The sequence below is a fragment of the Pantoea folii genome (genome assembly GCF_056678875.1).
Window position 1 is genome coordinate 171221 of the sequence record NZ_JBWXON010000008.1, and the last position, 43030, is coordinate 214250.

The 43030-nt window shown below is 55.4% G+C and carries 39 protein-coding genes (1 of these 39 only partly in view); 11 read left to right on the forward strand and 28 right to left on the reverse strand.

Annotation, left to right across the window (positions count from 1 at the left end):
* A protein-coding gene (locus tag AC1MDE_RS11800; RefSeq protein WP_479397950.1) for a Na/Pi cotransporter family protein crosses the window boundary here: on the forward strand, positions 1–349 show its 3' portion. The gene continues 1277 nt to the left of window position 1, outside the view; 349 of the gene's 1626 nt are visible here — the last part of the coding sequence; its start codon lies off the left edge, out of view; its stop codon occupies positions 347–349.
* Positions 350–517: 168 nt separating this feature from the next.
* Here AC1MDE_RS11800 and gntU read toward each other — a convergent pair whose 3' ends face one another.
* From gntU to AC1MDE_RS11820, 4 genes are all read right to left on the reverse strand, one after another.
* Positions 518–1858 carry a gluconate transporter gene (gntU, locus tag AC1MDE_RS11805; RefSeq protein ID WP_034826986.1) on the reverse strand — a complete coding sequence of 447 codons (1341 nt, stop codon included), beginning with the start codon at positions 1856–1858 and terminating at the stop codon, positions 518–520.
* A 2-nt stretch (positions 1859–1860) separates the two neighbouring features.
* A complete protein-coding gene (gene gntK, locus AC1MDE_RS11810) occupies positions 1861–2397 on the reverse strand; it encodes a gluconokinase (RefSeq protein WP_034826988.1) in 537 nt (178 codons plus the stop codon).
* Between the two features lie 140 nt (positions 2398–2537).
* On the reverse strand, positions 2538–3533 hold the full coding sequence (gene gntR, locus AC1MDE_RS11815) for a gluconate operon transcriptional repressor GntR (protein WP_479397949.1): 996 nt from the start codon (positions 3531–3533) through the stop codon (positions 2538–2540).
* Between the two features lie 180 nt (positions 3534–3713).
* A complete protein-coding gene (locus AC1MDE_RS11820) occupies positions 3714–4409 on the reverse strand; it encodes a pirin family protein (RefSeq protein ID WP_166933941.1) in 696 nt (231 codons plus the stop codon).
* 364 nt (positions 4410–4773) lie between these two features.
* On the opposite strand from AC1MDE_RS11820, the gene AC1MDE_RS11825 reads away from it, so the two are divergent.
* Entirely contained in the window at positions 4774–5265 is a 492-nt protein-coding gene (locus AC1MDE_RS11825; RefSeq protein WP_058960055.1) for a GNAT family N-acetyltransferase, read from the forward strand.
* Positions 5266–5332: 67 nt separating this feature from the next.
* On the opposite strand, the gene ggt is transcribed toward AC1MDE_RS11825, so the two are convergent.
* On the reverse strand, positions 5333–7084 hold the full coding sequence (ggt, locus tag AC1MDE_RS11830; RefSeq protein WP_479397948.1) for a gamma-glutamyltransferase: 1752 nt from the start codon (positions 7082–7084) through the stop codon (positions 5333–5335).
* Positions 7085–7286: 202 nt separating this feature from the next.
* On the opposite strand from ggt, the gene AC1MDE_RS11835 reads away from it, so the two are divergent.
* Positions 7287–7565: a DUF2756 domain-containing protein gene (locus tag AC1MDE_RS11835; protein WP_058960053.1), complete on the forward strand. Its 279-nt coding sequence runs from the start codon at positions 7287–7289 to the stop codon at positions 7563–7565.
* Here AC1MDE_RS11835 and ugpQ read toward each other — a convergent pair.
* The 10 genes from ugpQ to AC1MDE_RS11885 all read right to left on the reverse strand — a co-directional run bounded on the left by ugpQ (position 7562) and on the right by AC1MDE_RS11885 (position 17770).
* Positions 7562–8305 (reverse strand): glycerophosphodiester phosphodiesterase, encoded by a 744-nt coding sequence (ugpQ, locus tag AC1MDE_RS11840; protein WP_058960052.1) that lies wholly within the window; start codon positions 8303–8305, stop codon positions 7562–7564. The genes AC1MDE_RS11835 and ugpQ overlap by 4 nt on opposite strands.
* On the reverse strand, positions 8302–9375 hold the full coding sequence (locus tag AC1MDE_RS11845; RefSeq protein WP_479397946.1) for a sn-glycerol-3-phosphate import ATP-binding protein UgpC: 1074 nt from the start codon (positions 9373–9375) through the stop codon (positions 8302–8304). The genes ugpQ and AC1MDE_RS11845 overlap by 4 nt, the downstream gene beginning before the upstream one ends.
* Positions 9376–10221, reverse strand: a complete 846-nt coding sequence (ugpE, locus tag AC1MDE_RS11850) for a sn-glycerol-3-phosphate ABC transporter permease UgpE (RefSeq protein ID WP_034827014.1) — start codon at positions 10219–10221, stop codon at positions 9376–9378.
* Positions 10218–11105, reverse strand: coding sequence for a sn-glycerol-3-phosphate ABC transporter permease UgpA (gene ugpA / locus AC1MDE_RS11855; RefSeq protein ID WP_034827026.1), 888 nt, complete (start codon positions 11103–11105; stop codon positions 10218–10220). The genes ugpE and ugpA overlap by 4 nt, the downstream gene beginning before the upstream one ends.
* 61 nt (positions 11106–11166) lie before the next feature.
* Positions 11167–12483, reverse strand: coding sequence for a sn-glycerol-3-phosphate ABC transporter substrate-binding protein UgpB (gene ugpB, locus AC1MDE_RS11860; protein WP_480344575.1), 1317 nt, complete (start codon positions 12481–12483; stop codon positions 11167–11169).
* Positions 12484–12811: 328 nt separating this feature from the next.
* A complete protein-coding gene (gene livF / locus AC1MDE_RS11865) occupies positions 12812–13525 on the reverse strand; it encodes a high-affinity branched-chain amino acid ABC transporter ATP-binding protein LivF (RefSeq protein WP_034827030.1) in 714 nt (237 codons plus the stop codon).
* Between the two features lies 1 nt (position 13526).
* Positions 13527–14294, reverse strand: coding sequence for a high-affinity branched-chain amino acid ABC transporter ATP-binding protein LivG (gene livG, locus AC1MDE_RS11870; RefSeq protein WP_034827032.1), 768 nt, complete (start codon positions 14292–14294; stop codon positions 13527–13529).
* Positions 14291–15562, reverse strand: a complete 1272-nt coding sequence (locus AC1MDE_RS11875; RefSeq protein WP_058960048.1) for a high-affinity branched-chain amino acid ABC transporter permease LivM — start codon at positions 15560–15562, stop codon at positions 14291–14293. Before AC1MDE_RS11875 ends, livG begins: the two co-directional genes overlap by 4 nt.
* The gene (livH, locus tag AC1MDE_RS11880) at positions 15559–16485 is read right to left on the reverse strand and encodes a high-affinity branched-chain amino acid ABC transporter permease LivH (protein WP_034827036.1); all 927 of its coding nucleotides are present in this window, start codon (positions 16483–16485) and stop codon (positions 15559–15561) included. The genes AC1MDE_RS11875 and livH overlap by 4 nt, the downstream gene beginning before the upstream one ends.
* Positions 16486–16642: 157 nt before the next feature.
* Positions 16643–17770 (reverse strand): branched-chain amino acid ABC transporter substrate-binding protein, encoded by a 1128-nt coding sequence (locus tag AC1MDE_RS11885; protein ID WP_058960047.1) that lies wholly within the window; start codon positions 17768–17770, stop codon positions 16643–16645.
* Positions 17771–18174: 404 nt separating this feature from the next.
* Between AC1MDE_RS11885 and panM the strand changes: the two genes are divergently transcribed.
* The gene (gene panM / locus AC1MDE_RS11890) at positions 18175–18561 is read left to right on the forward strand and encodes an aspartate 1-decarboxylase autocleavage activator PanM (protein ID WP_058960046.1); all 387 of its coding nucleotides are present in this window, start codon (positions 18175–18177) and stop codon (positions 18559–18561) included.
* A gap of 147 nt (positions 18562–18708) precedes the next feature.
* Here panM and rpoH read toward each other — a convergent pair whose 3' ends face one another.
* From rpoH to ftsY, 4 genes are all read right to left on the reverse strand, one after another.
* A complete protein-coding gene (gene rpoH, locus AC1MDE_RS11895; RefSeq protein ID WP_058960045.1) occupies positions 18709–19566 on the reverse strand; it encodes an RNA polymerase sigma factor RpoH in 858 nt (285 codons plus the stop codon).
* Between the two features lie 239 nt (positions 19567–19805).
* Positions 19806–20792: a permease-like cell division protein FtsX gene (gene ftsX, locus AC1MDE_RS11900; protein WP_058960044.1), complete on the reverse strand. Its 987-nt coding sequence runs from the start codon at positions 20790–20792 to the stop codon at positions 19806–19808.
* On the reverse strand, positions 20782–21450 hold the full coding sequence (gene ftsE, locus AC1MDE_RS11905) for a cell division ATP-binding protein FtsE (RefSeq protein WP_034827061.1): 669 nt from the start codon (positions 21448–21450) through the stop codon (positions 20782–20784). Before ftsE ends, ftsX begins: the two co-directional genes overlap by 11 nt.
* A gap of 5 nt (positions 21451–21455) precedes the next feature.
* On the reverse strand, positions 21456–23096 hold the full coding sequence (gene ftsY, locus AC1MDE_RS11910; protein WP_479402899.1) for a signal recognition particle-docking protein FtsY: 1641 nt from the start codon (positions 23094–23096) through the stop codon (positions 21456–21458).
* Positions 23097–23326: 230 nt separating this feature from the next.
* On the opposite strand from ftsY, the gene rsmD reads away from it, so the two are divergent.
* Positions 23327–23926, forward strand: coding sequence for a 16S rRNA (guanine(966)-N(2))-methyltransferase (rsmD, locus tag AC1MDE_RS11915; RefSeq protein WP_058960042.1), 600 nt, complete (start codon positions 23327–23329; stop codon positions 23924–23926).
* Positions 23916–24185 carry a DUF1145 family protein gene (locus tag AC1MDE_RS11920; RefSeq protein WP_034827067.1) on the forward strand — a complete coding sequence of 90 codons (270 nt, stop codon included), beginning with the start codon at positions 23916–23918 and terminating at the stop codon, positions 24183–24185. The genes rsmD and AC1MDE_RS11920 overlap by 11 nt, the downstream gene beginning before the upstream one ends.
* Positions 24186–24212: 27 nt before the next feature.
* Here AC1MDE_RS11920 and AC1MDE_RS11925 read toward each other — a convergent pair whose 3' ends face one another.
* On the reverse strand, positions 24213–24569 hold the full coding sequence (locus AC1MDE_RS11925) for a DUF2500 domain-containing protein (RefSeq protein ID WP_058960041.1): 357 nt from the start codon (positions 24567–24569) through the stop codon (positions 24213–24215).
* A 163-nt stretch (positions 24570–24732) separates the two neighbouring features.
* Here AC1MDE_RS11925 and AC1MDE_RS11930 point away from each other — a divergent pair, with 163 nt between their 5' ends.
* Both AC1MDE_RS11930 and AC1MDE_RS11935 read left to right on the forward strand, forming a co-directional pair.
* Positions 24733–25362, forward strand: a complete 630-nt coding sequence (locus AC1MDE_RS11930; RefSeq protein ID WP_058960040.1) for a lysoplasmalogenase — start codon at positions 24733–24735, stop codon at positions 25360–25362.
* Positions 25363–25454: 92 nt separating this feature from the next.
* Entirely contained in the window at positions 25455–27731 is a 2277-nt protein-coding gene (locus tag AC1MDE_RS11935; RefSeq protein WP_479402900.1) for a zinc/cadmium/mercury/lead-transporting ATPase, read from the forward strand.
* On the opposite strand, the gene tusA is transcribed toward AC1MDE_RS11935, so the two are convergent.
* Positions 27728–27976, reverse strand: a complete 249-nt coding sequence (tusA, locus tag AC1MDE_RS11940; RefSeq protein WP_034827082.1) for a sulfurtransferase TusA — start codon at positions 27974–27976, stop codon at positions 27728–27730. The genes AC1MDE_RS11935 and tusA overlap by 4 nt on opposite strands.
* A 309-nt stretch (positions 27977–28285) precedes the next feature.
* Between tusA and AC1MDE_RS11945 the strand changes: the two genes are divergently transcribed.
* Positions 28286–28951, forward strand: coding sequence for a 7-cyano-7-deazaguanine/7-aminomethyl-7-deazaguanine transporter (locus AC1MDE_RS11945; protein WP_034827083.1), 666 nt, complete (start codon positions 28286–28288; stop codon positions 28949–28951).
* A gap of 125 nt (positions 28952–29076) precedes the next feature.
* Positions 29077–29634: a DcrB family lipoprotein gene (locus tag AC1MDE_RS11950; protein ID WP_034827084.1), complete on the forward strand. Its 558-nt coding sequence runs from the start codon at positions 29077–29079 to the stop codon at positions 29632–29634.
* Positions 29635–29908: 274 nt separating this feature from the next.
* Here the strand turns inward: AC1MDE_RS11950 and glgP are convergent, their stop codons facing one another.
* From glgP to asd, 6 genes are all read right to left on the reverse strand, one after another.
* Positions 29909–32356, reverse strand: a complete 2448-nt coding sequence (gene glgP / locus AC1MDE_RS11955; RefSeq protein ID WP_058960038.1) for a glycogen phosphorylase — start codon at positions 32354–32356, stop codon at positions 29909–29911.
* A gap of 21 nt (positions 32357–32377) precedes the next feature.
* Positions 32378–33811 carry a glycogen synthase GlgA gene (gene glgA, locus AC1MDE_RS11960; RefSeq protein WP_034827086.1) on the reverse strand — a complete coding sequence of 478 codons (1434 nt, stop codon included), beginning with the start codon at positions 33809–33811 and terminating at the stop codon, positions 32378–32380.
* A 69-nt stretch (positions 33812–33880) separates the two neighbouring features.
* On the reverse strand, positions 33881–35164 hold the full coding sequence (glgC, locus tag AC1MDE_RS11965) for a glucose-1-phosphate adenylyltransferase (protein ID WP_058960037.1): 1284 nt from the start codon (positions 35162–35164) through the stop codon (positions 33881–33883).
* Between the two features lie 10 nt (positions 35165–35174).
* Positions 35175–37154: a glycogen debranching protein GlgX gene (glgX, locus tag AC1MDE_RS11970; protein WP_480344576.1), complete on the reverse strand. Its 1980-nt coding sequence runs from the start codon at positions 37152–37154 to the stop codon at positions 35175–35177.
* A complete protein-coding gene (gene glgB / locus AC1MDE_RS11975) occupies positions 37154–39340 on the reverse strand; it encodes a 1,4-alpha-glucan branching enzyme (protein ID WP_058960035.1) in 2187 nt (728 codons plus the stop codon). The genes glgX and glgB overlap by 1 nt, the downstream gene beginning before the upstream one ends.
* Before the next feature lie 359 nt (positions 39341–39699).
* Positions 39700–40809, reverse strand: a complete 1110-nt coding sequence (gene asd / locus AC1MDE_RS11980; RefSeq protein WP_058960034.1) for an aspartate-semialdehyde dehydrogenase — start codon at positions 40807–40809, stop codon at positions 39700–39702.
* Between the two features lie 322 nt (positions 40810–41131).
* Here asd and AC1MDE_RS11985 point away from each other — a divergent pair, with 322 nt between their 5' ends.
* Positions 41132–41725, forward strand: coding sequence for a YhgN family NAAT transporter (locus AC1MDE_RS11985; RefSeq protein WP_034827091.1), 594 nt, complete (start codon positions 41132–41134; stop codon positions 41723–41725).
* A gap of 42 nt (positions 41726–41767) precedes the next feature.
* Here AC1MDE_RS11985 and panS read toward each other — a convergent pair whose 3' ends face one another.
* Positions 41768–42691, reverse strand: a complete 924-nt coding sequence (panS, locus tag AC1MDE_RS11990) for a ketopantoate/pantoate/pantothenate transporter PanS (protein WP_038643713.1) — start codon at positions 42689–42691, stop codon at positions 41768–41770.
* Between the last annotated feature and the right edge of the window lie 339 nt (positions 42692–43030).

Here is a 43030-nt window from a genome sequence, read left to right on the forward strand (position 1 = left end):
GGTGAAATCGCTGAACGCCCGTCGGGCATTTTCCCCCGAAGGGCTGGAAGAGCTGAACACATTGCAGGAGCAGGTACTCAACAATCTGCGCCTCAGTTTGTCGGTGTTTCTGTCGAAAGATATCCCCAGCGCGCGCCGACTACGCCGCTCCAAACACCGTTTTCGCATCCTGATTCGCCGTTTCTCACACGCTCACGTCGAGCGCCTGCATCAGAAGAATGTGCAGAGCATCGAAACCAGCTCCCTGCATCTAGGGTTACTGGGAGATATGAAGCGTCTGAACTCGCTGTTCTGTGCGGTGGCTTATACGGTGCTGGATCAGCCGGATGATGAGCGGGATGAGGATTAACGAACAGCCTGGAATGACTGCGATGATCAACGGCTGCGGGATGCAGCCACATCGTCATACATGCGCGACCAATCGGCTGTGCTATTCGGTCAGGTCGCCATCAATGGCAACCTGCCGTGCGGATAGGTGAATTTTATAGGGTGCGCATTGCGGCGCACCGAAAAATTCTTACGACAGCAGAGTGAACGCGATCATCCCGACAATGGCACCGGTGGTACCCAGAATGGTTTCCATCAGCGTCCAGGTTTTCAGCGTTTCACCTTCCGTTGCACCGGTGAAGCGGCCAAACAGCCAGAAACCGGCATCGTTGACGTGACTAATAATGATGGAGCCACCCCCGATGCAGATCGACAGCGCCGCCAACTGCGCGCCGCTGTAGTGCAGCGGTTCAATCACTGGCATCACCAGGCCCACGGTCGTCAGACAGGCCACGGTCGCCGATCCCTGAATCACACGGATCGCACCGGAAAGGATGAAGCACGCCAGCGCAATCGGCATCCCGGCGCCAGTGAGCGCGTGACCCAATACCGGGCCGACGCCAGAATCCACCAGCACCTGCTTGAACACACCGCCCGCACCGATCACCAGCAGAATAATGCCTGCCGGTTGCAGCGCACTGCCGCACACCTGCATCACCTTCTCTTTGTCCATTCCCTGGCGATAGGCCAGACCGTAAATCGCTACCAGACACGCCAGCAGGATCGCCGTAAACGGATGGCCGATAAACTCCAGCCACTCGTAGAGACGTGAATCTGGTGTGGTGAAGCGCGCCCCGATGGTTTTCAGGCCCACCAGCAGCAGCGGGAACAGGATCAGTGCCAGGCTGAAGCCAAACGACGGCAGCTTACCCTCTTCCACTTCTGGCTGATGATCTTCCGGCGGCGCACTGAAACTGACATGGCGGGCAATAAAATTGCCAAACAACGGACCCGCAATCAGCATACCGGGAATCGCTGCACACAGGCCCAGCAGGATCATCCAGCCAAAGTCCGCGTGCATCTGGGAAGCCAGCAGCATCGGGGCCGGCCCCGGCAGCAGAAACGCCGCAGAGGCCGCCACACCAGCAAACAGTGGAATGACCAACTTCACTAAGTTGCCATGGGTACGACGCGCCACGGCAAAGGCGATGCTGATCAGCAAGACCACCGCTACTTCAAAGAACAGCGGCAGCGCGCAGATCAGCCCGGCAATCCCCATCGCGTAGTGCGCCCGGTTTTCACCAAAGGCTTTCAGCATGCGGATAGCGATTTGATCGACTGCGCCGGTTTCATGCAGGATTTTGCCGAACATCGCGCCCAATGCCACCACGATGGCGAGAAATCCGAGCGTTCCGCCCATGCCTTTTTGCATGGTGTCAGCAATTTTATCCAGTGGCATGCCAGAGAACAGACCGGCACCAATTGAGACTAACATCAGGGCGACAAAGGCGTGCATACGCGCTTTCATCACCAAAAACAGCAGCAGCAGGACGGAGCCTGCTGCGGTTAACACCAGCGTTGCGGTACTCATTACTAACCCTTGTTGGTTGCTTCCTCAATGGTCGCAACCGTGGCCGCAACGACTTCATCCAGTGAATGATTAATATCAACCACCAGTACATCGGGCTCGTCAGCCCCAGGCTCTTGCAAGGTCTCAAACTGCGTCACCAGCATCTGGGGCTTAAAGAAGTGACCTTTACGTGCTTTCAGACGCGATTCGATGGTTTCGAAATCGCCCTTCAGATAGATGAATTTCAGGTTTTGGTTGCCCTGTCGCAGGATGTCGCGGTAGGACTTTTTCAGCGCAGAGCAGACGATAATCGAAATAGCCTGGGTGCGCTGCATGGCGAAGGCGGCATCATTCAGCGCCTGCAGCCACGGCTGACGATCGTTATCATCCAGCGGATGACCGTCGGCCATTTTCATGATGTTGCTACGCGGATGCAGGAAATCGCCATCCAGAAATGCCGTGCTCAACTGATGAGAAACCTGATTAGCGACGGCAGACTTTCCGCTGCCGGAAACGCCCATCAGGATAAAGACGTGGTGCGATGGAGATGGCGTGGTCATGGTTTTGCGCTCCGGCAGTTTGCCTGCCAATGTTACCGATAACAAATTTGATTATCATTGTCGGAGCCCACTGCGGGACTGGCAACCCTTGTTAGGTGGAAAAGCACGAAAGTGTGAACTGACTCAAATAATCGCCAAAATCAGATGCTGCCACCTTCTGCAATTTCAAACCCGACATCCAGCGGCTCGGTCACGCTGCGGTCGCCGCCGATGCGCGCCAGCAGCATCGCAGCCGATTCGCGTCCCATGCGCTCACGCGGGGTCAGCACCGTGGCCAGGCGCGGCGTCACCACCTGCGTAATATCGTGGCCGTGGAATCCGGCAATCGCCATTTGCTCAGGTACGTTTAACCCCTGACGCTGGCACTCAAACATCGCGCCGACCGCCAGGTCATCGTTGGTACAAAACAGGCTGTCGGTTTCGGGATAGCGTTTCTGCGCCTCACGCAGCAGCTGCGCGCCGGCACTGAAGGAGGAAGCATCTTCCATCATCACACTGTGCGGGGTGAGCCCGGCTTCACGCATCGCCTTTTCGTAGCCCTGCTGTTTTTGCAGAGTACGTTCATCCAGACGCGCGCCAAGGTAAACGGTGTGGCGGTGGCCTTTTTTCAGAATAGCATGCGTCATCTGCCGCGCCGCTTCGACGTTATCGAAGCCCACCGCCATATCGAGGCACGGCGTCACCGAATCCATCATCTCAATCACCGGAATGCCGGCCACTTCCAGCATGCGCAGCGTGCCGGGCGTGTGGGTGCGTTCGGTCAGGATAACGCCATCGATGTTCCAGCCCAGTAACGAACGCAGCTGTAGCTCCTCTTTATCAGCGTTATAGCCAAAGTGCGCCACCAGCGTTTGATAACCGGCCTCATCCGTCACGGTTTCAATACCGCGTAACACATCGGCGAACACCTGGTTGGTGAGCGAGGGCAACAGTACGCCGATAGCGCGACTGGTCGCATTAGAGAGCATATCGGGGGCACGATTGGGGATATAACCGAGTTCATCCAGTGCGACGGCGATCTTATCGCGCAGCGCCGCAGAGACCTGATCGGGGTTTCGCAGGTAGCGACTGACGGTCATTTTTGTGATGCCGACGCGATCGGCAACGTCCTGTAGTACCGGCCTTTTCTTCTTCATCGTATGCGCCTGAGGTCAGAGATACGATGAGTCTATCATTTTTTTGTCAATTTCAGGCTTTGCGGAAAACCATGAATTCCCGCTCTGATTCTGTGCACATCGGTACGCACCCAACGAAAAGTCGGCAAACAATGCAAGGTCGCCATAGAGGGCAACCTTGCACGATTTATTGACAGGCTGTTACACCGGCGGCAGATCAAACAGCAGAATCTCTGCATCGCTGTCAGCGTTGATGGTCAGCGCGCTTTCATCCCAGATCGCCAGCGCATCACTGGTACCGACCTGTTCGCCATTCACGCTCACCAGACCTTTCACCACCTGAATCCACACACGACGACCCGCTTCGACAGTCACCGCGTCGGCTTCGCCCTTAGCAAACACCCAGCGCGACAGGGTCATGTCCTGGAACACTTTCAGCGATCCTTCACGCTCATCCGGGGACAGGACAAACTGGCGACCTTTCACATCCTCGAAGCGGCGCTGCGCATAGCGTGGCTCAATGCCTTTGCGCTCTGGAATGATCCAGATCTGATACAGATGCAGCGGATCTTTATCACTGGCGTTGTACTCTGAATGGCGCACGCCAGTACCGGCGCTCATGATCTGGAACTCACCTGCCGGGATCTGCTCTTTGTTACCCATGCTGTCTTGATGTTCCACGGTGCCAGACAACACATAGGTCAGGATTTCCATGTCTTTATGCGGATGGGTACCAAAACCCTGGCCGCCATCAATCACGTCTTCATTGATAACGCGTAAGGCCGAGAAGCCCATAAAGTTGGCATCGTAATAATCGGCGAAAGAAAAGGTGTGCCAGCTATCGAGCCAACCGTGATTGGCGTGACCGCGTTCTTCTGCTTTGCGTACGTAGATCATGTTCAATTCTCCTCAATGTTTTTTACAGTGTGTGCCTGAGAGAGATTGATTGATAGCTGAAAAACTTCACGCCTCTGTTCAAAAATGCTGAACGTTTTGGCGGTGCTCGGACAAGGGAGATGAAAGAGGCACATTGCAGGCAAAAAAAAAGCCAGCACCCGAGCTGGCTAAGAAACACTGGAAGCAATGTGAGCAATGTCGTGCTTACCCGGTAGTCAGGAGACGTTCCCGGTCCGCATGACAATAATAATCATTATCATTCTCGTCTGTAAACCCCCTTTTGAGAATTATTTTCCATTGACGACTCGCGAGAATTCCTTGATGTTAAAGGGGATTTTATTCACTTTGCACAAGGAGTCGCTTTATGAGTCAGATCGTCATTCGCCACGTAATCCCAGAAGATGCTGCTGCACTAACACGTCTCTACAGCCAACCGGAGACGCAGGCGAATACATTGCAACTGCCACACCAGTCACCCACGCTATGGCAGGAACGCCTTAGCAATCCACGTCCGGGTGTGCATATGCTAGTGGCAATGATTGACGATCAACTGGCTGGGCAAATCACGCTAGAAGTGCAATCTGTCGCACGACGTCGCCATGCCGCTACCTTTGGCATGGGCGTTGATCCCGCCTTTCACCGTCGCGGCGTAGGCTCGGCGCTGATGGCCGCAATGATTGACTTGTGTGACAACTGGCTACAAGTGACACGAATCGAGTTAACCGTGTTCGCTGATAACCATAAAGCGATGGGTCTTTATCAGAAGTTTGGCTTTGAGATCGAAGGGACGGCGAAGCGTTTTGCCATGCGCGACGGCGAGATGATTGATACGCATTACATGGCGCGATTGAAATAACTTGCGCGATGAATCGCGCCGCTACAACTCGTACTGAGGCGGTAGCGGCGCACTTTATTACGCTAAATTAATACCCGGCACTCAAATCATCCACCGAGCGCGGATCCGAAGCACCGTAACGCGTGCCGTCCGGCCCAATCATAATGCTCTGCGTGCTGCCCATCGCGGGCATCACTTTGACATGCTGACCTTTAGCTTCCAGCAAACGCAGCGTATCCGGGCTAAAGCCTTTCTCCACGCGCAACTGATCCGGCAACCACTGATGGTGGAAACGCGGCGCATTGGTGGCTTCCGCCACGTTCATACCAAAATCGATGCTGTTCACCACCATTTGCAGTACGGTGGTGATGATACGGCTGCCACCAGGGCTGCCCGTCACCAGCCAGGTTTTGCCGTCTTTGGCAATGATAGTCGGTGACATCGATGACAATGGACGTTTAGCCGGTTGCACCGCATTCGCCTCGCCGCCCACTAAACCATACACGTTTGGTGTGCCCGGCTTAGCGGAGAAGTCATCCATTTCGTTGTTCATCAGGATACCGCTCTGCCCGGCGACAATGCCGCTACCGAAATAGGTATTCAGCGTGTAGGTCACGGCGACCGCATTACCGTCTTTATCCACCACCGAGAAGTGGGTGGTTTGATTACTTTCGTACGGCTCAAGCTTACCCGGTTTGATTTCGCTGGAAGGACGCGCTTTGTTGACGTCAATCTGCTGCGCCAGGGTTTTGGCGTAGGCTTTGCTGGTCAACGCCTGCTGCGGCACTTTGACGAAATCAGGATCGCCAAGGTATTCCGAGCGGTCGGCATAAGCGTATTTTTCCGCTTCCGCCATCACCTGCATAGCGTCCGCACTGCCAAAGCCCCACTTCGCCAGATCAAAGTTTTCGAGGATATTCAGGATCTGCACGATGTGAATCCCACCTGAAGACGGTGGCGGCATTGAGAACACTTCATAGCCGCGATAGGTGCCGCTGACCGGTTTACGCTCTACCGCACGATAGGCGGCCAGGTCCGGTTTGCCAATCAATCCGCCATGCTGTGCCATTTCTCCAGCGATCTCATCGGCAATTTTGCCTTTGTAGAACGCATCCGGCCCTTGTTGAGCAATCAGTTGCAGGCTGTGCGCGAGGTTTTTCTGCACCAGACGCTCACCTTTTTGATACGGCTTGCCGTCTGCCTTGTAGAAAATCGCCCGGCTGTTGTCGTGATTGATCAACGTCTCTTTGCCGTAGGTCGCCAAATCGTCCGCCAGCGCATCGTTAACGATGATGCCCTCACGCGCCAGTTTAATCGCCGGTGCCAGCAGTTTACTCAGCGGCAGCGTACCGTATTTTTGTGCCGCCAGCGCAAAACCAGCAACAGTGCCCGGTGTGCCCGAGGCTAAATGGGACGTGAGCGACAGTTTAGGGTCAGCATTACCCTGCTTATCGAGGAACATATCGCGTGAGGCACGCGCTGGCGCCATTTCACGAAAATCGATCGCCGTGGTGCGTCCCGAGGCGGTACGCAGCATCATAAAGCCACCACCGCCGAGATTACCGGCTTGTGGATGAGTGACGGCTAATGCGAAGCCCACTGCAACGGCCGCATCCACGGCATTACCGCCCTGCTTCAGAATATCGACGCCCACCTGGGTGGCTATCGCATCCACCGACGCCACCATACCGTGCTGCGCCTTCACCGGATGGAAGGTGTCACTGTCCACGCCGTATGACACCGGTGGCGCGCTGGCGGGCGCAGCAAACGCCCCCTGTACCACGGTAAAACTCATCAATAATGCCCAGCCAACCTGACGCACGCTGCCCTTTAGTCTCATTTGCGATCTTCCTTTGCGATTATTTACATTTGTTATTTTTTGATGCAAGTGTTTGCAAACACGATAAAAAGCGTAGCAGTAAGCCAAATTCGGCGCACTCCTGGTTCAGGACTTTGTGACATCGCATAAACTTATGACAGCAGCCTTGGTTGCCAGATCATCGGTAACCACACACAGCAGGCTGCATTAATGGAGGAAGACCATGAAAAAATGGCTAATTGTGATTGCCGCATTGCTGCCACTGAGCGGCATGGCGAACATGCTCAACAATACGAATGAGCCTTTTAAACCCGGCTATAACCCGAGCCAGCAGCGGATGCAAACGCAGATGCAGGTTCAGCAACAGCAGCAGCAGCAAAAACTGCGTCAGGATCAGCAGCAGCAGAATCAGGAATTACAGCGGAAAATGCAGGAGCGAAGGGATAGCGCCCAGCAGCGCATGATTCAGCAACAGCCGGGCCAGCAGCAAAACCAGAATTAACGGAAGTCGGGACCGATAATGTCGATGCGGTCAGTACAGATGGCATCCACGCCCCAGTTCAGCAGCTCGCGCGCTCGCGCGGGCTGATTCACCGTGTACACCAAAATATGCAATCCGGCGGCTTTCAGCTGCGCGGTGCGTTCGGCATCCAGCAGTTTGTGATTGAGATGGATAGAGACGCAATCCAGCGCGCTCGTCAGCGCCAACCAATCTTCGCGCCACTCATCCAATAGCAATCCGCGTGGCAACTCAGGCACCGCCTGCATTGCCGCTTCCAGTGCTTCATAAGAGAAGGAAGACAACAGTGGCGCGGTCTGCCCCTGCCACAGTTCTCGCGCGGCCAAAGCCACATCGCGTCCGGTTTCCACCTCTTTGCCGGTGGTCGGCTTGATCTCAACGTTCGCCATCATCTGATGCTGGCGGCAGCGATCGGCCACGTCACGCAGCAGCGCCAGCGGCTCGCCTTCATACTCACGGCTGTACCAACTGCCCGCATCCAGCTGCGATAGCTTACTCCATGAGAGATCGCCCGCCACACCCCAGCCGTTGCTGGTGCGATCCAGCGTATCGTCATGCAGCAGGAACACCTGTTTATCATCCGACAGCTTGGCATCAAACTCGATCATGGTATGACCGTACTGCGCACCGACATCTATCGCCGCCAGCGTATTTTCCGGTGCCAGTTTACCGCCGCCGCGATGGGCGACGATCTGTGGGTATGGCCAATTTTCTACACTCATTCCAGACGCTTTCCATGGGTTGAATCGAAGAAGTGTAACGCATCTGGCGGCAGTTGCAGCCATAAGGTGCTGCCCGATTGCGGACGTTCACTGTGCGGCAAACGCACCACCAGACGGATATTTCCGATGCGGCCGTGCGCGAGATTATCCGCACCCAGCATCTCCAGCGTATCGACCACTAATGGAATGCCGCCCGCTGCTTGCGAGCTGAGCACCAGATGCTCAGGACGGATGCCCAACGTAAGGGGACGATTCGCCCACTTCGCTTTGCTCTCGCCCAAAGGCAAGCTATTAAGCGCATCGAGCGTAAAGCGCGTGCCGTCGCTGTTGATCTGGCCTGGCAGCAGGTTCATTGCCGGTGCACCGATAAACGACGCCACAAACTGGCTCGCCGGACGCTCATACACTTCCACCGGCGTGCCGACCTGCTCGACTACACCTTTGTTCATCACCATCACGCGCTGGGCCAACGTCATGGCTTCTACCTGATCGTGCGTCACATACAGACTGGTGGTTTTCAGGCGACGGTGCAGTTGTTGCAGCTCAAGACGCATCTGCACACGCAGGCGCGCATCCAGGTTCGACAATGGCTCATCGAACAGGAACACCGCTGGTTCACGCACGATGGCGCGGCCCATTGCCACACGCTGGCGCTGTCCACCGGAAAGCTCACGCGGACGACGTGACAGCAGGTGATCCAGTTCCAGACTGCGCGCGGCTTCCATTACGCGTTGATCGATCTGCTCTTTACCCATGCCGCGAATTTTCAGGCCGTAAGCCATGTTTTCGCCCACGGTCATATGCGGGTAAAGCGCGTAGTTCTGGAATACCATGGCGATGCCACGATCTTTCGGTTCCATATTGGTGACGCGCTTGTCGTCGATATAGATATCGCCGGAAGTCACACGTTCCAGCCCCGCTACCATGCGCAGCAACGTCGATTTGCCGCAGCCGGAAGGGCCCACCATCACCATAAACTCGCCATCATTGATGGTGATATTCAGTGGCTGAATGATCTGATTTTTGCCGTCATACGATTTGGTGACGGTCTGAAGGGTTACGCCTGCCATTTATTTATCACTCTCCACCAGGCCACGCACAAAGGCACGTTGCATCACGAGTACCACCACCACCGGTGGGATCAGGGTTAATAACATTGCCGCCATCACTTCGTTCCACTGCGTCGGCCCACCGCTGGTGTTGATCATACTTTTCACCCCGGCGACCGCGGTGCTGAGACTGGGATCGTTGATGATCAACAGCGGCCACAGATACTGGTTCCAGCCGTAAATAAAGGTGATCACGAACAGCGCGGCGAGGTTGGTTTTGGACAGTGGCAAAACGATATCCCAGAAGAAACGCATCGGGCTGGCGCCATCAATGCGCGCCGCTTCAATCAGCTCATCGGGCAGCGACATAAAGAACTGGCGGAACAAGAAGGTCGCGGTGGCCGAAGCCATCAGCGGCAAGGTTAAACCGCTGTAGCTATCAAGCATGTGCAGGTTGGAAATCACTTCTACCGTCGGGAAGATACGCACTTCTACCGGCAGCATCAGGGTGATGAAGATCAACCAGAAGAACAGCGAGCGCAACGGGAAACGGAACCACACCAGCGCAAAAGCGGAGAGCATCGACACCGCGATTTTACCCACCGTGATGCCGAGCGCCATGATCAGGCTGTTGAGCATCATCATGCCAAAGGCCGGACCGCTGCCGTTGACGCCCTGGGTCCAGATGCGCGAAATGTTGTCCCACAGATGTGTGCCGGGCACTAAGGTCATCGGCACCTGATACACCGCTTCGTTATCCAGCGTGGCGGCGACTATCGCCACGTACAGCGGGAACAGAATGGTCAGGACACCGAGCACCAGCAGGGTATGGCTGAAGATATCCAGCCCGCGTCGATTCTCAATCATTGGTATTGCACCTTACGCTCGACAAAGCGGAATTGCAGGATCGTCAGGCCAATCACCAGCAGCATCAGCACCACGGATTGCGCGGCAGAGGACGAGAGATCCAGACCGGTAAAGCCTTCGCGATAAATTTTGTAGATCAGCGTGGTAGTGGCCTGCACCGGACCGCCGCCGGTCGCGGCATCGATCACCGGGAAGGTGTCGAAGAAGGCATACACCAGGTTGACGACCAGCAGGAAGAAACTCACCGGGGTGATCAGCGGCAGTGACAGATTGAAGAAACGGCGCACCGGTCCAGCACCGTCAATCGCCGCCGCTTCCACCAGCGATTTGGGGATCGACTGCAGTGCGGCAAAGAAGAACAGGAAGTTGTAGCTCATCTGCTGCCAGATGGATGCCAGCACGATCAGGAACATCGCCTGACCGCTGTTTTGCGCGTAGTTCCAGTTATAGCCAATCTGGTTCAGCAGATGGCTGAACAGGCCGAGGCCAGGGTTGAACAGGAACATCCACAGCACGGCAGCGACCACCGGTGCAACGGCGTAAGGCAGCAGCAATAGCGTTTGGTACAGTTTTTTCAGACGCACCACGTAGTCGACCAACGCCGCCAGCAGCAGCGAGAAGGTCATGCCGCATACCGTAACCAGGGCGCTGAATTCGATGGTGGTCCAGAAAGAGTCGAGGTAATAGCTGTCGCTGAACAGGCGCTTGAAGTTATCCAGCCCGACGAAGGTGCTGGAAATACCAAAGGGATCGATGCTTTGCAGCGAATACCACAGCGCTTCACCGGCCGGCCACAGGAAGAAAATAGCAGTAATGACCAGCTGTGGTGCCACCAGCAAATAGGGCAAAAAACGGGAGCGAAAAACGGGGCGTGATGAGGACATAGCAGACTCGCCAAAAGAGAAATCGGGGCTGACGCCATGCGCCAGCCCCGAGACAACGGAATTACTTCACTTGCTGTTCAAAACGACGCAGCAGTTCGTTTCCGCGCTTCACAGCGTTATCCAGTGCAGCCTGTGGAGCCTGTTTGCCCGTCCACACGCCTTCCAGCTCTTCGTCCACAATGGTACGAATCTGTGGCATGTTGCCCAGACGCATGCCTTTGGTGAACGGCAGTGGATCTTTGTTCAGCATCTGACGCGTGGCGATGTCTGCGCCTGGGTTCTTGTCATAGAAGCCCTGTTGCTTGGTCAGCTCATATGCAGCAGTGGTGATTGGCAGGTAACCGGTCTTCTGGTGCCATTCTGCGGCAATTTCTGGCTGAGCCAGGAACTTCATGAACTCTGCTACGCCCTTGTAGGTGTCGGCATCTTTGCCTTTCATCACCCACAGGCTCGCGCCGCCGATGATGGCGTTCTGCGGTGCGTTAGGCACAGTTGAGTCATAAGGCATCATGCCGACGCCGAAGTTGAACTTAGCGTAATGCTTGATATCCGCCAGAGAGCCGGAAGAAGCCGTGGTGATGCCGCAATCGCCGTTGTAGAACTTCGCGGTGGATTCATCTTTACGACCGAAGTAGGTGAAATCACCCTTCTTGTTCATGTTTTCCAGCATCTGGATATGGCGAACCTGCACCGGCTTGTTGAACTCCAGTACCGCGTCAGTGCCATCGAAGCCGTTGTTTTTGGTAGCCACTGGCAGTGCATGCCAGGCGCTGAAGTTTTCGATTTGAATCCAACCCTGCCAGCCGCTGGCGTAACCACAGGTCATGCCCGCTTTACGCAGTGCGTCGGCGTCTTTTGCCAGTTCCTGCCAGGTTTTAGGCGGCTGGACTGGGTTCAGACCGGCTTTCTTGAAGGCATCTTTGTTGTAGTACAGCACTGGGGTTGAGCTGTTGAACGGCTGAGAGATCAGCTGGCCATTGCTGTCGCTGTAATAACCTGCAACCGCTGGCACGAACTGTTTTGGATCCATCTGCACGCCCGCGTCTTTGAACACGTCATGCACAGGCACGATAGCTTTTGAAGCCATCATGGTCGCCGTACCCACTTCGTAAACCTGCAGAATCGCCGGTGCTTTACCGGTACGCACAGCAGCGATACCCGCTGCCAGGCTCTGCTCGTAGTTACCTTTGTAAGTCGGTACGATTTTGTATTCTGGGTGAGCCTGGTTAAAACGTTGTGCCAGAGAATCGACTTCTTTGCCTAACTCGCCTTCCATTGAGTGCCAGAAAGGAATGTCAGTGGCAGCCAGCGCGTTACCACTGAGCGCCAGACCAAGCAAAACACTCATCAGGCGGGGACGAAGCGTAAAAGCGGACATAAGTTTTTTCCTGTGCTGTTAGGTACGCGCGATATCACGCATTTTTTTGTTCGCGAAGTAACATGACACGGGGAAATGACGGATTAATAACAGGTTTATGACGGGAATGTGACGGAGATTGCGCGTATTAGAAAGTTTAAAGTGGCACAAGTTATCTCAAACTAGAGCCACTGTTTAGACCGCCAGCGTTGCAGTCAGACCGCACCTTTTATCAGACCGTCGGCGGCGCAGCCAGATTGCGGGCGGACAGCGCGCAGCCACCGGAACGTACTCTTAGTACGTGAGGATGGCGAGCACTGCCCAACCGCAAGCTGGCAAGTAAGCCAGGTCAGGCGCCGAGGTAAGCGCTGCGTACCGCTTCGTTGGACAACAGCGCTTCACCACTGTCTTCCAGCACCACATGACCGTTCTCCAGCACGTAGCCGCGATCGGCGAGCTTCAGCGCCTGGTTAGCGTTTTGCTCCACCAGGAAAATGGTCATGCCCTCTTTACGCAACTGTTCAATCGTATCGAAAATCTGCTGAATAATAATCGGCGCTAAACCTAAAGAAGGTTCGTCGAGTAACAGCAAACGCGGCTGACTCATTAGCGCACGACCGATCGCCAGCATCTGCTGTTCACCACCGGACATGGTGCCCGCGCGCTGCACTTTACGTTCAGCCAGACGCGGGAACAGCTGATAAACCCGCTCAATGCGCTCCTGATACTGCTGGCGCGTGGCAAAGAAACCGCCCATCGCCAGGTTCTCTTCCACCGTCATCCGGGAAAACACGCGGCGGCCTTCCGGCACAATCGCAATCGCTTCACGCATGATTTTGGCGGTTTGCCAGTCGGTGATCTCTTTGCCGTCGAAGATAATAGTGCCACTGGTGGCACGCGGTTCACCACACAGGGTGCCAAGCAACGTGGTTTTACCTGCGCCGTTAGCCCCAATCAGGGTGACAATTTCACCCTGACTGATGTGCAGGTTGATGTTGTGCAGTGCCTGAATCGGGCCGTAATGGGCACTCACCCCTTGCAACGTTAAAATTGGGTTTGCCATATTACGCCTCACCTAAATAAGCACGGATCACATCCGGATTGTTACGCACTTCTTCCGGCGTACCGTTAGCCAGCGGCGTCCCCTGGTTCACCACATAAATGCGGTCAGAAATCCCCATCACCAGCTTCATATCATGTTCGATTAACAGCACCGAGACCTTATGCTCACCGCGCAGTTCGGCAATCAGTTCGTCCAGTTCGTGGGTTTCGCGTGGGTTAAGTCCTGCGGCAGGCTCATCCAGCATCAGGATTTCCGGACGTGTCACCATGCAGCGCGCAATCTCCAGACGACGCTGCTGGCCGTAAGCGAGGTTGCCCGCCTGCCGATTGGCCAGCTCCAGCAGGCCGATGCGATCCAGCCAGGTGGCAGCACGATCCAGCGCTTCACTCTCCCCGCGACGGAACGCCGGGGTTTTGAACAGGCCGGAGAACACGCCACTTTTCAGGTGCTGATGCTGCGCGACCAGCAGGTTTTCAATCACCGTCATCTCACGGAACAGTCGCACGTGCTGGAAAGTACGCACGATGCCCATACGCGCAATCTTCTGGCCTGGCTGGCCCTGCAACTCCTGATCGCGCAGTTTGATGGTACCGCCGGTCGGCTTGTAAAAACCGGTCAGGCAGTTGAACACCGTGGTTTTACCGGCACCGTTCGGCCCGATCAGTGACACGATTTCCTGGGGATGCAGTTCCAGCGCCACATTGTTGACGGCCAACAGCCCGCCAAAGCGCATCATCAAGCCTTCAACGGCTAACAAAGGCTGACTCATGCCTGCTCTCCTTGTTTACTGCTTTTCAACTTCAGGTGTGGACGCTTCATCGGCAACAATCCTTGCGGACGCCAAATCATCATCAGCACCATCAAACCACCCAACACCAGCATGCTGTACTCGTTCAGATCACGCATCAATTCGCGCGACACCACCAGCAGCACGGCCGCGAGGATCACCGCAAACTGCGAACCCATCCCGCCCAGTACCACAATCGCCAGTACAAAGGCTGATTCGACAAAGGTGAAGGATTCCGGGCTAACAAAGCCCTGACGTGCAGCAAACAGCGTGCCGGCAAAACCGGCGAACACGGCGCTGATGGTGAAAGCGGTCAGCTTGATGCGCGTTGGGCTAAGTCCCAATGAACGACAGGCGATCTCATCTTCACGCAGCGCTTCCCACGCACGGCCTAATGGCATACGCAGCAATCGGTTAATCACGAACAAGGTCAGCACCACCAGCAGCAGCGCCACCAGATAGAGGAAGATTACGCGATGATTAGGATCGTACTGCAGGCCCGTTAGCTCATGGAAAGTGGTCCAGCCGCCTTCACTGACGCGACGCCCAAACTCAATGCCAAACAGGCTTGGTTTCGGAATCTGCGCGATACCGTTTGGACCGCCGGTGATCGAGGTGCTGTTGAGCAGCAGAATACGCACGATCTCACCGAAGCCGAGCGTCACAATCGCCAGATAGTCACCGCGCAGGCGCAGTACCGGGAAGCCGAGCATCAGGCCAAACGCACCGGCGACAATCCCCGCCAGCGGCAGGCTTTCCCAGAAACCAAAACCGTAATAGTGATTGAGCAGCGCAAAGGTGTAAGCGCCGATGGCATAGAAACCACCGTAGCCCAGCACCAGCAAACCAGACAGGCCGACCACCACGTTGAGGCCGAGACCGAGCATCACGTAGATCAGCGTTAATGTGGCGATATCGACACTGCCGCGCGACACCAGAAACGGCCACAGCACCGCAGCAACAATCAAAAGCGCCATCACCAGCTTTTGCTTTGGCGTCGAACCATCGAAGCCCGGCAGCACAAAGCCTTTACCGCTGCGTTTGAACTTTCCATGGAACAGCGGGCGCAGCAGCTGGAAGACAAAAACCACCGCACAGCCGATGAAAATCCAGTTCCAGCGCGCCGCGCCAGCGTTAGCCACCACCAGTTTGGTGCCATCAAGATCAAGACGGACGCCCATAAAGAAAGTGGCGAGAATCAGTAACATCACCGTTGAAATCACGGCATTGACCAGACCGAGGCGTTTCATACTTTCTCTACCTCCGGACGGCCCAGAATGCCGGTAGGCATCACCAGCAGCACCACAATCAGCAGCGCGAATGACACCACATCTTTGTATTCGGTCGACAGATACGCCGAGGTCAGCGCTTCAGCGATACCGAGCACCAGACCACCAATCATCGCGCCAGGAATACTGCCGATGCCGCCCAGCACCGCAGCGGTAAACGCCTTCATCCCGGCCATAAAGCCGATGAACGGGTTAATAGAGCCGTAGAACTGGCCGAGCAGCACGCCCGCCACCGCCGCCATCGCCGCACCAATAATGAAGGTCAGTGAAATCACGCGGTCAGTGTTAATCCCCAGCAGACTGGCCATTTTCAGGTCTTCCGCACAGGCGCGGCAGGCGCGGCCCATACGTGAATAACGAATAAACAGCGTCAGGGCCAGCATCGAGAGGAAGGTCACGACCCAAATCACCAGTTGCATGGTGGAGAGCGTGGCAGCAAAGCCGTTGCTCTCGCCCAGCGTCCACTGGCCGGTAATCAGGCTTGGCAACGCCAGATCGCGCGAACCTTGCGTCAGACTGACGTAGTTCTGCAAGAAGATCGACATCCCGATAGCGGAGATCAGCGCGATCAAACGCTTCGAGGATCGCACGGGTTTATACGCCACGCGCTCAATGCTCCAGCCGTAGGCGCTGGAGATGATCACCGCCATCACGAACCCGGCGGCAATCATCAGCCACGTGGTATCGATACCCATCATCATCAGGGCGGCAATCACAATAAAGGAGACATAACTGCCGATCATATACACCTCGCCATGGGCGAAGTTGATCATGCCGATGATGCCGTAAACCATGGTGTAACCAATGGCGATCAGCGCGTAAGTGCTCCCGAGGGTGACCCCGTTGAACATCTGCTGAATGAAATAGAGAAACTGCTCGGACATAGTGAGGACCTGCATGTGGACTAAAAATCCCCTCTCCCTTTTGGCAGAGGGTTAGGGTGAGGGAACAGGCGCGCGGGATCTCATCAAGACGGTACGCGCTGTCCCTCCCCCAGCCCTCTCCGGCAAAAGAGAGGGCCAATCTATTTAAGCTTGGGAATTACTTAACAGCGGTAGAGGAACCGTCTTTGTGCCATTTGAAGACACCAAATTCGAAGCCCTTCAGGTCGCCTTTCTGATCCCAGTTCAGGTTGCCCATCACCGTTGGAACCGCTGCGCCTTCTTTCAGATTCTTAGCAATCGCATCAGGCTCATCGCTCTTACTGCGCTCGATACCGGCCACCAGTGACTGAATCGCGGCATAAGTCGTCCAGACGAACGGACCGGTTGGATCTTTACGGTTAGACGCGGTATTGGCTTTGATGGCTTCAACAATCGCCTTGTTCTCTGGCAACTGGTCATAACGTTTCGGCAAGGTGACGTACAGGCCTTCAGATGCATCACCGGCGATGTTAGACAGTGAGGCGTTGCCTACACCTTCTGGTCCCATGAAGCCAGCAGTCAGACCGGCTGCTTTTGCCTGACGCAGAATCTGGCCCAGCTCTGGGTAGTAGCCACCGTAGTAAACGAAATCGACGTTTTCTTTCTTCAGACGCGCAATCAGCGTAGAGAAATCTTTATCGCCCGCGGTGATACCTTCGAACAGCACCACATTGCCGCCTTTGGCTTTCAGGGTTTTCTGCACCGATTCGGCCAGTCCTTGACCATACTGCTGCTTATCATGCACCACAGCGATACGTTTTGGTTTGATCTCATTGAGAATGTAAGTTGCAGCGGTTGGACCCTGATCGGAATCCAGACCGGTAGTACGCAGCACATCCGCATAGCCACGCGCGGTCAGCTCTGGTGCGGTTGCCGCTGGGGTGATCATCAGAATGCCTTCATCGTTATAGATGTCGGAAGCAGGCTGAGTAGAAGAGGAGCACAGGTGGCCGATCACATACTTGATGCCGTCGTTAACCACTTTGTTGGCCACTGCAACCGCTTGTTTCGGGTCACAGGCGTCGTCATATTCCACGCCAACCAGTTTGTCACCGTTCACGCCACCTTTGGCGTTGATGTCCTTAATGGCTTGCGCTGCACCGGTGAACTGCATATCACCGTATTGTGCAACCGGACCAGTTGCTGCGCCAACGATGGCAATCTTGATATCTTTCGCCAGTGCCGCGTGGCTCAGCGCCAGCGCAACGCAACCCGCCAGTAATGCGCGTCCTTTACTCATTTTCATGCGAACTTCCCCATCTGTTGTGTCGTGTGTCGTTGTGTTTGGTTTATTTTCTGCCAGTCAAAGAGGAAAACTGATTCAAGAATAATGAGTTAGCGCTCTTTTCTGGCATTTATTGGTAATAAGGCTTTATTTTTCAGGTTATTAAACAGGAACTTTCTTCTGTAAATCAACTGACATATTCAGTATTAGTCGCGTGGAACAGCAGAATCATCTGGTTTATCTGGCCGTAATTTAGTCAGGTTACCAGGGCTTTATGCTGGCTTTTTCAGCAATCATTGATGCCTTCCTCCACAATCCTGGCAAAGTGGCTGGCATTTGACCTATTTTCATCGCAAAAAAGTGACAGCACGCTGACTGTCTAAATTCGCTACACTATGGCATTTCTGGCAGTACAGGTAAGGGTAATGAAGCTCACTATTCAGCGAATCACCGCACTCACGCCGCAGGACCGGTTGGATTTAGCTAAAGTCTGGTCGCAGATCGATATTTCGCAACTTGAGGCTGCATTAAGCGAGACGCAGCGGTTGTATGCGGCAAGGTTTAACGATCGTCTGTTGGGCGGGTTGCAGCTGGAGATTTGTGGCACGCAGGGGAAGATTTCACACCTCACCGTGCGCGAAGTGACGCGCCGCCGTGGAGTCGGGCAATATTTGCTGGAAGAGACTATCGCGCAGAATCGCGCGCTGGCAGATTGGTGGGTAGCCGATGACGGCGACGACGATCAGAGTGTTCGCGCGGCCTTTATGCAGGCCTGTGGTTTTCGCGCGCAGGCCGATGGCTGGGTGCGCTAATTATTGCGGACACGTAACGGCGCGATTTATCGCGCTGGTCTTAAGAATCTGGGTTGGTAACAGATGCGCAATACTTTGCGCGGCTATGGACTTCGGGCAAATAAAAAGGGCGACTATAAAGTCGCCCCGTTTTTCACCTGATGGTTATCAGGCTTCAATCGCCATACGCAGTTTCTTCATGGCGTTCTTTTCCAGCTGACGCACACGCTCTGCAGAGACGCCATATTTGTCGGCCAACTCCTGCAGCGTGGTTTTGTTCTCATCATCCAGCCAACGGGCGCGGATGATGTGCTGGCTGCGCTCATCAAGGCTCAGCATGGCATCGCTCAGCTTATCAGCAGCGTGCGCATCCCAGTTATCCTCTTCAATGCCATCGGCAAAGTCTGAGGTTTTATCCTGCAGATAGAGTACCGGTGCCATCGGCTTACCTTCGCCAGCTTCGTCATCCGAAGACATGTCGAAAGTCATATCCTGCGCGGCCATACGAGATTCCATCTCGAGGACATCTTTGCTGCTCACGCCCAACTCGCGCGCAACCATCTCCACTTCATCCTGATTGAACCAACCAAGACGCTGTTTGCTTTTACGCAGATTAAAGAACAGCTTGCGCTGGGCTTTCGTGGTCGCGACTTTCACGATACGCCAGTTACGCAGCACGTATTCGTGAATCTCTGCTTTGATCCAGTGCACGGCAAATGACACAAGACGCACGCCAACTTCAGGGTTGAAGCGACGCACCGCCTTCATCAGGCCGATGTTACCTTCCTGAATCAGGTCCGCCTGTGGCAGGCCGTAACCGGAGTAGTTACGAGCAATATGAACAACAAAGCGCAGGTGAGACAGGATCAGCGTCTTCGCTGCATTCAGATCGCCCTGGTAATGCAGTTTCTCCGCTAATGCCTTCTCCTCTTCTGCCGTTAATACCGGCCAGTTGTTGGCAGCCCGGACGTAAGATTCCAGGTTACCCAGAGGCGCAATCGCTAAAGTTTGCATTTCTTTGGTCATTCAAACCCTCACAAATTCAATGGACTTGCTGCGCGGTGTTTTGCGCAGACGTTACATTATGTCAACGTCGCGAAAAAACCAAAAGCAATCTGTGCTACTTGGACGACAAAGTTATCCACAAGTTCAATATTAGCAGTGAATATTTTACACACAGATGACGGCGGGGAAAATAGGAAGATTCCTCTGCTCCCAGATCGTCGGCAGCAGAGGAAGAGTATATCAAAAAACGTTGCTGTTGGTTACTGCGGCGTAAATCGGCGTAAATGTTGTACAGTGGCTAACCATGCGGCAACCCAGCCAATAATGGCGGCGATGAGCAGCAGTAGCAGCCCTTCGTCCCAGGAAAAACCTTCAAGAACAAAGGTGGTGCCAAACACCGTCGCCACCTGCGCTACGACTGATTGCAGACGCAGTACCAGCACTTCGGACAGCAGCAGTGAAAGCACTGCACCACTGAAACCTAACAGCGCGCCGCCATACAGGAACGGACGCAAGATAAAGCCGTCGGTGGCACCAATCAGCTTTTGCACGTTAATGGTATCGCGACGGGCAAAGATGCTCAGGCGCACGCTGTTACCAATCACCAGGAACACCGCCACCACCATTAGCAGACCAATCATCGAAGCGATTTGCCCTACCAGCCCGGTCAACGCCGCTAAACGGGCAAACCAGCTGTCATCCATGCGCACTTCATCCACACCCTGCACTTTTGACACGCGGTCGCGCAGGTTAGCCATAGTGTCTGAATTCTGGAAATTCAGTTTCGGCGTGATGATGGCCACGGCAGGCAGCGGGTTTTGCTCCAGCATGTCCATTGAACCGCCGAAACCAGACCAGTTGCGGAACTCATTCAGCGCTTCTTCACGGGTCAGATAGTTAACGTTATCCACACCATCTAACTTTTTCAGCTCAGCAGCGACATTCTCAGCCGCCGTATCATCCAGCGCTTTATCCAGATACACCGTCAACTGCGGTGCCGGATACCACTGCGTCGCCGCCTGGCTGACGTTTTTCCACACCATATAGCAGACGCTCGGCAGCGTCAGCGAGATGGCAATCACCATCACGGTCAGCAGCGTGGCCAGCGGCTGACGCCACATATCCGAGAGCGTACCGCGCAGCGCATAGCGCCACTGCTCCTGCCAGCCGCCTTTCAGCGCCTTACTTTTTGAAGGCGCCTTCGCCGCCTTCGGCGCCGCTGGGCGCTTATTGCGTTTATTGACCATCATGGCCTCCGTGCAGGCGTCCCTGATTCAGCGTCATCAAGCGGTAATTGCGGCGGGCAATCAGCCCGGTGTCGTGCGTCGCCATTAAGACGGTCACACCAACACGATTGAACTCTTCAAACAGGCGCAGAATGTCTTCTGACAGGGCATCATCCAGATTACCGGTGGGTTCGTCCGCCAGCAGCACCGCAGGTTTGTTCACCACCGCGCGGGCAATACCCACACGTTGCTGTTCACCACCAGAAAGCTGGATCGGATAACTCTTCGCTTTGTCGAGCAAGCCGACTTTATCCAGCGCTGCCGATACACGGCGACGAATATCTTCACCACTGGCGCCGGAAATGATCAGTGGAATCGCCACGTTGTCATAGACCGAACGATCCATCAGCAAGTGGTGATCCTGGAAAATCATCCCGATCTGACGTCGCAGGAAAGGCACTTCGCTGCGACGCAGACGTGAAATATCGTGGCCGCTAAACCAGATTTGCCCGGCGCTCGGGCGCTCAATGCCACAAATCAGCTTCAGCAAGGTACTTTTCCCTGCGCCGGAGTGGCCGGTCAGGAATGCCATTTCGCCGGGGCGAAGATGGAAATCCACTCCCTGCAGCGCCTGACGTCCTCCCAGGTATGCTTTACTGACCTCTTCAAAGCGAATCATCCCAATCATTCCTCTCGGGCAAACAGTGCCTCAATAAAGTCTGCGGCCTTAAACGGCCGTAAATCCTCGATGCCTTCCCCGACACCGATATAACGAATCGGAATGCCAAACTGATCGGCAACCGAGAAGATCACACCACCTTTGGCGGTGCCGTCGAGCTTGGTCAGCGTGATGCCTGTCAGTCCCACCGCTTCATGGAACAGTTTGGCCTGGCTAACGGCGTTTTGCCCGGTGCTGGCATCGAGGGTTAACATCACTTCATGTGGTGCATCCTCATCCAGCTTTTTCATCACGCGGGTGATTTTTTTCAGCTCTTCCATCAGATGGGCTTTGTTCTGCAGGCGACCAGCGGTATCTGCAATGAGTACATCGACGTTGCGTGACTTCGCGGCCTGAATGGCGTCGAAGATAACGGAAGCCGAGTCAGCACCCGTATGCTGAGCCACCACAGGAATGTTGTTACGCTGACCCCAGACCTGAAGCTGTTCCACTGCTGCTGCACGGAAGGTATCACCCGCCGCCAACATCACTGATTTGCCCTGAGCCTGATATTGACGCGCCAGCTTACCGATAGTGGTGGTTTTACCCACACCGTTGACGCCTACCATCAGGATAACAAATGGCGCTTTGCCGCTCACATCCAGTGGCTGATCAACCTTTTCCAGAATGCCGGCCATTTCACTTTTCAGCAGGCCGTAAAGTGCTTCAGCATCACGCAACTGCTTGCGGTTAGCCTGCTGCGTTAGATTGGTGATGATGCGGCGTGTGGTCTCTACACCCACATCAGCAATCAGCAGCTGCTCTTCCAGCTCTTCAAACAGGTCATCATCGATTTTTTTGCCGCGGAACAGGCTAACAAAACCGGAACCGAGGTTTTCTCGGGTTTTGACCAGGCTGCGCTTGAGGCGAGCAAAGAAGCCCTCTTTGGTCGGACGATCCTGCTCCTGCGTGACCAGCGGCGCTGCGGCCAGCGGTAAATCGCTGACAGTATCCTGCGCTTCGGCTTCAGCGTCTTCCGCATAGGTTTCGGCCAACGCCAAGGCTTCAAGTTCTTCGTCGCTTAACGCGTCGTCTTCCGATTCAACGGCTGCTTCTTCGATTTCCGGCTCATGCTGCGCAACGAGTGGCTCAACAGCCGCTTCCTCGATCTCTGGCTCATGCTGCGCAACCACTGGCTCAACGACCGCTTCTTCGATCTCTGGCTCGTGCTGCGCAATCACTGGCTCAACGACTGCTTCTTCGATTTTCGGCTCGTACTGCGCAACTACTGGCGCAACGGACGCTTCTTCGATCTCCGGCTCGTGCTGCGCAGCAGGCGCTTCAACAATCAGTTCTTCTGCCTGAGGCTCTTCTTCGACAGGTGCTACGTCCGGATGGATTTCCTCCTCCGGTAGCACTTCCTCTTCAATTGCCGTGATCGGCTCGGACACCACCGCTTCCGGCTGTGCCCGTTGTTCTTCGGCTACGTGCTCAGTGACGGCAACCGTCTCTTCCGCCTGCGCTTCGGCGCTTGCTAACGCGCTCTCTTCAGCGAGCGGCTGTTGCGCCGCTTCGGCCGGTTGCTGCTCTTCCGCAGGCTGCTGCTTCTCTTCTTCTTTGCCAAAGCCTAGCCAGGAAAAAAAGCCACGTTTTTTCTCTTTTGCCATTGTGTAACCACACTCCTCGATGGCTTATTCCCGGTAGCACGCTGTTCCCAGGGGATAAAAAATTCAATTTTTTGTTCGTGAGCGGCGTAAAAATCAGGCAATTACGCGCGCCATATCAACTCAGTAGTCTAACACTTTCCAGCCAGCGCACCACAGCACCCTTTTTTACGTTTCTTCTGCCTGCCACGCCCGTTAAACTACGCAACAAATTATGACGAGTTGTGAGCAAAATGAGTAAATCCCCCCGCAGCAGCGGCGCTGCTGGCCAGATTCGTATCATTGGCGGACAGTGGCGCGGTCGCAAATTACCGGTGCCGGATAGCGCAGGCCTGCGTCCCACCACCGATCGCGTACGTGAAACCCTGTTTAACTGGTTAGCGCCGGATATTCAGGAAGCGCGTTGTCTCGATTGCTTCGCCGGTAGCGGCGCGCTCGGGCTGGAAGCACTGTCACGCTATGCGGCGTCTGCTACGCTGCTTGAGATGGAACGTTCCGTCGCCCAACAGCTGTCGCAGAATCTGCAAACCCTGCGTGCGACGCAAGGCAACGTCGTGCAGACCAATACGCTACAGTGGTTGAGCCAACCCGGAGAGCCGTTCGATGTGGTGTTTGTTGATCCACCATTTCGTAAAGGATTACTGCTGGAGACGCTGACGCTGCTGGAAAACAACGGCTGGCTGGCGGAGAACGCACTGATTTACGTCGAAAGCGAAGTGGAGCACGGCACGCCTGTGGCGCCCGCTAACTGGGACTTGTACCGCGAAAAAATTGCCGGTCAGGTGGCATATCGCCTTTATCAACGCCAACAGGAGACGCACGATGTGGCTTAATCTGGGACGATTACTGATGATTTGCGTCTGGGCATTTCTGCTGCTCAATCTGGTGCATCCTTTCCCGACACCGCTGCGCTACTTTGTGCATGTGGCACTGTTCTTCATGGTGATCATGCACGGCTTGCAGCTGGTTCTGCTGCGCGCGACCCAACCGAAAGAGGCGCCAAAACTCAGTGGTGTCACACAAGCGAAGATTTTCTTTTTTGGTGTGTTTGAACTGCTGGCGTGGCAGAAAAAGCATTACCCGAAGATGTAACGATACGGGCCGCTGCAGCGGCCCGTTTTATTGCGCAGGCGTGAAACTGACAAAGCGACTGCCCTGCATTTTCAACTCTCCCTTCGCGCCCTTATCGATATGATGATAGTCATCGGCGCTCACCACCACCTTGATATCACTCGCCCCATTGAGTGGATGAAACCAGGCTTCGTACTTCATATCTTCCGCCACAATCTCTTCACGCTGGCGCGAACGTCGATTGGGGGAAGGGAACTCACGTTTGGTTTTCACTTCTACGCTCAGTGAGCGAACCGGTGAAGCATCATTTACCGCAGTTTCACGGCGTTGCTTAATAAACTGACGGGTCGCCAAAACGGCAATAATCGCCAGAACGATGAAAAAGATTAGCGGTGGTTTGCTCATGATTTCTCTCGCGCTTTGCGTTAGTGTCGGAACAGTAAAAAGACGACAAAGCATACAACCAGAGTTGACCGATTGTCACATTCGTCGCCGGTAACTTACACTGAGATCGCGATTTTGGGAAAATTCATGACTCTGGACGTCGCGTTCAGAAAAGGGAGAAAACATGCTTTGGTCTTTCCTTGCCGTACTTTTTTCCGGTTGGCTTTACGTTGATGCTTCATACCGTGGCCCGCAGTGGCAACGCTGGCTGTTCAAACCTGTGACCTTGCTGTTGCTGGTCGCCTGGGCCTGGCAAGCGCCCACGCTCAATACCACCGATTACCTGATTCTGGCCGGTCTGATTGCTACCCTGGTTGGCGATGCACTGACGTTACTGCCTCGCCAGCAAATGCTCTATGCGCTGGGCGCATTCTTCCTGTCACATCTGCTCTACACCATCAGCTTTGCTGCCCACATGACCATGAGTTTCTTCTGGCCGATTCCGGTGACGCTGCTGGTGATAGGCGCGGTGGTCATTGGCGTGATTTGGTCGAAGCTAGAGGATTTGCGCTGGCCAATCTGTACCCTGATTGGTATGACGTTGGTGATGAACTGGATGGCGGCAGAGAATTACTTCTTCCGTCCGACCGATTACAGCTTCTCACTGCTGGTCGGCGCAGGATTGCTGCTGTTAGGCAACATTGTCTGGTTTATCACCCATTATCGCCGCCGTTTCAGTGCCGATAGCGCCATTGTTGCCGCTTGCTACTTCGCCGGCCACTTTATGATTGTGCGTTCGCTGTGGCTGTATTGAAGAAAAGATGACCTTTTGCTTGACTCTGGAGTTGACTCCAGAGTGTAGCATTCGGGATGCGGGCAGTGGCCCGCATTGATCCCGGAGGCTCTATGCACGCCCATTCTCATTCCTGCCGTTGTGGAAAATCCCACAGCAAAATCCAGCCGCTGTGCGCCATTCGCAGTGTTTCACCTACGACGCTGAAAATCTCAGCCGCCCTCCCCGCCACACCAGAAAGTGGTTGCGGTTGCTGTGACAACGACAGCGGCAGTCCCGGCGGCGAAAGCGACGCCGAGAGCGACAGGCCCTCATCCACATCTCATCAATTCCGCTGGCAGATTGCCGGAATGGATTGCCCCAGCTGCGCGCGAAAAATTGAAAGTGCTGTACAACAGCTGGCGCAGGTGCGCACCGCTCGCGTGATTTTTGCCAGTGAAAAACTGGTGGTGGATGCCAACCAGGATATTCGCCCGGCCATCGAACAGGCCGTCAAAAATGTCGGTTTTACCTTGACCTCAAACGATCCGCAATCTCAGCCCGAACCGCAACGCCGCTGGCAGGAAAATGCCGGTTTGCTGTTACTGGCGCTGCTGATGCTTGCCAGTTGGCTGCTGAGCCAGGTTTCTCCGGTATGGGGCGATCGCCTGTTTGTGATGACCACGCTGATCGGCCTGGCGCCGATTGCATTCAGCGCTTGGAAACTGCTGCGAGGCGGTTCACCCTTCAGTATCGAAACCCTGATGACCCTTGCCGCCACCGGTGCGTTGGTGATTGGCGCACATGCCGAAGCCGCGATGGTGCTGTTGCTGTTCCAACTGGGTGAACGGCTGGAGTCATTTGCAGCTTCTCGCGCACGACGCGGTGTGACGGCGTTAATGGCACTGCGCCCCGATACTGCTACGCGTTTGAAAGGCACGCAGCGCGAGCAGGTGGCGCTGGCTGACTTGCATCCTGGCGATACGATTGAAGTCGCGGCTGGCGGCCGTTTGCCGGCCGATGGCGAGCTGCTAAACCAGAGCGCCAGTTTTGATGAAAGTGCGCTGACGGGCGAGTCCGTGCCGGTTGCCCGTCAGCCGGGCGAAACGGTGATGGCGGGCGCCACCAGCGTGGATCGCCTGGTCACGCTGAAAGTCATCTCCGAACCTGGCCAGAGCGCGATTGATCGCATCCTACAGCTCATCGAAGAAGCTGAAAGCCACCGTGCACCGGTTGAGCGCTTTATCGATCGCTTCAGCCGCATTTATACGCCTGCCATTATGCTGCTGGCGCTGTTAGTGATGGTGCTGCCGCCACTGTTAGCGGGGGCAGCGTGGTTGCCGTGGATTTATAAAGGCCTGACGCTGCTGTTAATTGGTTGCCCTTGTGCGCTGGTGATTTCTACCCCCGCTGCAATCACCTCTGGCTTAGCGGCGGCCGCGCGACAGGGCGCTCTGATCAAAGGTGGCGCCGCGCTGGAACGTCTCAGCCGCATCCAGACCATCGCATTCGATAAAACCGGCACCCTCACACTGGGTAAACCGCAGGTGACCGAGGTCGAATCTTTCAGTGCGATGGAAGCAAATGCACTGTTGAGCATTGCGGCGGCAGTGGAGCAAGGTTCCAGCCATCCATTGGCGATCGCCATCGTGCGCGAGGCCGAAAAGCGCCAGCTCAGGCTACCGCGCGCCCGGCAGCAGCAAACGCTGGCTGGCAGCGGCATCCGGGCGCAGATTGATGGCGTGACCTATCAGCTGCTGGCACCACGCGATGCCACCACGCTCACGACCGATCAGCAGCAGGCGATCGCGCAACGGGAAGCTCAAGGTAAAACCGTGGTGGTGCTGTTAAAGGATGAGACCGTCATCGGCACCCTGGCGTTGCAGGATCAGCTACGCGAGGAAGCCGTCACGGCGCTGGCACAGTTGCAAGCGCTGGGCATTAATAGCCTGATGTTGACCGGTGATAACCCGCGTGCGGCGGCGTCGATGGCGACGCAACTCAACATCGATTATCGCGCCGGCTTGTTGCCTGCCGATAAAGTGGAGATGGTGCGCAAACTGGAGGAGCAGCAGCCGCTGGCCATGGTAGGCGATGGTATTAACGACGCTCCGGCGATGAAAGCGGCCACGATTGGCATTGCCATGGGCAGCGGCACCGATGTCGCGCTGGAAGCCGCCGACGCCGCGCTGACACAAAACCGTCTGGCAATTCTGCCACGCACTATCGCACTGGCCCGTCGCACGCGCGCCATCATCCGTCAAAACATCGCGATAGCGCTGGGGCTGAAAGGCATTTTCCTGATCACCACACTGCTCGGTTTCACCGGTTTGTGGCTGGCGGTGCTGGCAGATTCAGGTGCGACAGCGCTGGTCACAGCCAACGCTTTGCGATTGCTGCGACAGCGTTAAGCCGTGCCCTTCTGAATCAGATACTGGTACGGCAGCGTTTCCGTCTGCTGTGCCAGCAACTGATGTTCCATAAAGCGGCAAAAACCGGGAATATCACGCGTGGTGGCCGGATCATCGGCAATGATCAATAAGGTTTCGCCCGCCTGCATGGTGCGCACGGTTTTGCGCACCATCATTACCGGCTCAGGGCAGCGCAGGCCAAGGGCATCAAGCTTGTGGTCCGGCGCAGAAAAAGGATCGCTCATGATTCTCTGTCTTCATTCAGGATGGGCGCTCATTCTAGCGCGCAAAATACACAGCGCAAGGCGATAACGATTGCGTTAAAATTAACCATTGCATTAATTGCGCAACGCGCTAAGATCGCCGCCGTTTTTTCAACAGATACTACGCTATCCCCTAAATAATTCGCGTTTTAGCAAGGCGGCAAGGGCGTGTATCCCCAGGAGCTTACTCAAGTAAGTGACTGGGGTACGCGAACGCAGCCAACGCAGCTACAACGCGAAGTATGACGGGGATAGTTGGGTTCCCTCACCCCATTACTAAAAAGGTCAGACATGATTGATTTCTCTGCACGTCAGCGCATGCATGCGCTGTTTTGGCTTTCCCTATTCCATCTGCTGGTGATCACTTCCAGTAACTATCTGGTCCAGCTGCCGGTTTCCATCTTCGGCTTCCACACCACCTGGGGTGCCTTTAGCTTTCCATTTATCTTCCTCGCTACCGATCTCACCGTGCGCATCTTTGGCGCGCCGTTAGCCCGTCGTATTATTTTGGCGGTGATGATCCCGGCGCTGTTTATCTCTTACGTGGTGTCCTGTGTGTTTTACCAGGGCGAATGGCAAGGATGGGCATCGCTGGAACAGGTGAATCTGTTTGTCGCACGTATCGCCAGTGCCAGCTTTATGGCCTATGCGCTCGGTCAGATTCTGGATGTCCACGTTTTTAACCGTTTGCGTCGTTTACCGCAGTGGTGGATCGCCCCTGCTGCAGCCATGTTCCTCGGCAATATCAGCGATACGCTGGCCTTCTTTTTCATCGCCTTCTACAAGAGCCCGGACCCGTTCATGGCCGCGCATTGGGTGGAGATCGCACTGGTGGATTACAGCTTCAAAGTGCTGATCTGCATGATTTTCTTCCTGCCCGCTTACGGTGTGTTGCTGAACAGCCTGCTAAAACGTCTGGCAGAGCGCTCGACACAGCGTCAGATCAATTTCGGCTAATTGCACATAGACGAAACGCCGCAGCGCGCTAAGATTTCCTGACAAACCGGCGGTTGCTTTTGACCGCCGATTCCGTTTTTATACCGGGTAGAAAGCACCTGACTGGAATCATCAAAGGGAAAAGAATGCGTAACTTAGTGAAATATGCGGGTATTGGTTTGTTGGTGTTAGGTCTTGCGGCCTGTGATCAGAAGAAAGAAGATGCGGCGGCAGGCAGCAACGGTGCCAGCGCCAGCCAGTCAGCCCAGACGGTGAACCTGATGGACGGCAAGCTGAGCTTCAGTCTGCCGGCGGGCATGTCTGATAAAAGCGGTAAACTCGGTTCTGAATCTACCAATATGCATGTGTACGCCGATGAAACCGGCCAGCGAGCGATTATTGTGATTGCGGGCGATCCGACCAACGAAGCGCTGGATGCCTTGTCACAGCGTCTGGAACAGCAGCAGCGCGGTCGCGATCCGCAGTTGCAGGTCGTTTCTAACAAAGCGGTGACGCTTAAAGATCAGCCCGCTCAGCAGTTGGATACCGTGATTTCGGCCAACAACCAAACCTCATGGTCTTCCGTGATTCTGGCAAAAGTGGATGGCAAACTGCTGACCCTGCAGATCACTCTTCCAGCCGACAATCAGCAGCAGGCACAGAGCGATGCTGATGCGATCGTGAAAAGCATCACATTAAAATAACCGCCAGACATAGCCTTTTTAACAACACGCAGGGAAGCCAAAGAGCAGGCTGGGGTCGCTTTGGGGCAGGCAATCCGCAGCGCTGAACAGAATGAGTCTGCCAGGATAGCCCGCAGGACGCGGGCGAAAGGCGGGGCGGCACATGGATGTGCCATCCCCCGCCGTTCCGTCAGGCTGACGAATGAAGTGAAGGAACCGCGTCAGCGGCGCGAGGACGCCAGCCTCAAAGCGACCCCAGACTGCGTTCAACCCCCACCCTTTCAAACGGCCTGCCTTACAATCTCACCGGCGAAATATGCCAAATCTCGTCCGCGTACTCCTGAATCGTCCTGTCTGCTGAGAAGTAGCCCATATTGGCGATATTCAATGCCGCACGGCGCTGCCACTCATCCGGCTGAAGATAAAGCTTGTCCACCTTATCCTGCGCATCCACATAGCTGCGATAATCGGCCAGCAGCTGATAGTGATCGCCGAAATTCACTAACGCATCAAACAGATTGCGATAGCGACCTGGCTCTCCCGGGCTGAATGCACCGCTGGCAATTTGCGTCAGTGCCTGGTGCAGCTCGGCATCTTCCTCATAGTATTTACGCGGGTTGTAGCCATCCTTACGCAGTTGTTCGACCTGCGGCGTGGTGTTGCCGAAGATAAAGATATTCTCCGCACCCACATGCTCGCGCATCTCGACGTTCGCACCATCCAGCGTACCGATGGTCAACGCGCCATTGAGGGCAAACTTCATGTTACTGGTGCCCGATGCCTCGGTTCCCGCTGTCGAAATTTGCTCAGAGAGATCCGCCGCCGGAATAATGATCTGCGCCAGGCTCACGCTGTAGTTGGGAATAAACACCACCTTCAGCTTGTTCTTCACCTGCGGATCGTTGTTGATCACGTTGGCAACGTCATTGATCAAATGAATGATGTGCTTCGCCACGTAATAGGCCGACGCCGCTTTACCGGCGAAGATATTGACGCGCGGCACCCAATCCGCAGTGGGATCGGCTTTGATGCGGTTATAACGGGTGATGACGTGCAGCACGTTAAGCAGCTGACGCTTATATTCATGGATACGTTTGATCTGCACATCGAACAGCGCATGTGGATCCAGCACGATGTCCATGTTCTTCGCCACCCAATCCGCCAGACGTTTTTTATTAGCGAATTTGGCGTCGGAAATTTGCTCGATAAAGGCCGGATAATCAATGTGTGGCGTCAGATCGCTCAGCTGACTGAGGTCGGTTCGCCAGGTGCGACCAATCGTCTCATCCAGCACATCAGAAAGCGCCGGGTTAGCCAGCGCCAGCCAGCGACGCGGCGTCACGCCGTTGGTTTTATTACAGAAACGCCCCGGGAACAGGCGCGCAAAATCAGCAAACAGCGACTGCACCATCAGGTTGGAGTGCAGCTCTGAAACGCCATTCACCTTATGGCTCACTACCACCGCCAGCCACGCCATGCGCACCTTGCGGCCGTTATTTTCGTCGATGATCGAGATGCGCGACATCAAATCCCAATCGTCCGGATAGTATTCCTGGATGGTTTTCAGGAAGTAATCGTTGATTTCGAACACAATGCTGAGGTGGCGCGGCAGAATCTTGCCGAACATATCCACCGGCCAGGTTTCCAGCGCTTCACTCATCAATGTGTGGTTGGTGTACGAGAACACCTGGCAAGTGACCTCAAAAGCGTCATCCCAGCTGAACTTGTGATCGTCGATCAACAAGCGCATCAATTCAGGGATGGCTAAAACCGGGTGGGTGTCATTGAGATGGATAGCAATTTTATCCGCCAGGTTGTCCCAGGTTTCATGCATTTGCCAGTGGCGACTCAAAATATCCTGCACCGTGGCGGAGACGAGGAAATACTCCTGACGCAAACGCAGTTCACGGCCTGAATCGGTGGAGTCATCCGGATAAAGCACGCGCGACACGTTCTCTGAGTGGTTTTTATCTTCCACCGCCGCAAAGTAATCACCCTGGTTAAACTTGCCGAGGTTAATCTCATTGCTGGCCTGTGCACTCCACAAGCGCAACGTGTTGGTGGCATCGGTGTCAAAACCGGGAATGATCTGATCGTAAGCCGCCGCAATAATCTCTTCGGTTTCCAGCCAGCGTACGCGCGCACCTTCATGTTGCAAGCGGCCGCCGAAGCGAACTTTGTAGCGGGTATTGAAGCGCTGGAACTCCCACGGATTACCGTATTCCAGCCAGTAATCCGGCGATTCTCGCTGCTGACCGTCGACAATATTCTGCTTGAACATGCCGTAATCGTAGCGAATGCCGTAACCGCGTCCCGGCAAGCCGAGGGTGGCGAGCGAGTCGAGGAAACAGGCCGCTAAACGACCCAGTCCACCATTGCCGAGCCCCGGATCGTTCTCTTCGTCCATCAGTTCACTGAGGTCGAGCCCCATCTCATCCAGCGCCTGATTGAGATCGTCATAGATACCCATCGCCAGCAATGCATTGCCCAGCGTGCGTCCCATCAGGAACTCCATCGACAGGTAGTAAACCTGACGCACATCCTGCGACAGCTGCGCACGGCTGGAGCGCAGCCAGCGTTCCACCATGCGATCGCGCACTGCCAGCAAGGCGGCGTTAAGCCACTCATGCTGATTGGCGATCGACGGGTCTTTACCAATAGTAAACATCAGTTTATAGGCGATTGAGTGCTTCAGTGCGTCAACCGTTAACGTGGGTGAGGCATACGTGAAAGGTGCATTCATATCCAGTATCCCAATCTCTGATTACAGCAAACGTTGATAAAGATCGCGGTAGGCTTGTGCGGCCACCTGCCAACTAAAATCCATCCCCATCGCCTGCCGCTGAACGTAACGCCAGAGAGAAGGACGGGACCAAAGGACAAAAGCACGTCGAATCGCCCGCAGCAGCGACCAGGCGTTACTGTCTTCGAAACTAAAACCGCTTGCGACCCCGTCAGCGAGGTTCTCCAGCGAGCTGTCCTGCACGGTATCCGCCAACCCGCCGGTGCGGCGCACCAACGGAAGCGTACCGTATTTCAAACCGTACAACTGGGTTAAGCCGCACGGTTCAAAACGGCTCGGCACCATGATGACATCTGCTCCACCCACAATACGGTGCGAGAAGGCTTCGTGATAACCGATCTGTACGCCGACGCTGCCAGGATGTTCAGCAGCCGCAGCGAGAAAACCTTGTTGTAACTCTGCATCGCCCTGGCCCAACAACACCAGTTGGCCACCTTGCGCCAGTAAGCCCGGTAACGCTTCGAGCACCAGATCCAGCCCTTTCTGTTTGGTCAAACGGCTGATGACACAAAATACCGGCACTTTGTCATCCACCTTCAGGCCCATGGCGATCTGCAGTTGTCGCTTGTTCTCCGCCTTGCTCTCCAGCGTTTCCCGGTCGTAACGCGCCGTCAGCAGCAGGTCGTGCGCCGGGTCCCAAATGCCGGGATCAACGCCATTCAGGATGCCACTCAGCCGGCCCTCTTTGAGCCGCTGCTCCAATAGCGATTCCATGCCATAACCGAATTCAGGTCGGGTGATTTCCAGAGCATAAGTCGGGCTGACTGCGGTTATATGATCGGCATAAAATAATCCCGCCTTGAGGTACGAAATTTGTCCGTAGAACTCCAGGCCATGCATGGTGAAGAAACTGCGCGGGATCTGAATCTCATCCAGATGGCGCGCATTGAACAACCCCTGATAAGCCAGATTGTGCACGGTAAACACCGTTTTTGCCGGGTGACCCCGGGCCGCGATATAGGCACAGGTTAGCCCTGCGTGCCAGTCGTGCGCGTGCACCACATCGGGTTGCCAGTAGGTATCCAGTCCGCTGGCCAGCTCTGCGCCCATCCAACCCAGCAGCGCAAAACGCAGATAGTTATCCACGTAGGCAAACTGCGATGTGTCGTGATAAGGGCTGCCGGGACGCTCATACAATCCCGGCGCATCAATTAAATAAATGCCAACTCCGTTGAATTGTCCAAATAATAAACGGACCGGGCCAGCAAAAGTATGTAATTCCGCAACGATCTCGGTGTCAGGAATCCCTTTACGCAGATCCGGATACGCGGGAAGCAATACCCGCGCATCCGTACCACCCGCAATCTGAGCCTGAGGCAATGCGCCGACGACATCAGCCAACCCGCCGGTTTTGAGCAGCGGGAAAAGTTCTGAACAGACATGTAAAACCTGCATCCTGGACCCCTATTGTGTTATCGCGCGCGTTCCCCGCGGCGATTATGTGCTTGCTCGTTGCGTTCGTGGTCAGCCAGCCAATTTGGCCAGCATGGCGCGCGTCACCAAAACGATGCCTTCTTCTGAACGGTAAAAACGGCGGCTGTCTTCATCAGGGTTTTCACCAATCACCATGCCTTCCGGAATCACGCAGGCGCGATCGATCACGCAACGACGCAGACGACAGGAACGATTGATCACCACATCCGGTAACAGCACCGAAGAGTCGATATTGCAAAATGAGTTGATACGCACGCGCGGGAACAACACCGAATTCACCACCACCGAGCCGGAGATGATGCAGCCGCCGGAGACCAGCGAATTCATCGTCATACCGTGGCTGCCCGAGCGATCCTGCACAAATTTGGCGGGCGGCAACGGTTCCATATGGGTGCGAATTGGCCAATCATGGTCGTACATATCCAACTCAGGTGTGACGGAGGCCAGATCAAGATTAGCGCGCCAGTAAGCTTCCAGCGTCCCGACGTCGCGCCAGTAAGGCTCAGCGTTTTCATCGTTCTGCACGCACGACAAGGTAAAGGAGTGCGCATAAGCTTCACCGCTTGCGACAATTTTTGGCAGCAAATCTTTGCCGAAATCGTGGCTCGATTCAGGGATCAGCAAATCCTCTTCCAATAACTGGTAGAGGTAATCTGCGTTGAACACGTAGATCCCCATACTGGCTAACGCTTTGGTGTCATCACCCGGCATTGACGGTGGCTTCGGCGGTTTTTCCACAAAATCCACCACGTTGTTGTCCGCATCCACGGCCATCACACCAAATGCGGTGGCTTCCGCCAGCGGCACCGGCAAACAGGCGATGGTGCACTTTGCGCCACGATCGACGTGATCGAGCAGCATGCGCGAGTAATCCATTTTGTAGATGTGATCGCCAGCGAGGATCACGATATACATCGCGTTATAACGGCGAATAATGTCGAGGTTCTGTGAAACCGCATCAGCCGTACCGCGATACCAGTGTTCAGTGGCGGCACGCTGCTGCGCTGGCAGCAAATCGACAAATTCGTTCATCTCTTCATTGAACAACGACCAGCCACGCTGGATATGCTGCGTCAACGTATGTGATTGATATTGCGTAATCACGCCGATACGCCGGATACCCGAGTTGATGCAGTTGGACAATGCAAAGTCGATGATGCGGAACTTACCGCCGAAGTGCACAGCGGGTTTGGCGCGTTTCGCAGTAAGATCTTTCAGGCGCGTTCCGCGCCCGCCAGCAAGGATCAAGGCCACCGTTTGTGTAGGGAGCTGGCGCGCCAGCATCAGATGATCTGTTCTATCTAATTTCACCATGTCTGACTCCTTATGATTGCTTTAGGAACGCACACACGCCGTGTGCGGGCCCGTGCCAGACAGTTGTAAGGATGGGGTTATCTTCCCCGGCGAAAGGAGGAATGGCACGCCACTCTCCGTCTGGTAAGGCAAGGTCACTCACCGATTCCGTGGCGTTGATTGTTATTAACCAGCGGCCGGAGAGCAGGATCTGCATTCTGTGCGCCCCCTGTTCCCACTCCTCATTTCCCAGTGGTTTGCCGCTGGCATTGAACCACTGCACGTTGCCATCGCCCTCCTGCCACCAGCGATCCGCTGTCAGTGCAGGAATGCGCTGACGCAGCCGGATTAACGCGGCAGTGAAGTCGACCAGTCCAAAATCATCCTGATGCCAGTTCAACCAGGTGAGCGGGTTGTCCTGACAGTACGCGTTATTGTTGCCGTGCTGGCTGTGACCGCGTTCGTCTCCGGCCAGCAACATCGGTGTGCCCTGCGCCAGCAGCAGCGTCGTGAGTAAGGCGTGTACGCTGCGCCGCCGCCGTTCGACGATATCGAAATTGACCTGCAGCCCCTCTTTGCCATGGTTATGGCTGAAGTTACTGCTGCTGCCGTCTCGATTGTCCTCGCCGTTGGCCTGATTGTGTTTATTGTTGAAGCTCACCACATCGCGCAGCGTAAAGCCGTCATGCGCGGTGATCAGATTGATGCTGGCGTGCGGCAAACGCTCCTCGCGCTGGAACACATCGCTGGACGCGGCAAAGCGCCGGGCAAATTCACCGTTGTTGAGCTGGCCGTGCAGCCAGTAACGGCGCGCGGCATCGCGGAAATGGTCATTCCATTCGGCGAACCTCACGGGAAAATTGCCCACCTGATAGCCGCCGGGACCGATATCCCAGGGCTCAGCAATCAATTTGACCTGTGACAGCACTGGACAGGCTTTGATGGCAGCGAACAGCGGCGCATCCTGGCGATAATCAGGCATGCGACCCAGCACGCTGGCGAGGTCAAAACGGAAGCCATCGATATGGCAGTCCCGCACCCAATAGCGCAGCGCTTCTAAGGCCCAATCCATCACCTGTGGATCGCTGAGATTGAGCGTGTTACCGCAGCCGGTCCAGTTTTGATATTCACCCTGCGCGTCGAGCCAGTAATAGCTGGCGTTATCCACGCCACGCAGTGAAATGTTGGGGCCAATCTCTTCCAGTTCCGCGGTGTGGTTGAACACCACATCGAGGATCACTTCGATACCCGCCGCATGCAGCGCTTTGACCGCCTGTTGGAACTCCTGCAACGGGGTTAAGCCGTACTCGCCGGAGGCATAGCGCGGATCCACCGCCCACAGCGCAAAGGGGTTGTAGCCCCAGTAATTGCTTAGCCCGAGGCGCTGCAGCCGTGGCTCCGTCGCAAAATGTGCAATCGGCAGCAGTTCCAGCGCGGTGATGCCGAGATGGCGTAAGTACTTCACCATAGCAGGATGGCCCAGTGCCGCATAAGTCCCGCGCAGCCTTTCCGGAATTTCCGGATGTTGCCGGGTTAAGCCACGCACGTGCGCCTCATAAATCACCGTATTACCCCAGGGGGTGCGCAGCGGCTGATCCGTTTCCCAGTCAAAATCCTCGGCGATCACCAGTGATTTTGGCGCAATGGCAGCGTTGTCCTGCTCATCCGGCTGCTGCTCACCTCCGCTAAAACGCGGATCGTCGGGAATATCCCCCACCACCGCTTTCGCGCAGGGATCGACCAGTAATTTGGCCGGGTTAAATCGATGTCCTTGTTGCGGTGCCCATGGGCCGTGCACGCGATAGCCGTAACGCTGGCCGGGTTTTAACGCTGGAAAATAGCCGTGCCAGATATCGCCACTGCGCGCGTGTAGCGTAAAGCGACGCTCAACGCCGTGCGCGTCAAACAGGCACAGCTCCACCTGCTCGGCATGGCGGGAAAACAGCGTGAAGTTAACGCCGCGCCCATCGTAATGGGCGCCCAACGGCGTTGGCTGCCCGGGCTCCAGCATCAGTCGCCCTCCCGCACCAGCCAAATCGTGGCCAGCGGCGGCAAGACCAAGCTAAGCGATTGCGCCCGACCGTGGCTCTCAATTGAATCGGTATGCACCACCCCATGGTTGCGCACATCACTGCCATGGTAGTCCTGTTGGTCGGTGTTCAGCACCTCACGCCAGCCGCCTTGTTGATTGACGCCAAAGCGGTAGTCGTGGCGCGCCACCGGCGTGAAGTTACTGGCAACAATGATTTCATTGCCGTCACGATCGCGACGTGCAAACACAAATACCGAGTTTTCATGATCGTCGACCACCAGCCATTCAAAGCCCTGCGCATCGAAATCAAGTTGATGTAATGGCGTGAAGTGTTTGTAGCTGTGGTTGAGATCGCGCACCAGACGCTGTACGCCGTTGTGCCAGTTGTCTTCGCCCTCCAGCAGATGCCAGTCGAGGCTCGAATCGTGGTTCCACTCGCGGCCCTGAGCAAACTCGTTGCCCATAAACTGCAGCTTTTTACCAGGGAAGCCCCACATCCAGCCGTAATAGGCACGCAGGTTGGCAAATTTTTGCCAGGCATCACCGGGCATGCGATCGAGGATCGAGCGCTTGCCATGCACCACTTCGTCATGCGACAGCGGCAACACAAAGTTTTCGGTGTAGTTGTACAGCATGCCGAAGGTCATCAGGTTGTGATGATAACGACGGTGCACTGGATCGAGCTTCATGTAGTCGAGCGTGTCGTGCATCCAGCCGAGGTTCCATTTGAACCAGAAGCCAAGGCCGCCATCTTCAGAAGGGCGTGTCACACCCGGATAGTCGGTGGACTCTTCTGCCACGCTGATGGTGCCCGGTGCCGCACGGCCCAGTGTGCGGTTGGTGTGGCGCAGGAAGGAAATCGCTTCAAGATTTTCACGCCCGCCAAAGTGGTTAGGGATCCATTCGCCCTCTTTGCGGCTGTAATCGCGGTAGATCATCGATGCCACGGCATCCACACGCAGGCCATCAATGCCAAAGCGCTCCATCCAATACAGCGCGTTGCCGGAGAGATAGTTACTGACTTCGCGGCGACCAAAGTTGTAGATCAGTGTGTTCCAGTCCTGATGGTAGCCTTCACGGGGATCGCTGTGCTCATACAGTTCGGTGCCATCAAATTTCGCCAATCCGAAATCGTCACTGGGAAAATGGCCCGGCACCCAATCGAGTAACACGTTGAGACCGGCATCATGCGCTGCGGCGATAAAGTGGCGAAACTCATCGCGGGTACCAAAGCGGCGCGTGGGTGCATACATGCCGAGAGGCTGATAGCCCCAGCTGCCATCAAACGGATGTTCGTTGATCGGCAGCAATTCAATGTGGGTGAAGCCCATCTCTTTGACGTAAGGCACCAGCTGTTCGGCCAGCTCTTTGTAGCTCAGCCAGAAGTTGTTGTCGGTGTGGCGGCGCCACGACCCCAGATGCACTTCGTAAATCGAGATCGGCTGATCAAAAGCATTGGCGGCTTTGCGCTGCGGCTGCATCTCCACTTTCGGCGGCAGGCCGCAGATCATCGAGGCGGTTTGCGGGCGCATCTGTGCTTCAAAGGCAAACGGGTCGGCTTTGATGCGCATCTGCCCTGACGCATCAATAATTTCATATTTGTACAGCTGGCCATTCACCGCGCCCGGCACAAACAGCTCCCAGATACCCAGCTCACGGCGGAAGCGCATCGGATGGCGACGACCGTCCCAGAAATTGAATTCGCCCACCACGGAGACGCGACGTGCGTTCGGTGCCCACACCGAGAAGCGGGTGCCGCTGACGCCATCAATGGTCGCGTTATGTGCACCTAGCGTTTCATACGGGCGCAGATGCGTGCCTTCGCCGAGCAGCCAGGCATCCATTTCGGCCAGTAACGGGCCGAAGCGATAGGCATCGTCGATCAGGTTTTGCTGGCCGTGCCAGGTGACCGCCAGCTGATAACGAAACAGGTTTTTACGGCGTGGGATCACACCGCAGAAGAAGCCGCGTGAATCGAGACATTTAAGCTGCGCGCATTTGCGTCCGGTGTTGGTTTCAATCACCCAGACTTCGGAGGCATCGGGCAGCAACGCGCGGACTTCGAGGCCTTCGACAGTTTGGTGCATCCCCAAAAAGGAGAAGGGATCGGCATAATTCCCGGCAAAAAGGGCATTGATCGCCTGGCGATCGGGAAGCTCTGACATGACTTTCTTCCTATGATTTTGCGCAGGCGACCGGAGTGGACAACAATGCCGCCTCTGGTGCGCTGCTTTTCATTGAGCCATACGTACATCAGCAAGAGAGGACACCGTCCATGGGAGAAGATCTTTGCCGTGTACAACAACCATTCAGTTCGGAAAGCAAAAACAGTAAACAACCGGCACATCACTGTTAAATCATAGCTTGGGGCTGGCAGAAGCCAGGGGGGAAAGCAAAAAAATCTTGTCGGGCAAGCAAAAAGGGGAAGCGGATCACTTGTCAGGCGCAATTTGGGTTAAGTTTTGCAACCTGGTTGGCATAAAAAAGGCCGGGAAATCCCGGCCTGTCTGGTTTGTCGCTGCGCTTAGTCGATCAACAAACGCAACATGCGGCGCAGCGGTTCAGCCGCGCCCCACAACAACTGGTCACCCACGGTGAAGGCGGAAAGGTATTCCGGTCCCATGTTCAGCTTGCGCAGACGACCAACCGGCGTGGTCAACGTGCCAGTGACGGCCGCAGGGGTCAGTTCACGCATGGTGATTTCGCGGTCATTTGGCACCACTTTCACCCACTCGTTATGAGAAGCCAGCAGCTGTTCGATTTCGTTCAGCGGGATATCTTTTTTCAGCTTCAGGGTGAATGCCTGACTGTGGCAGCGCAGTGCACCGACGCGCACACACAGACCATCCACTGGGATCACGCTGCTGGTGCGCAGAATCTTGTTGGTTTCTGCCTGGCCTTTCCACTCTTCGCGGCTCTGGCCATTATCCAGCTGCTTGTCGATCCATGGAATCAGGCTGCCCGCCAGCGGTACGCCGAAGTTGTCGGTTGGCAAGGTGCCAGAACGGGTGAAATCGGTGACGCTACGTTCGATATCCAGAATCGCTGAAGCCGGATCCTGCAGGGATCTCGCCACGTGGTCGTGCAGCATGCCCATTTGTGTCAGCAGCTCACGCATGTGACGTGCGCCGCCGCCGGAGGCCGCCTGATAGGTAGCGACAGAGACCCACTCCACCAGATCGTTAGCGAACAGGCCGCCGAGTGACATCAGCATCAGGCTGACGGTACAGTTACCGCCGACGAAGGTTTTGATACCGTTGTCGAGGCCCTGACGAATCACATTGTGGTTAACCGGATCGAGAATGATGATGGCGTCATCTTTCATGCGCAGCGTCGAGGCCGCATCAATCCAGTAACCCTGCCAGCCGCTTTCACGCAGCTTAGGGTAAACTTCACTGGTGTAGTCACCGCCCTGGCAGGTGATAATAATATCCAGCGCCTTCAGCGCCTCGATATCAAAAGCATCCTGCAGCGCACCGGTCGACTTGCCGCCGAATGTCGGTGCTGCCTGACCAAGCTGAGACGTGGAGAAGAAGACCGGATTGATCACATCAAAATCGCGTTCTTCACTCATGCGTGACATCAGCACAGAGCCGACCATGCCACGCCAACCAATAAAGCCTACATTCTTCATTTTCTGTCCGTCCGGGGCGTTTTCACTGTGCCCTTCGTGGTGCGAGGAAAAGACCAAGCGGAATATCCAGTTGATCTGCGTAATAATCAGGTTTACCTGCGACCTCCAACTCTACAAAATGCAGGCTTTCTGGCAAGTGAATTAATTCGATTGCGCCAACTTTTTCAGCAGTACAACTAATACTCCCCTCAATGAATCAAGGTACGGGCAGGCGGAAATTCGGCGTAACTCGATCGGCTATGCGAGTCAGCGTTTCGGAACCCCGTCGTCGCCAACGCACCTCAGTTTAAAAAATGACGGGAACAAGGGATGGCTTTTACCTATGACTGAAATGATATCTGCGACCATATTGCTGCTGTTGATTATGGACCCGCTAGGCAACCTGCCGATTTTTATGTCGGTGCTCAAGCATCTCGAACCCAAGCGCCGGCGTGCGGTGCTGATACGTGAAATGCTGATCGCGCTGATCATCATGCTGCTGTTCCTGTTTACCGGCGAACGTATTCTGGCGTTCCTGAATTTGCGTACTGAAACCGTCTCGATCTCCGGCGGCATCATCCTGTTCCTCATCGCCATTCGCATGATTTTTCCCTCTGGCGAAACCAGCACCAGCGGATTACCTGCAGGTGAAGAACCGTTTCTGGTGCCGCTGGCGATTCCGCTGGTTGCAGGCCCTTCGCTGTTAGCCACGCTGATGCTGCTGTCACATCAATATCCCAATCAGATGTCACATTTGGTTGGCGCATTGCTGATTGCCTGGGGCGTTACCGTGGTCATTTTGCTGATGTCAGGGCTGTTTTTACGCCTGTTGGGCGACAAAGGCGTTAACGCGCTGGAGCGGTTGATGGGCTTGATTTTGATTATGCTGGCAACGCAGATGTTCCTGGATGGGATCCGCGCTTATCTGAAACTGTAGCAAATAGACAGCGGGCGGCACTTTGGCCGCCCGCTCGCAGGATTACTTCTGCTTCTTCTCAATCGGTTTGCCCGACCAGTAACCGGCCAGCAGTGAACCTGACAGGTTGTGCCACACCGAGAACAGCGCACCTGGCAAGGCGGCCAGCGGCGAGAAGTAGAGTTTGCCCAGCGTTGCCGCCAGACCGGAGTTCTGCATACCCACTTCCAGTGCCAGCGTGCGGCAGGTGGATTCGTCAAAGCCAAACAGCTTGCCACCCCAGTAACCGCCGAGCAGGCCGATGGCGTTATGCAGGATCACCGCCGCAATCACCACCAGGCCGACAGAACCGATAAAGCCCTGAGAACCCGCTACCACTGCGCTGATAATCAGCAGAATACAGACCATGGAAAATGCCGGCAGATAGGGCTCAACACGGCGCACCACGCTGTTCATTGAGTGGTGGATGATCAGACCCAGACCAATCGGGATCACCACGATTTTAACGATGCTGAGCAGCATGCCGATCACATCGACCTGAATGTGAGTATCGACATAGAAGCGCGTCAGTAGCGGCGTGGCGAAAACACCCACCAGCGCAGACACTGAAGAGATGGTCACGGACAGGGCCACATCGCCCTTCGCCAGATAGATCATCACGTTGGACGCGGTGCCACTGGCCACACTGCCTACCAAAATCATCCCAGCCGAGAGATCCGGCGGCATATGGAACAGTTTTGCCAGGCCCCAGGCGGCGAGTGGCATCACCAGATAGTGCAAAAAGGTGCCGGCGATAACTGGTGCCGGACGCGTCAGCACACGTTTGAAATCATCAATATTCAGAGTGACGCCCATGCCGAACATGATCAGCATCAGCAGATAAGTCACCCACGGCCCAATACCGAGAAACGTCGAGGGTGAGTAATACGCCGCGACCGAGAGCAGCACGGCCCAGAGCGGGAACAGGCGGGTTAATTTGGCGAGCATGGGGAGACTTCCTTAGATATTTTTTAATTTATTTCATATGCCACAGATGAAGTGCCGCGCGAGGAACGACCACAGCGACGGACGCGGGATCATAACATTTCATTATCGTAACGTAAGGCGGGAAGTCGCTGGCAGGATAAAATGCGGATCGTCTGCGGCAAAGCTGGGAAAACGGCAAAGATATCCGCTGCCTTTAGGCCGGTGGACGAGATATCGCACGCCTGTAGCCTGCCACAGAAATAAAAAAGCCGGACAATGTCCGTAATGCCGATCAGTTAAGGATCAGTTGAACGATCCAGTGGCTGTGTAAGAATCCGGAAACGCTTCGTTTCCGGATTT

Bases quoted from the DNA above. Each gene is read 5' to 3' on its own strand.
- gntU (WP_034826986.1), bottom strand. From the start codon at position 1,858: ATGAGTACCGCAACGCTGGTGTTAACCGCAGCAGGCTCCGTCCTGCTG.
- gntK (WP_034826988.1), bottom strand. From the start codon at position 2,397: ATGACCACGCCATCTCCATCGCACCACGTCTTTATCCTGATGGGCGTT.
- gntR (WP_479397949.1), bottom strand. From the start codon at position 3,533: ATGAAGAAGAAAAGGCCGGTACTACAGGACGTTGCCGATCGCGTCGGC.
- AC1MDE_RS11820 (WP_166933941.1), bottom strand. From the start codon at position 4,409: ATGATCTACGTACGCAAAGCAGAAGAACGCGGTCACGCCAATCACGGT.
- AC1MDE_RS11825 (WP_058960055.1), top strand. From the start codon at position 4,774: ATGAGTCAGATCGTCATTCGCCACGTAATCCCAGAAGATGCTGCTGCA.
- ggt (WP_479397948.1), bottom strand. From the start codon at position 7,084: ATGAGACTAAAGGGCAGCGTGCGTCAGGTTGGCTGGGCATTATTGATG.
- AC1MDE_RS11835 (WP_058960053.1), top strand. From the start codon at position 7,287: ATGAAAAAATGGCTAATTGTGATTGCCGCATTGCTGCCACTGAGCGGC.
- ugpQ (WP_058960052.1), bottom strand. From the start codon at position 8,305: ATGAGTGTAGAAAATTGGCCATACCCACAGATCGTCGCCCATCGCGGC.
- AC1MDE_RS11845 (WP_479397946.1), bottom strand. From the start codon at position 9,375: ATGGCAGGCGTAACCCTTCAGACCGTCACCAAATCGTATGACGGCAAA.
- ugpE (WP_034827014.1), bottom strand. From the start codon at position 10,221: ATGATTGAGAATCGACGCGGGCTGGATATCTTCAGCCATACCCTGCTG.
- ugpA (WP_034827026.1), bottom strand. From the start codon at position 11,105: ATGTCCTCATCACGCCCCGTTTTTCGCTCCCGTTTTTTGCCCTATTTG.
- ugpB (WP_480344575.1), bottom strand. From the start codon at position 12,483: ATGTCCGCTTTTACGCTTCGTCCCCGCCTGATGAGTGTTTTGCTTGGT.
- livF (WP_034827030.1), bottom strand. From the start codon at position 13,525: ATGGCAAACCCAATTTTAACGTTGCAAGGGGTGAGTGCCCATTACGGC.
- livG (WP_034827032.1), bottom strand. From the start codon at position 14,294: ATGAGTCAGCCTTTGTTAGCCGTTGAAGGCTTGATGATGCGCTTTGGC.
- AC1MDE_RS11875 (WP_058960048.1), bottom strand. From the start codon at position 15,562: ATGAAACGCCTCGGTCTGGTCAATGCCGTGATTTCAACGGTGATGTTA.
- livH (WP_034827036.1), bottom strand. From the start codon at position 16,485: ATGTCCGAGCAGTTTCTCTATTTCATTCAGCAGATGTTCAACGGGGTC.
- AC1MDE_RS11885 (WP_058960047.1), bottom strand. From the start codon at position 17,770: ATGAAAATGAGTAAAGGACGCGCATTACTGGCGGGTTGCGTTGCGCTG.
- panM (WP_058960046.1), top strand. From the start codon at position 18,175: ATGAAGCTCACTATTCAGCGAATCACCGCACTCACGCCGCAGGACCGG.
- rpoH (WP_058960045.1), bottom strand. From the start codon at position 19,566: ATGACCAAAGAAATGCAAACTTTAGCGATTGCGCCTCTGGGTAACCTG.
- ftsX (WP_058960044.1), bottom strand. From the start codon at position 20,792: ATGGTCAATAAACGCAATAAGCGCCCAGCGGCGCCGAAGGCGGCGAAG.
- ftsE (WP_034827061.1), bottom strand. From the start codon at position 21,450: ATGATTCGCTTTGAAGAGGTCAGTAAAGCATACCTGGGAGGACGTCAG.
- ftsY (WP_479402899.1), bottom strand. From the start codon at position 23,096: ATGGCAAAAGAGAAAAAACGTGGCTTTTTTTCCTGGCTAGGCTTTGGC.
- rsmD (WP_058960042.1), top strand. From the start codon at position 23,327: ATGAGTAAATCCCCCCGCAGCAGCGGCGCTGCTGGCCAGATTCGTATC.
- AC1MDE_RS11920 (WP_034827067.1), top strand. From the start codon at position 23,916: ATGTGGCTTAATCTGGGACGATTACTGATGATTTGCGTCTGGGCATTT.
- AC1MDE_RS11925 (WP_058960041.1), bottom strand. From the start codon at position 24,569: ATGAGCAAACCACCGCTAATCTTTTTCATCGTTCTGGCGATTATTGCC.
- AC1MDE_RS11930 (WP_058960040.1), top strand. From the start codon at position 24,733: ATGCTTTGGTCTTTCCTTGCCGTACTTTTTTCCGGTTGGCTTTACGTT.
- AC1MDE_RS11935 (WP_479402900.1), top strand. From the start codon at position 25,455: ATGCACGCCCATTCTCATTCCTGCCGTTGTGGAAAATCCCACAGCAAA.
- tusA (WP_034827082.1), bottom strand. From the start codon at position 27,976: ATGAGCGATCCTTTTTCTGCGCCGGACCACAAGCTTGATGCCCTTGGC.
- AC1MDE_RS11945 (WP_034827083.1), top strand. From the start codon at position 28,286: ATGATTGATTTCTCTGCACGTCAGCGCATGCATGCGCTGTTTTGGCTT.
- AC1MDE_RS11950 (WP_034827084.1), top strand. From the start codon at position 29,077: ATGCGTAACTTAGTGAAATATGCGGGTATTGGTTTGTTGGTGTTAGGT.
- glgP (WP_058960038.1), bottom strand. From the start codon at position 32,356: ATGAATGCACCTTTCACGTATGCCTCACCCACGTTAACGGTTGACGCA.
- glgA (WP_034827086.1), bottom strand. From the start codon at position 33,811: ATGCAGGTTTTACATGTCTGTTCAGAACTTTTCCCGCTGCTCAAAACC.
- glgC (WP_058960037.1), bottom strand. From the start codon at position 35,164: ATGGTGAAATTAGATAGAACAGATCATCTGATGCTGGCGCGCCAGCTC.
- glgX (WP_480344576.1), bottom strand. From the start codon at position 37,154: ATGCTGGAGCCCGGGCAGCCAACGCCGTTGGGCGCCCATTACGATGGG.
- glgB (WP_058960035.1), bottom strand. From the start codon at position 39,340: ATGTCAGAGCTTCCCGATCGCCAGGCGATCAATGCCCTTTTTGCCGGG.
- asd (WP_058960034.1), bottom strand. From the start codon at position 40,809: ATGAAGAATGTAGGCTTTATTGGTTGGCGTGGCATGGTCGGCTCTGTG.
- AC1MDE_RS11985 (WP_034827091.1), top strand. From the start codon at position 41,132: ATGACTGAAATGATATCTGCGACCATATTGCTGCTGTTGATTATGGAC.
- panS (WP_038643713.1), bottom strand. From the start codon at position 42,691: ATGCTCGCCAAATTAACCCGCCTGTTCCCGCTCTGGGCCGTGCTGCTC.